A 55,369-nucleotide genomic window follows, 5' to 3' on the forward strand; every position below is an offset into this window, starting at 1 on the left:
TGCGATGGGATAGTTGCGCCGAGCACGGCTAGGGCGAGTGTCGGGCCGTCAGCGCTTCATCTCCTGACGGCGCATCGGCATGGTGTCGATCAGGGCGAACAACTCCTCCGCGGCGACCGGCCTTGTCGCGCGGAACTTCACGCCGCCATCCTTGCCGATGAGGAGGACTGCAAAGCCGCCAGCCTGGGCACCGTTGAGCGGTGTGCGGCTGCGGAAGGCCTGCACCTCGGCGGGCGTGGGCGCGGTCCCATGGACGCCCTCGACACTGCCGTCCGGCAGGACGGCAAACACCACCATGTCGCGCTCGTCCAGACCGGCGCCGTGCTTCAGCATCTCCCCGCGCTGTTGGCGAACGAGTTCCTCGCCGGCCGATCCGGCGAGTATCACGACGATACGGCGGGAGCCGTCGAAGGGGGAAGCAGTCATGGCTCTCGTGGCTCCGGCGGCAAGCGGGATGGTGGTCGCGATCGTCACGGCGCTCGCCAGCAGGACGACGGCGATGCGGAATGCGGAGTTGGGCGATCCGCCGGGGGTGTGCCCCGTCCGCAGCTCATCCTCAGGGCTGCCCGGGTCACACCTGGTCAGCCCAACATTCCGCCTCACGAACCCACTCGTCCGGTGACAAAGGCGCATGCACCGGCGATTCTGATGGCGAATGGCAAAAGCGACCCCCGGGAGAACGCGATGGAATGGCTGAATCCACCACCGGAGTGGAGCGAGGAGAACGGCATCCTCAACGTCGTCACAGGAGACCGGACTGATTTCTGGCAGCGCACGCATTATGGCTTCCGGCGAGACAATGGCCACTTCCGCTTCACCCGCGTGACGGGAGACTTCACGGCCCGCCTCACCTTCGGGGCGGACTATGGCACGCTCTACGACCAGGCGGGCCTGATGGTGCGCACGGGTCCCGAGTGCTGGATGAAGACGGGCCTCGAATACACCGATGGCGAGCCTCATTTCAGCGTCGTCGCCACCAACGCTTTCTCGGACTGGTCGGTTCAGCCTCTGCCGCGCGAAGCGCTCGCCACGCTCACCGTGCAGGTGGCCCGCTATGCCGACGTCCTGCAGATCCGCTTTGCCGTCGGCGGCGGGCCGCTGCGACTTGCGCGCCTCTGCCGCCTCCCTCTCCCCGAAGAGGTCATGGTGGGGCCAATGTGCTGCACGCCCGAACGCGACGGGCTGCGGGTACGCTTCGAGCAACTCGAGATCGGGCCGCCTTCGCGCGATCTGCATTGAGTGCTCTGAACACCGGCGGATCTGCAGAGACGCGTGAGGGCGACGGGGTGACGCATGTCGCCGGTGACGCCATCAAGCCCAGCGCGGCTGGTGGCCGTGAGACACAATGATTGCAGGGCAACAGTGGCTCGGGTTTACTCGGTTGAGAGGATCCCATCATGCTCAATCTGAGCCGCAGAAGCTTCATCCTGGCCAGCGTGGCTGCCGCACTGGCTGCCGGCGTGGGTCCGACGGCCCTCGCCGCGGCCGAGACGACCATCGACAGCTTCGTGGACCTGTCCTCCCGCCTGACCGGAACGGCGGTCGCCGATCTCGACAGGGGGGCCGCAGCGGCCTTGCTGGCCGGGTTCACGGCAGCGGGCCACGGCAGTGCGCTGGAGCGCCTTGCCGCTGATCCTTCTTTCGATCCGGATCTCGCCGACGCGGTGGTGGCGGCCTGGTATTCGGGCGTGGTGAGCAACGGCCGGGAGGACGTGGTCGCCACGTTCAACGATGCCCTGGTCTGGAACGCCCTGACCTTCACCAAGCCCTTTGCCAATTGCGGCGGCGAGACCGGCTACTGGTCGCAGCCCCCGGCCGGGTGAGCGGGAGCGCGTCATGGCGGATATCGAGGCCGACGTCGTCATCGTGGGATCCGGCATTGCTGGCGCGCTGGTCGCCGCGAAGCTGGCGGCGGCGGGCGTGCGTGTCGCAATCCTTGAAGCCGGTGCCCGGCCCGACCGCACGGACGCGGTAAGCCGGTACTGGAAGGCGCTCGCCAAGGTGCCGGAATGCCCCTATCCGCCCGTGCCGCAGGCCATGCATCCGGTGTCCGACAACCTGGATTTCTGGTACCGGCAGACCGGCCCGGACAAGTTCGCCAGCTCCTACATCAAGGTGGTCGGGGGCACGACGTGGCACTGGCTGGGCACCTGCCTCCGGCTCGTACCGTCCGACTTCCGCCTGAAGAGCCTCTACGGGCAGGGCGTCGACTGGCCGATCTCCTACGACGACATCGAGCCGTTCTATGCGGCGGCAGAGGCGGAAATCGGCGTGTCGGGCGACAGTGGCGAAGGGCTGGGATCGCCCCGCAAGTCGGGCTACCCGATGCCGCCAATCCCCCAGACCTTCCTGGACAAGACCTATGCCACCGCGCTTTCGGGCACGGAGTACGAGGTGCGCGCGACGCCGCAGGGACGAAATTCCACATGGCGCGACGACCGCATGGCGTGCTGCGGCAATGCGAGTTGCATCCCGGTCTGTCCGGTGCAGGCCAAGTACGACGCCACGGTGCACGTCGACTGGGCCGTCGCGGCCGGGGCCAAACTGTTCGAGCGCACGACCGCCATCTCTGTCGAACTCGGCCCGGACCGTCAGGTCTCCGCCATCCGGTTTCGCCGGTGGGACAACAGCGAGGGCCGCGCGACGGGCAAGGTGTTCGTGGTCGCGGCGCACGCCATCGAAGGGCCGCGTCTTCTTCTAGCCTCACGCAGCGAAGCCGCGCCTAACGGGGTCGCGAACGGCTCGGACCAGGTCGGCCGCAACCTCATGGATCATCCCACCCAATTGTCCTGGGCGCTGTCCGGGACACAAGTCTATCCCTATCGCGGTCCGCTCTCCACCTCGGGGATCGAGAACCTGCGCGACGGACCCTTTCGCAAGGAGCGTGGCGCGTTTCGGATCGAGATCGGCAATGACGGCTGGTCCTGGCCCACGGGCGCGCCGATCACGACGGCATCGGACCTGGCGAAGCAGGGCCTGCGCGGCAGGGCCCTGGACGAAGCCCTGCGCGACCAGTGTTCGCGGCACATCCGCCTCGCGTCCCTCGTCGAACAGCCACCCGACCCGGAGAACCGGGTGACGCTCGATCCGTCCGAGCGGGACGTCTATGGGGTTCCCCTGCCACGCATCGCCTATCGCATCGACGCGTACACGAAAGCGGGCTTCACAGCCTCCGTGGCCGCCCATGACGAGATTTTCAGACGAATGAAGGCGACACAGGTTCAGCACAGCCCGCAGGCTCAGGGGGCCGGCCACATCATCGGGACGGCACGCATGGGGGACGACCCCGGAAGCTCCGTGGTCGACCGCGACCTGCGCAGCCATGAACACCGCAATCTGTTCGTGCTCGGCTCGGCCGTGTTCCCGACCTCCGCGACAGCCAACCCGACCCTGACGATCGCGGCCCTCAGCTTGCGAGCCGTGGCGACCATCTCCAACGCCTTGAAGGTCTGAGGTTTCCAGCGGGCCCTGATCCCGCCACGCTCCGCTGCAACGATCCTGTCATCGCTCCGTTATCGCTGAGGTCGTCTCTTGGGGGTGCTCGGCGCTGTTCTATCGCGCCCCTGACAGGTGGCCATCACCGTCGCGAAAGTCGACGGCCAATGAGCAAAACCGACACATCGAGGAGGAAACGATGATGCGATACGACGCCGTGGGGCGGTTCGTCCGGGCAGCGCTGCTCGGCTCGGCCGTGGTGGGCGCATGCCTTTCCGGAGCCGCTGCAGCGGACAAGGCCGCCAATGACTGGATCGTCACATGGGCGGCGTCGCCGCAGCCGGTCTGGGAGCCCGACTTCTTTGCACCGGTCGGCATTCCCCGCACCCTGGTCAACCAGACGGTCCGCCAGATCGCGCGGGTCAGCGTCGGCGGACACCGTATGCGGGTGGTCCTCTCAAACGAATACGGCAATCAGCCCCTGACGATCGGCGCCGCGCATGTCGCGCTGGCTGGTCCGGGATCCTCGACGACCGGAAGCGACCGGACGCTCACCTTCTCGGGACAGACGTCCGTCACGCTCCCGCCCGGCGCTCCGGCGGTGAGTGATCCCGTCGACATCGACGTGGCGCCGCTCTCGAGCCTGGCGGTGAGCCTCTACGTGCCCGGCGTGGCACCAGCGACCACCTGGCACAACGACGCCCGCCAGACCGCCTATTTCGCCGACGGCGACGTGGCGGCCATGAGCCAGATCGAGCCGAAGACCACGGCGACCTCGCGCGTGTTCCTGAGCGAAATCATGGTGGACGCGGCGCCGGATTCCCGCGCCATCGTGATGTTCGGCGACAGCATCACGGACGGTGACGGCTCGACGCTCGACGCGAACCATCGCTGGCCCGACATCCTGGCCGAACGGCTGGTCAAGGCGGGCGCCAACGTCGCGATCGTCAACCAGGGGATTTCCGGCGCGCGCATCCTGCGCGACCGCATGGGCGACAATGCCCTGGCCCGTTTCGACCGCGACGTGCTGAGCCAGCCCCGGGCCGACACGGTCGTCCTCATGATGGGTATCAACGATGTCGGCTGGCCCGACACGATCCTCGTTCCGAAGGGCGAGCCAGCCCCGTCGGCCGCGGACGTGATCGCCGGCTACAAGCAGATCATCGCCCGCGCCCATGACAAGGGCCTGCGCATCATCGGCGCAACGCTGACGCCGTTCGAGGACACGTTCCACGGCACGCCGCTGTACGGCTATTACAGCGAGGACAAGGAAGCCAAGCGCGCCGCGATCAACGACTTCATCCGCACCAGCGGCGAGTTCGACGGCGTGATCGACTTCGACGCGCTCACCCGCGACCCCGCCAATCCGAAGCACATCCAGGCGCAGTACGACAAGGGTGACCACCTGCATCCGAACGATGCCGGCTACAAGGCCATGGCCGAGTCGATCGACCTGAAGCTGCTCGGAGTGAGCCAGCAATAGCGAACCAACCGGCGCGGTCACAAGGCTGCGCCGGTTACAACCATGCATCGCGAGCGAAGGCGGCCGGCAGAGCCGGGATGCTGATCTTTGCTTGGGAAGATGGTGGGCGCGACAGGGATCGAACCTGTGACCCCTACGATGTCAACGTAGTGCTCTCCCGCTGAGCTACGCGCCCGTTCCAAGACGGGGGCCGGCGGACCGGCCCGCGGGTGCAGGGGGTATATCGGCTCGCCGCAGGGAAGGCAAGGGCCGGCGGCGGGCCTAAAACCGCGTTCACGCGGGCTCCCAAGGAGACCCGCGCGCACCGATGCCGGCGTTCTTCGTCAGGCCGCGTTCAGCAGCTTGGCGACCTCGTTGACGAGGTCGCGCAGGTGGAAGGGCTTGGAGAGCACCTTCGCATCCTTGGGCGCCTGCGAGTCGGGGTTGAGCGCGACTGCGGCGAAGCCCGTGATGAACATCACCTTGATGTCGGGATCGAGCTCCGTGGCGCGGCGCGCCAGCTCGATGCCGTCCATCTCCGGCATCACGATGTCGGTGAGGAGGAGTTCGAAAGGCTCCTCCTGCAGCCGGTTGTAAGCTGACAGGCCATTGTCGTAGTGCGCGACATGGTAGCCTGCGTTCTCCAGCGCCTTGACGAGAAAACGCCGCATATCGTTGTCGTCTTCGGCGAGGAGGATGCGCGGTGAGGGCGCGGTCTCAGGAACCATGGTCGTCTCCGGTCGTCTTTCTCATTTAAGACACAGATGCGGTAAACATCGGGTGAAAGCGTTAACGGCGGCGATAATGGACAGCGCCGCCCGAGACGGGCACACTCGGACCGAGCCGCAGCCAGGAGACGCGATGAGCCGCTCGATCGCCGATGAGTTCGACCCTCCCTTCGAGGTCATCGAGCCGCCGGACGCGACGACGCCGCTCGTATTCAACTCGCCCCACTCCGGGCGGATCTATCCCCGCGCCTTCCTTGATTCGTCGCGGCTCGATGCCGTCAGCCTGCGGCGCTCGGAGGATTGCTTCGTCGACGAGCTGTTCGCCGGCGTCACCCATCTCGGCGCCCCACTGATGAGGGCTCATTTCCCCCGCGCTTTCCTCGATGTCAACCGCGAGCCCTACGAGCTCGACCCCCGCATGTTCGACGGGCGCCTGCCGCCCTTCGCAAACACCCGCTCCATGCGGGTTGCAGGAGGGCTCGGAACGATCGCCCGCGTCGTCGGAGATTCGCAGGAGATCTACGCGCGCCGCCTCACCGTCGAGGACGCGCTGACGCGGATCGAGACGCTGTACAAGCCTTATCACCGGGCCCTGCAACGCACCCTTCAACGCACGCACAGGCGCTTCGGGCTGGCCGTCCTCGTCGACTGCCACTCCATGCCCTCCTCCCCGCCCCGCGAGGACCAGCCCCGCGCCGACATCGTCATCGGCGACCGCTACGGCACCAGCGCGAGTGCCTTCCTGGCGGACGCCATGGATCGCTCGCTGCGCGCCCGGGGGTATGCGGTCACGCGCAACAAGCCCTACGCCGGCGGCTTCATCACCGAGCACTACGGAAACCCGGCGGCCGACTGCCACGCGCTGCAGATCGAGGTGAACCGGGCGCTCTACATGGACGAGCGGCGCTTCCAGCGAACGGCCGACTTCGAGCGCGTCGCCGCAGACATGGTGGAGATGGCCCGGGACCTCGCGAGCGCCGTCCACGACGGCTGGCTGGGCGGCCGGCTGGCGGCGGAGTAACCCCGTAAAAAGAAAGAGGCCGCCAGGCTTTCGCCGGCGGCCCAAGTCTAGGGAGGAAACGCCCAAGGAGGGCATATGCGGAAAACGCCAAGCGCTTTCTGCACCGCACCAAAATGTCATTGCACTGCACAATTTGCAAGATCTTTCCGCGGACAAAAGATTTTGCACCCGAGACCATGACAAGCGCCGGGACAGGTTTACCGAGCAAGAACAAGGGCTTATTTGTTGTTTGCCCGGTGCCGGTCTTCGCGGATTGCATGCCGCACATGCGAACAGTGCTATCCTGAGCATGATCGTACACGCTGCTCGCGCAGCTTCGTTGCCAATCGCCTGTCCGCACTCTATGGAACGGAACGGGTCCAGACACGGGAAGGACAGGACGTGACGGCCGTCGATTTTGCCGCTTTCGTGGACGACCTGGCCACCCAGTCGGGCACCGCCATTCTTCCGTTCTTCCGCACCTCCATCGCGGCGTCGGACAAGTCGCGCGGCGGCCCGTTCGACCCGGTGACGGAGGCGGACAGGGCCGGCGAGACGGTGATGCGGCAGCTGATCCGGCGCACCTTCCCGTCGCACGGAATCATCGGCGAGGAATACGGCAACGAGAGGGAAGACGCCGAGTTCGTCTGGGTGCTCGACCCGATCGACGGCACCAAGGCCTTCATCTCCGGCCTGCCACTGTGGGGCACGCTGATCGGCCTGACCCGCAATGGCGAGCCCTGCTACGGGCTGATGCACCAGCCCTTCACCCGCGAGCGCTTCTCGGGCGACGGCGGGGTCGCCACCTGGAAGGGCGTTTCCGGAGAAAGGCCTCTGCGCACGCGACGCTGCAACGCCCTTTCGGAAGCGATCCTGTCGACCACGACACCCGCCATGTTCAAGGACGCTCAGGCGGAGGCCTATGCCAGGGTGGACAGCGCCGTCCGCCTGGCCCGCTACGGGTATGACTGCTACGCCTATTGCATGGTTGCCGCCGGCCACATCGACGTGGTGGTCGAGACCAATCTGAAGCCCTACGACATCGTCGCGCTGGTACCGATCATCGAGGGAGCCGGCGGCATCGTGACCACGTGGTCCGGCGAATCACCTGCCAAGGGTGGCTCGATCGTTGCCTCGGGAGACAAGCGGCTGCACGAGCAGGTGCTGAACCTCCTGAACCGCTGACGGCGGTCAGGCCGCGGAGCCCATCTGCTCCAGCGCCGGCTCAAGCGTGGCGGCTGTCCCCTTCAGCGCCTCGCCCTCGCTGCCAGGCACGAAGGCGTCGAAGGCCGCCCAGAACTGCTGGCGAACTTCGTCCGTCTCCATCAGCACCTCGTGCTCGGATTGCCGCAGCACCAGGGCGCGGCCACCGCGCAGGCGCGCCGCGAAGCGCTCCGCGGCCGGGGTGACCGTGACGCGGTCCCGCGCGCCGGCCACGATCAGCATGGGCGTCTGCAGGGCCAGCGGGTAGTTGGGGTCAGCCATGGGCGCTATGGCGCGGAACGCGGCATGCACCCAGCCGATGGTGGGATCTCCGAGCCCGAGTTCCGGCTTCACCGCGATCAGACGGCCGGTGCGCTCGTACCGGTATGCATCCCGGCTGAGTGGATTCCCGGCAAAGGGCTTCGTCATGACCGGCGTCTCGCCGCCGCCGGGGATGAAGGAGCCTCCGAAGCCCAGCGTATCGAGGCTTGCGGCGAGGAACCGTGCCCCGCGCGGCCTGCGAACCTGCGCGATCTGCAGCATCGGCGCGGTGATGACCGCTCGCGAGAACAGGTCGGGTCGGCGAGCCAGCGCCCCGAGGAGGATGGCACCGCCCATGGAGTGGGCGAGCGCAAAGCAGGGTCCCGGCATGCCCGACAGCACCTCGTCGCGCACTGCGAAGAGGTCGGCGTGAAAATCCTCGAAGGCGTCGACATGCCCCTTGCGAGGGTTGGCAAGCAGGCGGTCCGATCCCCCCTGCCCCCGCCAGTCGAACGCGACCACGCCGAAACCGCGGTCGAGCAGCTCCCGGACGACCTCGAAGTACTTCTCGATGAACTCGGCGCGCCCGCCCATCACGCACACCGTCCCCGGGCCCCCCGGATCCCGGGCCGGCCATCTCGCCACGCGGACGCGCAAGCCGCCGGCGCTCGGCAACAGTGCGACGGCCGGGCTGTCGGGAACCGTGAAATCGGGCAGTTCGGCAAGCGTCAAGGAAGACCCCGCGACGGCGGACGATGTCGGATCGATCAGCGAACCTATCCCAACATTGTGTCAGCCGCATTCACGGAAGGCACCCCGCAGAGCCTAGCCCTCAGCGTGTGTCGGGGAGATCCGGCGGACCGCCGTCGAGCGGCCTGAGGCCGGCAATCTCACCCGTGGTGGCGTCGACGACCGCGCGCATCTTTCGCCCGCGGGGAGCCTGTGCATCGGCGAGCCACAGGTCGCCCCGGCGCGAGAGCACGCGGATCTCCCGAAAGCCCTGCTTTCCCAGAACGTCCTCGACGCCTGCCGCCTCCAGCTGGCGAGGGCCGCCGGCCATGGCGGCGACGGCGCTGCAGGTGAGCATGAGCGAGAGGGAGAGAAGGAGCACTGCGGCGGGCGCGGTCATCGCGGCGGATCCGGGTTTGGCGAACGTGCGGGAACATTGTCACGCCCTTGCTGAACAGGTCCGGTGCGCTGCGTTCACCAGCCGTTCAGGCGCCCCGGAGGACTCGCACCGGGGTGTGAGCCGGGGGTCTTGAACCCTCCGGAACCGCCTCCCACATGTCGATCAGCGCACGCCAGACGGGTGCGTTTCACGGGCCCGGCCCTTCGCGGCGGGCCATGCATGTCGCTTCTGAAGGAGGATATGTCATGCGTCAGTTCGATCTTTCTCCCCTCTATCGTTCCACCGTCGGCTTTGACCGCCTGTTCTCGATGCTCGACCAGGTCGCAGGCCCGGACGGTGCCAACGGCTACCCGCCCTACAACATCGAGCGCACCGGCGAGAACGCCTACCGCGTCTCGGTCGCGGTCGCCGGCTTCACCGACAAGGACATCGCCATCGAGGTGAAGGAGAACCAGCTCTCCGTCCGCGGTGACAAGAAGCCCGCGAGCGAGGCCAAGGGCGAGGTGCTCTACCAGGGCATCGCCGGCCGCAGCTTCGAGCGTCGCTTCCAGCTTGCCGACCACGTGCATGTGACGGGCGCGACCCTGGAGCATGGCCTGCTCCACATCGATCTCGTACGCGAGATCCCCGAGGCCAAGAAGCCCCGCCTCATCCCGATTTCCTCCGCCTCGGCTCCGCAGGCGCAGGTGATCGAGGGCCAGGCGACCCAGCAGGCCGCGTAACCGGCATCGAAGCCGCACTCTCCGAGGGCGCCCTGACGGGCGCCCTTTTCGTTTCAGCCCTTGCCGTCAGCCGCGCTTCGCGTTGGGGGTCTGCAGGTGCTTCTCCCAGTCGAGCGCGTGGGTCACGATCTCCTCGAGATCGGCATGCTTCGGCTCCCAGCCGAGTTCCGTGCGCACGCGTTCGCCTGTCGCGACGATAGCCGAAGGATCGCCGGCCCTACGCCCTGCCATGCGCACCTCGAAGTCGACGCCCGAGACCTTTTTCACGGTCTCGACGACGTCCTTCACCGAGTATCCCTCGCCATAGCCGCAGTTGAGCGTGAGGTTGTCGCCGCCGCCGCGCAGGTGGTCGACGGCGTGGAGGTGGGCGTTGGCGAGGTCGGTGACGTGAATGTAGTCCCGCAGGCAGGTGCCGTCCGGCGTCGGGAAGTCCGTGCCGTAGACCTCCATGTAGGGGCGCAGGCCGATCGCCGCCTGGCAGGCGACCTTGATGAGATGCGTCGCCTGCGGCGTGGACTGACCCGCCCGCCCGGCGGGATCGGCGCCTGCCACGTTGAAGTAGCGCAGCACGACGTACTTGATGCCGTGGGCGAACGATGCGTCCTTCAGCATCCACTCGGTCATCAGCTTGGAGCGGCCGTATGGCGAGACCGGGTTGGTCGGCGAATCCTCGGAAACCGGCACCTTCTCCGGCTCGCCATAGACCGCAGCCGTCGACGAGAAGATGAAGTGCGGGACGCCGCACGACACGGCGGTCTCGATCAGCGCGCGGGACTTCACCGTGTTGTTGAGGTAATAACCGAGCGGGTCGGCCAAGGAATCCGGCACGACGATCCGGGCGGCAAAATGGGCGATGGCGTCGATCTTGTGCTCGCGGATGACGGAAGCCACGAGCTCCTGGTCGCCCATGTCACCCACGACGAGCGGCACGGTCGTCGGGACTGCCGAGGCAAAACCGGTCGACAGGTTGTCGAGCACGACGACACGGTCACCCCGGTCGGACAGCTCCAGAACCATGTGGGCGCCGATATAGCCCGCTCCGCCCGTTACCAGCACCGCCATGTATGTCTCCCGTTGCCGTTGCCGCCAGCACCGTGCGCCGGCGGCCGTAAAGTTTCTTCAACGCGAAAATGGCTAAAGTCCCGCCTGCCTCAAATTCGTCGCGCGGGCGTTCTGCTCTAGACAAACCGCTGTCCAGTCCAAACCATCGGCCCCTCCGGTCGTTTCCCCTCCCTTACCCTGCAGGAACCCAACGACGCCATGAAGAAACCGATCCGCAAGGCCGTCTTGCCCGTCGCCGGGCTCGGCACCCGCTTCCTCCCGGCCACCAAGGCCGTGCCGAAGGAGATGCTGACCGTCGTCGACCGCCCGGTCATCCAGCACGTCGTGGACGAGGCGCGCGAGGCGGGTATCGAGCACTTCATCTTCGTCACCGGCCGCGGCAAAGCCGTCATCGAGGACCATTTCGACATCGGCTACGAGCTGGAGCGGACGCTGGAGGAGCGGGGCAAGACCCGGGAACTCGAGGCGCTCAAGCGCGACCTTCCCGCCGCCGGTGCAACGAGCTTCACCCGCCAGCAGGCGCCGCTGGGGCTCGGCCACGCCGTGTGGTGCGCGCGCGAAATCGTCGGCGACGAGCCCTTCGCCGTGCTGCTGCCGGACATGCTGAGCAAGGGCTGCATGGCCCAGATGCTGCAGGCCTATGACCGCCACGGCGGCAACCTTATTGCAGTCGAGGAAGTGCCCGACAGCGAAACGCACCAGTACGGCATCGTCGCCGTCGGCGAGGACCATGGCCAGACCTTCGAGATCACCGGCATGGTCGAGAAGCCGCCGAAGGGCACGGCGCCCTCCAACCTCATCATCTCCGGCCGCTATATCCTGCAGCCGGAGGTCTTCTCCATCCTGGCCGCCAAGGAGAAGGGCGCCGGTGGCGAGATCCAGCTCACCGACGCCATGATCAAGCTGATGGCGCAGCAGCCCTTCCACGGCCTGCGCTACGAGGGCAAGACCTACGACACCGGATCGAAGATCGGCTTCCTGATGGCGAACGTCGCCTATGGCCTCGCCCGCGAGGACCTCGGCGCTGCATTCCGCGTCGAGCTCGACAAGCTGATCGGCCGCTGACCCCCCGCGCGGCGCAGCGGCGGAATTCACCGCCGCCGCGTCGCGTGTTAGGAGGTCGGGATGAGCCAGACCGCAGCCGCCCGCAACACCGATTCGCCGCACCTGTCGGCCGCCCGGACTCTCGAAACGGAGCGGGCCGGCATCGACGCGCTGCTCGCCGAACTCGGAAACGGCCTCGGCGATGCGTTCAATGCCGCCGTTGCCATGATGGCGTCGGCCGCGGGCCGCGTGATCGTCACCGGTATGGGCAAGTCAGGCCATGTCGGCCGCAAGATCGCCGCGACCTTCGCCTCCACCGGCACGCCCTCGATGTTCGTGCACCCGGCCGAGGCGAGCCATGGCGACCTCGGGATGATCCAGCCCGCGGACGTGGTGCTGGCGCTGTCGTGGTCGGGCGAGACGACGGAACTTTCCGACATCGTCGCCTACACCCGCCGCTTCCGCGTCGGCCTCGTCGCGATCACGGCAAATCGGGACAGCGCGCTGGGCCGCGAGGCGGACATCTGCCTTATCCTGCCAAAGGTGCCCGAGGCCTGCCCTAACGGCCTCGCTCCCACGACGTCCACCACAATGCAGCTGGTGCTCGGCGACGCGCTGGCCGTGGCGCTGCTCGAGCAGCGCGGCTTCAGCCGTCACGATTTCCGGGTCTACCATCCCGGCGGCAAGCTCGGTGCTCAGCTGAAGCAGGTCCGGGCCGTCATGCATGTCGGTGAGCGCCTGCCGCTGGTGTCGCTGGGCACGAGCATGTCGGACGCTGTCGTCATCATGAGCGCCAAGGGCTTCGGCTGCGCGATCGTCACCGCAGACGACGGCACGCTGGCCGGCATCGTCACGGACGGTGACCTGCGCCGGCACATGGATGGCGGGCTGCTGTCGCGACGCGTCGAGGACGTGATGACGGTTTCACCGACCACCATCACGCCGGACATGCTGGTCGGCGAGGCACTCGAAGTCGTCGAGAGCCGCAAGATCGGCGCGCTGGTCGTGGAGGAAGACGGAAGGCCCGTCGGCCTCGTCCACGTGCTCGACCTGCTGAGGATCGGCGCAGCGTAAGTTTCCGGTCGAGCGGAGCTACAGGTCTGGCGCCCGTTTTGTTTGCCTAGGCCAGTTCCACCCGCAGCATCGTCCCTTCCACGCCGGTCACCCTCACCTGCGCTCCTGCCGGCGCGTCCGGGCCCTCGATGCGCCAGACGGTATCGTCCACCCGCACCCGTCCGCGCCGTTCGGCGATGGGCTCCTCCAGCCTGAAAGTCCGCCCTACCAGCACGCGGCCGCGATCGTTGAGGCGGTCTTGCCCTTCGGCGCTGGTCTTGCCGCCGGCGATCCTGCGTCCTACGACGGCAAAGGCAGCCGCCAGGACGGCGAAGAGGATGAGCGCGATTTCCCAGCCGAGCGAAAACGCGAAGAGGCAGAGGCCAGTCAGGACGCCCGCCAGCCCCAGCCAGATCATGAAGGCGCCAGGTGCGAGCAGTTCCAGAGCCATCAGGACAACGCCGCCAACGACGAAGATCCACGGCATCGCGGAAGACATGTCCGGCATGTCGGCTCAGACTCCCGGGGCCAGCGGCGGCGGAGGGGCCGGAGCGCCGCCTGCGCGCGGAACAGTCGGGGTTCGGGGTGCCGGGCGCGGGGCACCGGTTGCCGGCCCGTCCGGGAAGGCCGACCGGGCGATCTCCGCGATACCGCCCAGCGTGCCGATGACCGAGGCGGCCTCGACCGGCATCATGAACACCTTCTGGTTGGGCGCAGAGGCCAGCGCCTGCAGCGCCTTCACATATTGCTGGGCGACGAAGTAGTTGATGGCACCCATGTCGCCGTCGGCAATGGCCGCGCTCACCACCTGCGTCGCCCGGGCCTCCGCCTCGGCAGAGCGCTCGCGCGCCTCGGCGTCGCGGAAGGCCGATTCCTTGCGTCCCTCGGCTTCCAGGATCTGCGCCTGCTTGTGGCCCTCGGCGCGCAGGATCTCGGCCTGCCGCTGGCCCTCGGCCTCCAGCACTGCGGCGCGCTTCTCGCGCTCCGCCTTCATCTGCCGGGCCATGGAGTCGACGAGGTCCCGGGGCGGGACGATGTCCTTGATCTCGATGCGGTTGATCTTCACGCCCCATGGCGAGGCGGCGGCGTCCACCACGCGCAGGAGGCGCTCGTTGATCTCGTCGCGGTGCGAGAGCAACTGGTCGAGGTCCATGCTGCCCATCACCGTGCGGATATTGGTCATGGTGAGCGTCAGGATCGCCTGCTGCAGGTTGGAGACTTCGTAGGAGGCGCGGGCGGCGTCCATGACGGTGTAGAAGGCGACGCCGTCTGCCGTGATCGTGGCGTTGTCGCGGGTGATCACTTCCTGGCTCTGAACGTCGAAGACCTGCTCCATCATGTTGATCTTGGAGCCGATCCCCTCGACATAGGGCAGCAGGAGGCCGAGGCCCGGGCTGAGCGTACGCGAGTATTTTCCGAAGCGCTCGACGGTGTAATTGTAGCCTTGCGGCACCTGTTTAACGCCGGCGATCAGGGTCGCCACGACGAAAATCACGAGGACGATCGCGAAGATCGCGAAACCTGAGATTACCATCCTGTGCCCCTGCCGCCGACTCGGTGGCGGCAGTGTCCTATGCGGGCGTAAGCGGGACAAGGGTGCCGACCGCGCCCTTCATAGCCCGCCCCAGTGTTGGTCTTTCCTCAATCAGACCCAGCCCTGCAATTCGCGGCCGACGACGTGGCGCAGCACGTCGATGCCTTCCGGGCTGTCGTTCAGGCAGGGCACATAGGCGAACTTCTCGCCGCCATGGTGGAGGAAGTGCTCGCAGTTCTCGCCTTCGATCTCCTCGAGCGTCTCCAGGCAGTCGGCGGCGAAGCCGGGGGCGATGACGAGCACCTTTTTCACGCCCCGCTTGGGCAGCTCGCCCATCATCTCGATGAGGTAGGGCTGCAGCCACTCCGCGCCGCCGAAGCGGGACTGGAAGCACACCATGAAGCGCTCCTTGTCCCAGCCCAGCGTTTCCCTGAGAAGGCGACCGGTCTTCTGGCACTGGCAGTGATAGGGATCACCCTTGAGGAGGTAGTCCTTCGGCACGCCGTGGAAAGAAGCCACGATCATGTCGGGCGTGAAGTCGATCTCGGCCAGCTTGGCGCGCACGGTCGCGGCGAGCGCATCGATATAGACGGGATCGTCGTACCATGGCGGCGCGACGCGAACGGCCGGCTGCCAGCGCATGGCCATGAGAGCCTCGAACGCCTTGTCGCAGGCCGTCGCGGACGTCGCCGCGCAGGATTGCGGGTATAGCGGCACCAAAAGGATACGGTCGCAGCCCTGCTTCATCAGCGCTTCCAGCCGCTCCTTTGTGGAGGGGTTGCCGTAGCGCATGCCCCAGTCGACGACCACGCGTGGGTCGTCGCGAAAGGCGTCGGCCAGCTGCTCGGCCTGCGACCGGGTGATGGTCTTGAGCGGGCTCTCGTCGCGCTCCTTGTTCCAGATCTGATCGTAGTCCTTGCCCTTGGACTTCGGGCGCACGGTGAGGATGATCAGGTTCAGGATCGGCCACCACAGCAGCCGGGGCGTCTCGATGACGCGGCGGTCGGAAAGAAACTCCCTCAGATAGCGGCGCATCGACCAATAGTCGGTGGCGTCGGGCGTGCCGAGATTGAGCAGGAGGACGCCGAGTTTGCGGCTGAGCACGGGCGGGTGGTCGACCGGCAGCGGGCCGATGGCGCCAAACTGGGCTTCGCGACGGAGCGTGACGTTCATCGTGTCCTCTCGCGCCCCTTTCGATGAGGCGTCGCTGCGACATACGGGCCGCGGCGCGGAGCGGATCGAAAGCGCGAGCTTCGATGCAACGCCGGCGCCATGTTTCCCAAGGCATTGCACCATTGCGAGCCTCGTGCCAACCCTCGTATCGGCACGCGCGGCGTCGTGATGCGCCCTGCCTTGCTTTTGCCGCGCTGGCTGGTTGACTTGCGCCACGTCTGATTTGCTGAGGACCGACATGCGCCAGTCCGTGGCGGCCCTGGCCGCCCTCGTGTGCGGATTCCTGGGGGTGGCGATGCCGGCCCTCGCCCATCCCCATGTCTGGGTCAGCGTCAAGGCCGAGCTCGTGTACGAGAACGGCGCCGTGAAGGCCGTCCGCCATCACTGGCTCTTCGACGAAGGCTATTCGAGCTTCGCCATGCAGGGGCTCGACACCGACAATGACGGAAAGCTCTCGCCGGCCGAGCTGCAGCCACTGGCGAAGGAGAACACGGACAATCTGGCCGAGTTCGGCTACTTCACCGTGCTGAAGGTCGACGGCAAGCGCGTCGACGTCGCGGCTCCGCTGGAGCCCGCGATGCGCGAGGTCGGCAAGCAGCTGGAGCTGTCCTTCCTGCTGCCGGTGCCCGCCCCTGTCGCCGCGCGGCGGACCGTCTATCTCGACGTCTACGACCCGACCTTCTTCGTCGACTTCGCCTATGCCGATGCGCCGGATGCCGTGCGCCTCACCAATGCGCCGCAGGGCTGCGCCGTCCAGGTGTCGCGGCCGCAGAACAAGCCCGACCAGTCCCTCGCCAAGCTGAGCGAGGACTACTTCGCCAACGCGAACATGGGCCTGCAATTCGCGTCGAAGGTGTTCGTCGCATGCCCGTGAGGCGCCCGTGACGAGCCTCCCCACGATCGAAGCCCCGAAGGCGGGCCGCCTCTCCGGCGCGGCCGGGACGGTGGTGGTCGGTCTCGCGGCCCTGGCGGTCGTGGCAGCCGGGTTGGCCATTCTCGGCTGGGCCACGGGCTTCTCGGCTGCGCCTCCCCCGCCACCCAGGAATCCCTTTGGCGTGGGCCTGCGCGAAGGTGGCGCGCCCACCAGCGCGCTGGCGGCATGGATCCTCGCCGTACAATCCTCCTTCGACCGCCAGATGACCGCGGCGGTGAAGGAATTCGCCCAGAACGGCGGTGCCGGATGGACGCTGGCGGGACTGGGCTTCGCCTATGGCGTGTTCCACGCGGCCGGGCCGGGGCATGGCAAGGCGGTGATCTCCGCCTGGATCCTGGCCCAGGAGAAAGCGCTGCGGCGCGGGCTCACGCTGTCCTTTGCGGCGGCCATGCTGCAGGCGGCCGTCGCCGTGGCACTCGTCACCGTGCTGGCGGGGATCGTGAAGGTGACGGCGTCAGGCATGACGCACGTGGCGGAGATCGTCGAGACGGCGAGCTTCGCTGCGGTTGCGGCGGTCGGGGCGGCACTGCTGTGGCGCAAGTCGCGGGCCTTCGCGGGACGCCTTGGCGTGTCTTCCGTCCTACCGGACGGATGCGGCCCGGATTGCAGCCATTTCCACGCCGTGGGCCCGAAGGACGGCGCGGGCGGATGGCGGGATGCGGCGGGCGTGGTCGTCGCCGCCGGCATGCGTCCCTGCTCGGGGGCGATCATCCTGCTGGTGTTCGCGCTCTCGCAGGGGGTCTACTGGGCGGGGATCGCCGGGACACTGGCCATGGCGCTGGGCACGGCAATCACGACCGGCGCGCTCGCGGCACTTGCCGTGTTTGCCAAGGCGGGAGCGCTCAAACTGGCATCGGGCCGTGGCACTGGTGCGGAGACGGCCTTGGCTGCACTCGAGGTGCTGGCCGCCGCGTTCGTGACGCTGCTGGGCGTCGCCCTGCTGGGTGGCCTGTGGTCGGCCGGTGCCTTCGCGTGAGGAAAACGCTCAGGCGAAGTGCGAGGCGGTGGCAGCGACCTGGATAACGGCAAGCGCGGTCAGCCCTGCCATGATCAGGATGTCGATGAGCCTGTAGACCTTCACCCGGCGCAGCCGGGTCGCGATGGCGATCGCTTTCATCCTGAACCTCCCGGCCAACTCTGCAACTCATGCGAGTATGCCCGTTGAGGTTCAAGTCGAAGTGAAGGAAACCAAGCGTATTGTGTTGATCTCCCTTTACCTTTCGCTAACCATGATACCGCGTCAGAGCCCGGCGGACCCGCCGTCGGACCGCGGGTCGTGGGCTGCCTCCACCGCTCCATTGCGCGCCGAGCGCACGAGCATGCCGGCGTGTCCGAACCCGTCGTGCCGGGCCACGTCCTCGACCACCGGCGTGTGGCCTACGCGCTCCAGCGCCCGGATGAGATCGGGATCGAAGCCGCTCTCCATCGCGAGAGTCGCCGCCGCGGTGCCCCATGTCCTGCCGAGCCGGAAGCGCGGGGCGTCCAGGGCTGACCAGAGCGGCATGCCGAGCAGTGCGTGTCGCGAGAAGATCTGGGCCTGGAACTGCGGCTGGCCGTCGCCGCCCATGCTGCCGTAGGAGATGACGCGTCCATCGTCCATTGCGGCGAGCGCCGGATTGAGCGTGTGGAACGGGTGGCGTCCCGGCTCCAGCGGGTTGAGCGCGGCAGGGTCGAGCGAAAAGGACATGCCGCGGTTCTGCCAGCAGATGCCCGTCCGCCCCAGAACGCAGCCAGAGCCGTACTCCCAGTAGACGGACTGGATGTAGGACACAGCCACGCCCTTGGCGTCGATGGCTCCCATCCACACCGTGTCGCCGGGTTCGTCGCGGAACGGGAACGGCGCGGCGCGGGTCATGGAAATGGCTGCCGCCTCCTTCTCCAGCGCAGCCGGCGTCAGGAAGTCCGCCGGGTCGTGCCGCAGGCGGGCAAAGTCGGTGCAGACCATGTCGCGGATGCGCATGGCCCGCTTGGAAGCTTCGATCAGCCCGTGAATGTGCTCGAAGCTCTCGGCCCGGGTCACACCAAGGCGCCCGAATATGCCGAGCAGCACGAGTGCCGCGAGCCCCTGCGTCGGCGGAGGAAAATTGTAGAGCGTGCCGCCCGGAACGCCGGCTTTGAGCGGCTGCCGCAGCTTCGCCCTGAAGCGCTCGAGATCAGGCCGGGTGACCGGAGCATCGATGCGCTCGAGGTCGGCGGCGATCTCTCGGCCGACGTCACCCCGGTAGAAATCGTCGAGCCCGGCATTGGCGAGCTGGTCGAGCGTGTCGGCCAGCCGCGGCATCCGGCGGATCGTGCCGGCGGCCGGTACCTTGCCGTCCTCCAGGAATGTCTCGTCGAAGCCGGGGGCGGCGTGCAGGGCGTCCTTCTCGTTGGCGACAGTCCGGGCCTCGGAGGCACTCTGCACGTAGCCGTCACGGGCAAACGCGATCGCTTCGCCCAGCAGCGAGCGCAGCGGCATCTGGCCGCCGAGCGCGCGGGCAAGCTCGAGCGCCAGGTCCCAGCCGGCCACAGCACCGGCAACTGTCAGCGCCGCATCCGGTCCCCGCGGGGGAATGGCGTCGTAGCCCTTCTCGCGGTAGCGGCGGATGGTCGCGAGAGAGCCGGCCGGCCCGCAGGCGTCGATGGCGTGGACCTTCCCGCCCGGCTCGCGCACGAGCCAGAAGCCGTCGCCGCCGATGGCGTTCATGTGCGGATAGACCACGGCGATCGTCGCCGCCATGGCGACCATGGCCTCGACGGCGTTTCCGCCATCGGCGAGAACGGCCCTCCCGGTCTCGGAGGCGAGGCTGTGGGGCGACGCTACGGCGGCACGGGAGAAAACAGGGGTGTCGCTCATGCGGTGCTCCCGATGCCGCCAGCTTGCACGGCCAGGCGGGACGATATACTCCACCGGCTGATAGTCCACTCGGGGACCCCGGCCAAGGAGCGGTGCGTGGCGCGCGGCGACATCAACACGACGAATCTTCTGACGTTGATCAGCGTCGGCGTTCTCGTGGGCACCGAGATCTTCGGCGTGGCGCTGGCCGCGGGCTGGGCCATCGCGGGCTTGTTCGACCTCGGACAGACCATTGGCTACGTGCTGATGGGGGTGTTCGGCGTCATCGGTGCCTACGCGCTCTATCGCTTCATGCAGCTCGCCGCCAGGGTCGAGCCACTGCGACAGTGACGCCCGAGGCGGCGTGCCCCGTTGCGCAAGCCCGACCGGCGCCCCATTTCGAAGAGATATGCGGGCCAGGCAGGACGCTCCGGTCCACAATGCTGTTCATGATCCCAGCCGCGAGGTTGCCGATGCACCCCGCCGCGCCACAATCCCGGATGCCATGAGCCTCGACCGTCGCACCTTTCTCCAGCTCGCCGCCGCACTCAACGCAGCCGCCGCCCTCGGCGTCGGCTCAGCCGCTGCGCAGGAGGCGGCCACACTCCGTTTCGGTGAGCCGGAGCCGTTCGATTTTGAAAGTCTCAAGGCGGAGGCGAAGAGGCGTGCCGCCGAGCCCTACGTGCCGCCGCCTCGCCCCGATCCCACCATCGTCAAGCAGATCGACTACGACGCGCACGGCAAGCTCCGCTACAAGCTGGACGCAGCGCTCTGGGCCAATGGGCCCAGCGCCTTTCCCATCAGCTTCCAGCATGTCGGGATGTACTTCCCCAAGACCGTGCGCATGCACGTCCTGCAGGACGGCCAGTCCCGCGAGGTGATGTACGATCCCAACCTGTTCGGAGGCGGTCCCGACCACGTGGCCAAGGGCCTGTCGGCCGAGCCGTCCGCCTTTGCCGGCTTCTGGGTCCATGAGGCCCGCGACACCGTCGTCGACGGCAAGGACTGGAAGACGCTGGAGCCCTGGGCGACTTTCCTCGGCGCCTCCTACTTCCGCGCGGTCGGCGAACTCGGCCAGGTGGGGCTTTCTGCCCGCGGGCTTGCCATCGCACCGGGAACATCCAATCCCGAGGAGTTCCCGGACTTCGTCTCCTTCTGGTTCCAGCCTGCGGGAAACCCGCAGGAGCCCGTGACCGTCTTCGCCCTGCTGGATAGCCCCAGCGTGTCCGGTGCCTACCGCTTCGCCCTCCGCCGGACCACCGGTGTGGAAATGGAGATCGAGAGCGCTCTCTTCCTTCGCAAGGCGGTCGACCGTCTCGGCATCGCGCCGCTGACCTCAATGTTCTGGTTTTCGGAGACGGCCAAGGCGACGGCCGTGGACTGGCGGCCCGAGATCCACGACAGCGACGGGCTGGCCATGTGGACCGGCACGGGCGAGCACATCTGGCGCCCGCTCAACAATCCCGGGCGGATCACCGTCTCGGCCTTCATGGACCACGACCCCCGCGGCTTCGGGCTGTCGCAGCGGGACCGCAACTTCGACCATTACCAGGACGGCGTGCGCTACCAGCTGCGCCCGAGTGCCTGGGTGGAGCCGCTCGGCGGCTGGGGCGACGGTGCGATCCAGCTCACGGAAATCCCGACGGACGACGAGATCCACGACAACATCGTCGCCATGTGGGTCCCCGCCAAGCCCGCGACAGCGGGCGACGCGCTGGCCTTCCGCTACCGGCTGCACTGGCTCGCCGACGAGCCCTACCCGTCCACGCTCGCCCGCTGCGTCGCGACGCGGCTCGGCAATGGCGGTCAGCCGGGGAAGCCGCGGCCCAAGGGCGTGCGGAAATTCATGGTGGAGTTCAAGGGCGACGTCCTCTCGAAGCTGCCCTTCGGCGTCAAGCCGGAGCCCGTGCTTTGGGCCTCGCGCGGCACGTTTTCCTACATCTTCACGGAAGCCGTGCCGGACGACGTTCCCGGGCACTGGCGCGCGCAGTTCGACCTCACGACCGAAGGGAACGACCCGGTCGAGATGAGGCTCTTCCTCCGAAACGGGGACGAGGTGCTGAGCGAGACCTGGCTCTACCAGTACCACCCGTTCTAGCCGGCCGGCTGGGAGTTCCCTCCGCGCTGATGTCAGCCGGCTGCCCGGGCCGCTGCCGCAATGCTGCGGCGTTTCGACTGGTTCCGGAAACCCACCCTTAACCTTCCGCCAACCCCGCAGGGGCATTCTGTCTGCCGGCGTGCCTGCCGGCGGAGCGTGACATGGGCGTATTGCTGACGGGGTGGAGCGGGGCGGCCGGGCGCGTGGGTGCGGTGCTGGCGTTCCTCATGGCTGCGACGCCGCCAGTGCTGGCGGGAAGCACCGAGCCCGACATCACCGGCTCCCTCGGGCGGCAGCCGCTCGGAGCCGTGCCTCCCGACGTGCCGCAGCCGGCCGACGCCCAGGATTTTCGGGCCTTCGTGCAGGGCCTCTGGCCGCTGGCCAAGGCGAAGGGCGTGACCCGAGCGACTTTCGACCAGGCATTTGCCGGTGTCGAGCCCGATCCGAAGATCGAGGATCTCACCAGGCGGCAGTCGGAATTCGTCAAGCCGGTCTGGGCCTATCTGAACGACGCGGTGACGCCGCAGCGCATCGAGCGCGGCCGCGACGCACTGCGCCGCTGGGGGCCGGTGCTCGCCTCGCTGGAGGCGAAGTCGGGCATCGATCGCGGCGTGCTCCTGGGTGTCTGGGGCATGGAGACGAATTTCGGCTCGTTCACCGGTGGCCGGGACGTCATCCGCTCGCTGGCCACCCTGGCCCACATGCGCTACCGCGGCACGTTCTTCCGGGACGAACTCGTCACGGCACTCGTCATCCTGCAGCAGGGACACGTCGCGCGCGCCGACATGAAGGGCTCATGGGCCGGCGCGATGGGCCAGACGCAGTTCATGCCCTCCAGCTTCATGCGCTACGCGGTGGATGGAGACAGCGACGGCCGCAAGGACATCTGGAACTCGGTGCCGGACGCGCTGGCCTCGACCGCCAACTACCTGAAGAAGCATGGCTGGCACGCCGGCCAACCCTGGGGCTTCGAGGTCTCGCTGCCCGCCAACTTCCACTACGGCCTGCTGAGCGCGGGTTACCGCAAATGGAGCGCAGTCGGCGTGCGGAAGTCCAACGGCACGCCGTTTCCTCCCACGGGCAACGCCACGCTTTTCCTGCCGGCCGGAGCCGGAGGACCGGCCTTCCTGGTCACCGCCAACTTCGACGTGATCAAGACCTACAATGCCTCGGACGCCTATGCGCTCGGCGTCGCGCACCTGGGCGACCGGATCGGGGGCGGCGCGGCCCTTGCCGCGGATTGGCCGCTCGACCAGCCACCCCTGGGGAAAGCCGAGCGCCTCGAATTGCAGAGGCGGCTCGCACGGCTGGGCTACGACATCGGCGAGCCCGACGGCCGGCTGGGTTCCCGGACGCGCGAGGCCTTGCGCCACTTCCAGGCCACTGCAGGGTTGCCCCCGGACGGCTACGCATCCTCCCGGGTGCTGGAAGCCCTGCGCGCGCAGCGCTGACCTGATAAACTGCGCCACTGTGCGCGGCGATGCTGCGCGGGCGAGGCGACGAATGAAGCGTGCAGAACGGGGCGGGCGACGAAACGGAGGCCGGCACGGGACGCGTGCCGGCGCTGCGGCACTGGTGTTGCTGGCCGTGTGGTCGGTGCTTGCCGTTCTTTCTGCCGTGCCTGCCCTTGCGCAGCAGCCACAACAGCAGTTTCACAATCCGTTTTCCGACTTGCTGCGCCTGTTTTCGCCGTCACAGCCCGCTCCCCAGGCACTGCCTTCGACGCCGAAGCCGGTGCGAAAGCGTCCGCCAGCCCCGGCGGCCACGGTGAGCGACCGCCCGGCCGTGCCCAAGGTCGAACCAACCGTCTTCGTGACGGTAATCGGCGATTCGCTGGCGGAGAACCTGGCAGCCGGACTGACCGACGCGTTCGAAGACAATCCGGAAGTGCAGGTGTCGCGGCGGACGCGGACGTCCAGCGGCCTGGTTCGCGACGATTTTTATGACTGGCGCAAATCCGCGCGCGAGATCGCCGCAAGCCCCGAGAAGATCACGAACATCGTCATCATGCTGGGGTCCAACGACCGGCAGCCCCTGCGGGACGGGACTGGCGCCGTGCTCGATCCCTTCACCGACGCCTGGCGTGCCGCCTATGCCGGACGCGTCGGGGACGTGGTCGCAGCCTTCCGCGAGAAGCAGATCCCGGTCGTCTGGGTGGGCATGCCGGTGATGGAAAACGCGCGCTTCGCTGCAGACATGCTGGCACTGAACGAGATTGCCCGCGGCGCGGCGGAAAAGGCCGGCGCGACCTATGTCGACATGTGGGAACCCTTCGTCGACGCGCAGAACAAGTACGCCGCCACCGGTCCCGACATGAACGGCGACATGGCGCGGCTGCGCGCCTCGGACGGCATGCACTTCACCAAGGCAGGAGCGCGCAAGGCGGCGCATTTCGTCGAGATCGAATTGAAACGTGGCCTGGAGGATCGCCCGCCCGCCTCCGTGGTGACGATTCCGACCGAGACGATGGACCCCGCCTCGGGCGACCCGGCTCTGCAGCCCGGCGGCATCGAGCGGATCATCGACGAAATCGCCCGCCGCGGCATTGACGGGGACCCGGTGGTCGTCACCATCCCGGTGAAGCCGCCGGCGGGGCCCGTCGTGCAACTGACCGGGGTCGAGCCGACCCCGGGAGGCGCGCTGATGCAGCGCCTGCCGATGCAGAGTTTCACCGAAGCAGGCCGGCTCGCCGAAGACGTGCTGGTGCAGGGCAAGACGCCCGAGCCCAAGCCCGGCCGTGCCGACGATTTCCGCTGGCCGCCGAAGTAAGGGAGCGCGGACCTCCAGGTCCGCTTTTCCCCTCTGGATTATGGTCGGTGCGGGTCTGAAGACCCGCAGTCCGGCTATCTCGGCAGGACGGTTTCGCCCATCAGGTGCTTGTCCACGGAGTGCGCCGCCTGACGCCCCTCGCGGATGGCCCAGACCACCAGCGACTGGCCGCGCCTCATGTCGCCACAGGCGAAGACCTTCTCCACCGACGACTTGTAGGCGAGTGTGTTGGCGGCGACGTTACCGCGCGGGTCGAGCGTCACGCCGAGGTCGGCGAGAAGCCCCTCCTGCACCGGCGAGACGAAGCCCATGGCGAGCAGGACGAGGTCGGCCTTCATCGTGAACTCCGTGCCGGTGACGGGCTGGAACTTAGCGTCGACGCGCACGCATTCCAGGCCGCTCACCTGCCCGCTTTCCTCGTGGAAGCGCACGGAATTGACGGCGAAGTCACGCTCCGCACCCTCTTCGTGCGAGGAGGAAGTCCGCAGCTTCAGCGGCCAGTCCGGCCACGTCATCAGCTTGTTTTCCTTCTCCGGGGGCTTGGGCATGATCTCGAGCTGGGTCACCGAGAGCGCGCCCTGACGGATGGACGTGCCGATGCAGTCCGACCCCGTGTCGCCGCCGCCGATCACCACGACGTGCTTGCCGTTGGCCAGGATCGGCTCGTTCGTGGCGATCACCTCATGCCCGACGCGGCGGTTCTGCTGCGGCAGGAAATCCATGGCGAAGTGGATGCCGCGCAGGTCACGGCCGGGGATCGGCAGGTCGCGGGGCTTCTCGGCGCCGCCGGCCAGCACCACCGCGTCGAACTCGTTGACGAGCTGTGCGGCGGTGATGTCGATGCCGACATTCACGCCGGTGCGGAACGTGACACCTTCCGCCTCCATCTGCGTGACGCGCCTGTCGATGTGGCGCTTCTCCATCTTGAAGTCCGGGATGCCGTAGCGCAGCAGGCCACCAGGGCGGGCATTCTTCTCGAAGACGTGCACGTCATGGCCCGCGCGCGCCAGCTGCTGGGCACAGGCCATGCCAGCCGGGCCGGAGCCGATGACGGCAACGCGCTTGCCGGTGCGAAGCTTGGGCGTCTCCGGAACGATCCACCCTTCCTCCCAGCCGCGGTCGACGATGGCGCACTCGATCGTCTTGATGGTGACCGGGGAGTCGGAGAGATTCAGCGTACAGGACGACTCGCAGGGCGCCGGGCAGACGCGACCGGTGAACTCCGGGAAGTTGTTCGTGCTGTGCAGGTTGCGGCACGCCTCCTGCCAGTCGCCGTGGTAGACGAGGTCATTCCAGTCCGGGATCTGGTTGTTCACAGGACAGCCATTGTGACAGTACGGAATGCCGCAGTTCATGCAGCGCGCCGCCTGGTCCCGCGTCGCCTCCTCGGAGAGCGGAATCACGAATTCCTTGTAGTGGCGGATGCGGTCGGACGCGGGCGCATAGCGCCGGTCGCGGCGATCGATCTCCAGAAAACCCGTCACCTTGCCCATCGGAGCCCCGTCCTTCCGAGATACCTTCGAGTTCTTCAAATATCCGAGCGCTATTCAGCCGCCTCGGCAAAGTTCATGCCTGGTGCCACGACCTTTTTTGCGTCGAGGATCTCAATCCCGAGCAGCTTCCCCGCCGGGTCGAGATCAAAAACGACGCCTGGGCGAACCTCTTCGGAGGTGTCCACCTCGCCATTTGCAAGATCGATGTAAAGCGCATCAACCTCGGCGTCGTAGCTGACCTTCATTTGCGCCTCCCGGCGTTCCGATCCCAGAGAACTGTAACGACAGTGAAGTGCTCTCCCGCTTCCTCGAAAACAACCCTCATCACGCGTTCGCCGAACTCCGGAAACCTTTTGTAAGCCCGTATTCGACCGGAGTGGGTAGGGTCCAGTTCGGTCCAATCAGGCTTTTCCAGGCACCGCGAAACCCATTCCCTCGGGATCGCCCGCTTTTGAACTGTGACATTCGCGTGCACGGTCCAGACGACGCCCTTCACTCCCCCGCCGCCGCCATCTGCCGGCGGCTTTCCGTCTGGGCCATAAGTTCGGTCAGGGCGCGACGATACTCCACCGGCATGACCTTGCGGAACCGCGGCAGCGTTGCTTCCCAGTCGTCCAGGATGGCCTTGGCGCGCTGCGAGCCGGTGTAGCGGTAGTGGTTGTCCACCAGCAGCTTCAGCCGCTCGGCGTCGTTGCGGGTCATGTCCTTCATCACCTCGACCATGCCGCGGTGATGCAGGTCGCCGCCCTGGTGGTAGAGGCGCTGGTTGAGCATCTCCTCTTCCTCCTCGACGGGCTCGAGGTCGACCATCGACAGGTTGCAGCGCTCCGAGAACGAGCCGTCCTCGTCGAGCACGTAGGCAATGCCGCCCGACATGCCGGCGGCGAAGTTGCGCCCGGTTTTGCCGAGAACGACCACCACGCCGCCCGTCATGTACTCGCAGCCATGGTCGCCCGTACCCTCGACCACCGTCACCGCGCCGGAATTGCGCACGGCGAAGCGCTCTCCCGCTACGCCGGAGAAGTAGCATTCCCCGGCAATCGCCCCGTAGAGCACGGTGTTGCCGACGATGATCGACTCGTGCGCCACAATCCGTGACGCCGCCTTGGGCGGGAAGATCGCGATGCGGCCGCCCGAGAGTCCCTTGCCGACATAGTCGTTGGCCTGCCCCTCGAGCTCGAGCGTCACGCCGCGGGCGAGCCACGCGCCGAAGCTCTGGCCAGCGGTGCCCTTGAGCTTCACCACGATGGTGTCCTCGGGCAGTCCGGCATGGCCGTAGCGCTTTGCAACCTCGCCCGAGAGCATGGCGCCCGTCGTGCGGTTGGTGTTGTTGATCGGGCTCTCGATCACCACCGGCGTGCGGTGGGCCAGGGCGCCTTCCGCCCTGGCGATGAGGGTCCGGTCGAGCACGGCGTCGAGCTTGTGGTCCTGCTGCTCGGACTTGAACAGCTTCACCGAGGCCGGCACGTCGGGCTTGTGGAACAGCCGCCCGAAGTCGAGCCCGCGCGCCTTCCAGTGGCTGATCACCGGATCGCGGTCGAGCATCTGCATCTGGCCGATCATCTCGTCGAAGCGCCGATAGCCGAGTTCCGCCATCAGCTCGCGCACTTCCTCGGCGACGAAGAAGAAGAAGTTGATGACGTGCTCGGGCTGCCCCACAAAGCGCTTGCGCAGCACGGGGTCCTGGGTCGCGACGCCCACCGGGCAGGTGTTCAGGTGGCACTTGCGCATCATGATGCAGCCGGCAGCGATCAGTGGCGCCGTCGCGAAGCCGAACTCGTCGGCGCCGAGCAGCGCGCCCACCACCACGTCGCGCCCCGTGCGGACGCCGCCGTCGACCTGGACCGTGATGCGCGAGCGCAGCCGGTTGAGAACCAGCGTCTGGTGCGTCTCGGCGAGGCCGATTTCCCAGGGCGAGCCGGCGTGCTTGATCGAGGTGAGCGGGCTCGCGCCCGTGCCACCCTCGAAGCCCGAGATCGTCACGTGGTCCGCCCTGCCCTTCGACACGCCGGCGGCAACGGTGCCGACGCCGACCTCGGAGACGAGCTTCACCGAGACGAGCGCCTGCGGGTTGACGTTCTTGAGGTCGTAGATGAGCTGCGCGAGGTCCTCGATCGAGTAGATGTCGTGATGCGGCGGCGGCGAGATCAGGCCGACGCCAGGGGTCGAGTGCCGCACCTTGGCGATGACGGCGTCGACCTTGTGGCCGGGCAGCTGGCCGCCCTCGCCGGGCTTGGCGCCCTGCGCCATCTTGATCTGCATCATATCGGAGTTGACGAGGTATTCCGTCGTCACGCCGAAGCGCCCCGAGGCGACCTGCTTGATGGCCGAGCGCATGCTGTCGCCGTTCGCCATCCGGCGGTAACGGTCCGGTTCCTCGCCGCCCTCGCCCGTGTTGGAGCGACCACCGATCCGGTTCATCGCGATGGCAAGCGTGGTGTGCGCCTCACGCGAGATGGACCCGTAGGACATGGCCCCCGTGGCAAAGCGCCGGACGATGTCCTTGGCCGGCTCGACTTCGTCGAGGGGCACGGGCTTGCGGCCGTCCTCATCGGCACCCTTGATGCGGAAGAGGCCGCGGATGGTCAACAAGCGCTCGTTCTGCTCGTTAAGCAGGTTTGAATAGGCCCGGTACTTGTCCTGGCTGTTGCCGCGCACGGCGTGCTGGAGCAGCGACACCGTCTGCGGCGACCAGGAATGCGCCTCGCCGCGGATGCGGTAGGCATATTCGCCCCCGACCTCCAGGGCGCTGCGGTAGACCGGATTGTCGCCGAAGGCGTCCGTGTGGCGGCGGACGGTCTCCAGGGCGATCTCCTCCAGCCCCACACCCTCGATGGTCGTGGCCGTGCCGGCGAAGTACTGCTTCACGAAGTCCGACCGAAGGCCGATTGCGTCGAAGATCTGCGCGCCGCAATAGGACTGGTAGGTGGAGATGCCCATCTTGGACATCACCTTGAGGATGCCCTTGCCGATCGACTTGATGTAGCGCTTCACCACCTCGTAGCCGTCGACCTCCTCGGGGAAGGTGTCGGCCATGGACTGCAGCGTCTCGAAGGCGAGATACGGGTTCACCGCCTCGGCGCCGTAGCCGGCCAGGCAGCAGAAGTGATGCACCTCGCGGGCTTCGCCGGTCTCGACGACGAGGCCCACCGACGTGCGCAGGCCCTTGCGGATCAGGTGGTGATGCACAGCCGCCGTGGCGAGCAGCGCCGGGATCGGGATGCGGTCCGGGCCGACCATCCTGTCAGACAGGATGATGATGTTGTAGCCACCCTTCACGGCCGCCTCGGCGCGCTCGCAGAGGCGCTCGATCATCGGGCCCATCGCCTCGGTGCCGCGCTCCACGGCGTAGGTGATGTCGAGCGTCTTCGTGTCGAAGGCGTCCTCGAAATGGCCGATGCAGCGGATCTTCTCCAGGTCCTCGTTGGTGAGGATGGGCTGGCGGACTTCCAGGCGCTTGCGGCGGGACACACCCTCGAGGTCAAAGATGTTCGGCCGCGGCCCAATGAAGGACACCAGGCTCATGACGAGCTCTTCGCGGATCGGGTCGATCGGCGGGTTCGTCACCTGGGCAAAGTTCTGCTTGAAGTAGGTGTAGAGCAGCTTCGACTTGTCGGAGAGCGCCGAAATCGGCGTGTCCGTGCCCATCGAGCCCACCGCCTCCTGGCCGGTCACGGCCATCGGGGCGAGCAGCATCGACAGGTCTTCCTGCGTGTAGCCGAAGGACTGCTGCCGATCGAGCAGCGACACGTCGGTGCGCGAGGCGCGCGGCTCGACGGGGCGAAGCTCTTCCAGGACGATCTGGGAGTTGGCCAGCCACTGCTTGTAGGGATGCGAGGCGGCCAGCGACGCCTTGATCTCGTCGTCGGAGACGATGCGGCCCTGCTCGAGGTCGACGAGGAGCATCTTGCCCGGCTGGAGGCGCCACTTGGTGACGATGCTCTCTTCGGGAATCGGGAGAACGCCCATCTCCGACGCCATCACGACGAGGCCGTCATCCGTGACGAGGTAGCGGGCGGGACGCAGGCCGTTGCGGTCGAGGGTGGCGCCGATCTGGCGTCCATCGGTGAAGGCGACCGCGGCGGGGCCGTCCCACGGCTCCATGAGAGCGGCGTGGTACTCGTAGAAGGCGCGCCGGTCCTCGCCCATCAGCGGGTTGCCCGCCCAGGCCTCGGGGATCAGCATCATCATGGCGTGGGTCAGCGAGTAGCCTCCCTGCACCAGGAACTCGAGCGCGTTGTCGAAGCACGCCGTGTCTGACTGCCCCTCGTAGGAAATCGGCCAGAGCTTGGAGATGTCGGCGCCGAACAGCTCGCTGTCGACGGAGGCCTGGCGGGCCGCCATCCAGTTCACGTTGCCGCGCAGCGTGTTGATCTCGCCGTTGTGGGCCACCATCCGGTAGGGGTGGGCCAGCGACCAGGCCGGGAACGTGTTGGTGGAAAAGCGCTGGTGCACGAGCGCGAGGGCGCTCTCCAGCCGGGGGTCGCGCAGGTCCTCGAAATAATCGCCGAGCTGCGTGGCCAGCAGCATGCCCTTGTAGACGAGCGTGCGCGAGGACAGGGAGACGGGGTAAAAGCCCTTCGTCCGCACATCGTTCAGCTGGTAGACGGTGTTCGAGATCACCTTGCGCAGGATGAACAGCCGGCGCTCGAACTCTTCCTGGTCGGCCACGCCGGCGCCGGGGGCGACGAAGATCTGGCGGTGGACGGGCTCCGTCGGGCGCACGCTTTCGCCGAGGCCGGAATTGTCGACCGGCACGTCGCGCCAGCCGAGGAAAACCTGGCCCTCTTCGGCGATAACCTTCTCGACGATCTCCTCGACGATCCGCCGGCCCTCGGGGTCGCGGGGCAGGAACAGCGCGCCGACGGCATAAGGACCGCTCTGCGGCAGGGCGATGCCGAGGGCGGCCGTCACCTCCCGCAGGAAGCGATGCGGGATCTGCAGCAGCATGCCGCAGCCGTCGCCGGCCTTCGGATCGGCTCCGACGGCACCGCGGTGATCGAGGTTGAGCAGGATCTCCAGGCCCTTGGCGATGATGTCATGCGAGGGCGTGTTGCTCATGTGCGCGACGAAGCCGACGCCGCAGGCGTCATGCTCGTTGGCAGGGCTGTACAGCCCCTGCTCGGCCGGAAGTGCGGGATCGTAGACGGCGGGAAGGCGCGCGGAGCCGGCCTCCGTCGCGGTCGCGACCCGTCCCGCGGCGATCTGCTGCCCAGTGAACTCGCTCATGTCGCCCTCGCGTCCCGTTCGATCATCTGCACATCGCGGCGCGCGGCAGGCTCTGGCCTGCGCCGGTCCTGGATCTCGTCAGTGCCGGCTTGCAAGGAGCACGCCGGAAACCAGGGTGTTCGTGTCGTGATCCAAGGGTTCGGCCGCGCCCCGTTCCGCGCCCGCGCCCCGCGGGCGCCTGGGCGGTCCGAAGACCCCGTGCGCCCGTCAGGCCCGCTCTTTGCGGGCCACACGTTTACCGTTGCGCAGGCAGACCGCCGCGCGCAAGGCCGTGTTCATCGTGGCGCCGTTCTTCAGCACTGGCATTATCCGGCTTCGATGGGGCAAGCCCCGAATGGGACAGCATGACTGTCCTATCGCGGCCGGACATTGCCACAGCTGAAGCGCCTCCACAAGGCCTGTTTTCAACCCTTTCGAAAGAAAGTTGCGGCACCGCGCGCTCCTGCGCAAGGAACGCAAACGCCGCGCCCGTTCGCGTGAAGAAGGCTGACCCGCGCACCGTCCGCTTGCGGAGTGCGTCCGGCCATGGCTTGCTCCGGACCAGCGGCCCCCGTGCCGCAGTCTGACCGATGGAAAACCTTATGAATTTCGCCAGTGACAATGTCGTCGGCGCCAGCCGGCAGGTCCTCGACGCCATCATCTCCGCCAATGACGGGGCAGCCGCGTCCTACGGCGCCGACGAGTGGTCGGTTAAGGCAGCGGCCATGCTGTCGGATGTCTTCGAGCGCAAGGCGACGGTGTACCTGGTGGCCACCGGCACGGCCGCAAACGCACTCGCGCTCGCCGCCGTCACGCCTCCCTGGGGCGCGGTGTTCTGCCATCGCGAGAGCCACGTCATCGACGACGAGTGCGGTGCGCCGGAGATGTTCAGCGGCGGCGCAAAGCTCGTCGGCGTACCCGGCATCGGCGGCAGGATGGCGCCCACCGACATCAGGGCCGCGCTTGCGCGCTACCCCAGAGGGGTGGCGAAGGCGTCCCAGCCGGCCTGCCTCTCGATCTCGCAGGTGACCGAGGCAGGCACGCTCTACTCGCTGGACGAGATCGCGGCCTTGTCGCGGCTGGCCCGGGATGCCGGCATGGCCATGCATCTCGACGGCGCGCGCTTCGCCAACGCCATGGTTGCGCTGGGCTGCACGGCCGCGGAGATGACCTGGAAGGCGGGCGTGGACATCGTCTCCTTCGGCGCGAGCAAGAATGGCGGACTGGCCTGCGAGGCCGTCGTGTTCTTCGACGCCGCGCATGCGGCCTCCATGCAGTTCCAGAGGAAGCGCAGTGGCCACACTCTGTCGAAGGGTCGGCTGCTGGGCGCGCAGCTGTGCGCCTATCTCGAGAACGATCACTGGATCGCCAATGCCCGTCACGCGAACGCCATGGCACGCCGGCTGGCCGACGGCATCGCCGCAGTGCCCGGTGTAAGGCTGCCCTGGACAACCGAGGCCAACGAGGTCTTTGCGGTGATCCCGGCCGCGCTCGACGCGGCACTCACGCAGGCCGGTTTCGGCCGCGCGCCATGGGCGAGCGAAAGCCTTCCTGATGGCTTCTCCATTGGACCCGGCGAGGTCTTCATGCGTTGGGTCACGTCCTTCGCCACGCGGGAGGCCGACATCGACGCGCTCCTTCGGCTTGCCGCGGAGCACGGCGTCGCAAGCCGGCCGTAATCCGGCGTTAACCGTTGAAAGATCGAGACCGGAGCCCGCCTTCGATGCGTGTTCGCCTGCGTAGTGTCCTGATGGCCTGCGTTCTTGCCGCACCCGTGTTTCCGGCGAGCGCCCAGATTTTCTTTCCCGGCGCACCCGGCCCCTACGAGCGCTACTATGACGAGGATCGGGCACTTTCCCCGCGCGACGTCGTGCGTTCACTCTATCGGCGCTACGGAATGTCGCGGGTGCTCGACGTCAGAGCCTTCGGTGACGTGTACCAGGCGACCGCGGTCGACCGCAGGGGCATGACGGTCATTCTGACGGTCGACGCCTATTCGGGCGACATCATCGAGCGCCGCGTGGCGCGGCTGGAGGGCGACCCGCCGATGCGGCCGCCGCAACCGATCCCGGGCGCTCGTTCGCCGGCGCCCTGGGCGGACGAGGCACGGCCGAGCCGGCCCGTGGCGCCCTACGACCTCGGCAGCGGCCGCCCGCAGGTCGACAAGAAAGCACAGCAGCGCCGCAACCAGCAGGCTCGCAAGCCCGATCCGGCACTGCCGGGCCCGGAGACACAACCGCCGGCGGACACCCTGACCGTACCCAAGCCGGCGCCGGTGACGCCCTCGCCGCTGCCTGACCTGCCGAAGGGGCCGGACACGGCCGCCCGGCCGCCGGCAGAGGAGAAGGCGCCGGCGCCCGCCGCCACCACGCCTGCCGCGCCGCCACCGCCCGCCGTCGAGGCGAAGCCGGCCAAACCCGAACCGCCGGCACAGCAGCAGGCAGCGCCAGCACAGCGGCTGCCCGAGCCGCTCATCGATCCCAAGACGGGCAAGGCCAATCCGACTGCGAGCGACGCGCCGCCTGTCACCCCGCTCGACGACGCCGGCAAGCCGGCGCGCAAGATCGAGATCGTGCCGCCCGCCGGCTTCGATTGATCGCTGGCCCGGCGGCCCTGCCCCGCGCATCAGCCCACTGAAAGTGTAACACTGTTACGAAACGGCTTGCGCCGGCTTTCTGTTACACTATAACATCGTACAGGCCGAAGCCCCTGGACGAGCGCATGCCAGCCCACGATCACCACCACCACGAACACGGGCATCATCGGCATGTCCATGCGGCCCGCGTGGCGTCGGCTCCATCCGCCTCCTTGCTCCGGCTCTCTGCAGTGCAGCGACTGGCTGGAGCTGCCGCAGTTTCCGGCGTGCTCTGGCTCCTCGTCTGGTGGGCGATGCACTGATGGCTTCCCCCGGATCCGCCATCCGTTTCGACGACGTGACCTTGGGCTACGACCGCCATCCGGCCGTGCACCATCTGTCGGGCACTGTCGCGCCGGGCAGTCTGACTGCCGTCATCGGCCCGAACGGGGCGGGTAAATCGACCCTCCTGAAAGGGATTGCCGGGGCGCTGGCCCCCATGTCCGGCTCCATCGCGGTGGAAGGCGGGCGGGGGCGCATCGCCTACCTGCCGCAGGCCGCCGACATCGACCGCTCCTTCCCTATCTCCGTCTACGATCTGGTCGCGATGGGGCTGTGGCGCCGGACAGGCCTCTTCGGGGCCGTTGGCCGGGTTGATCGTGCCCGCATCGCGGAGGCGCTGGAGGCCGTCGGGCTGACCGGGTTCGAGCGCCGGGCGATCGGCACGCTCTCCGGCGGGCAGATGCAGCGTGTGCTGTTCGCGCGGCTGCTGCTGCAGGACGCCGGTGTCATCCTGCTGGACGAGCCCCTCAACGCCATCGATGCCCGCACGGCGGCGGACCTGATCGAGATCGTCCGCCACTGGCACGCGGAGCGGCGCACCGTCGTCGCCGTCCTGCACGACCTCGAAGTGGCGCGGCAGGTGTTTCCGGAGACGCTTCTGGTGGCGCGCGAAGCGGTGGCGTGGGGACCGACAGCCGAGGTGCTGACCGCCGCCAACCTCGCCTCGGCGCGTCACATGCTCGAAGCCCATGATCCCTACGCGGCCCCCTGCGTCCGCGCGGCCTAATCAGTCATGCTGTACGACGCGCTGATTGCCCCCTTCGTCGAGTTCGAGTTCATGCGCCGCGCCCTCGTGGGCGCATTGGCGCTGGCCATAGGGGCGGCCCCGATCGGCGTTTTTCTGATGCTGAGGCGCATGAGCCTCGTGGGTGACGCGATGGCGCACGCCATCCTGCCCGGCGCGGCGCTGGGCTATCTCGTGGCCGGCCTGTCGCTCGGCTGGATGACGATGGGCGGTCTGGCGGCGGGCTTTGCCGTTGCGTTGCTGGCCGGTCTCGTGGCGCGGTCGTCGGTGCTGCGTGAGGACGCATCCCTCGCGGCCTTCTATCTCGTCTCGCTGGCCGCCGGCGTGGTGCTCGTCTCGCTGAAGGGCTCCAACATTGATCTCCTGCACGTGCTCTTCGGCTCCGTGCTGGCCCTTGACGACGCGGCGCTGCTGTTGATCGCCTCGATCACCACCGTGACCCTGCTCGGGCTCGCGGTGCTCTATCGGCCGCTGGTGCTGGAATGCGTCGACCCCGGGTTCCTGCGCTCCGTCAGCGGAGCGGGCGGCCCGACCCACCTCGCCTTCCTCGCGCTCACCGTGCTGAACCTCGTCGGCGGATTCCACGCGCTGGGCACGCTGCTCTCGGTCGGCATGATGATGCTGCCGGCTATCTGCGCCCGGTTCTGGACGCGCGACGTCACGGCACTGATCGCCGTGGCGACACTGATCGGAGCGGTCTCGGGCGTTCTCGGCCTGCTTCTGTCCTACCACCAGGGCCTGCCCGCGGGCCCCTCCATCATCCTGATGGCCGGCGGCGCCTACGTGCTCTCCATGCTGTTCGGGACGCAGGGCGGCTACGTGCTGCGGATCATCCCGCGCCGCCACCTCGAAGCCTGAGGAGACGCTCGCGATGACACTGTCCCGCTTCAGAGTGACCCGGCGCGCCGTGCTGGCGCTGGCGACTGCCGTATCGCTGGCCGGCCCGCGTCCGGCGATGGCGGCGGAGCCGCTGCCCGTGGTGGCGAGCTTCTCGGTCCTCGGCGACCTCGTGCGCCAGGTCGGCGGCGACCGGGTGACTGTGTCCGTCCTGGTTGGACCCGATGGCGACGCCCACGTCTACCAGCCCTCCGCATCCGATGCGAAGACGCTGGCGGGAGCGAGGGCCATTGTCGTCAACGGCCTCGGGCTGGAGGGCTGGTTCGACCGGCTGATCCGCGCCTCCGGCGCCAAAGCGCCCGTCACGGTCGCGTCGGCAGCCGTCCAGCCGATCAAGGCCGAGGATGGCCAGGAGGATGGCCACGACCATGGCGGCTTCGACCCCCACGCCTGGCAGGACGTCGCCAATGCGCGGCTCTACGTCGTCGCCATCCGTGACGGCCTGTCCGCCGCGGACCCGGACGGCAGGGCCACGTACGAGGCCAACGCGGGCGCCTTCCTGATGCGGCTCGACGCCGTCGAGAGCGAGGTGCGCGATGCCATCCAGAAGATCCCGGCCGACCGCCGCAAGGTGATCACGACGCACGACGCCTTCGGGTATTTCTCACACGCCTACGGGATCGCCTTCATCGCGCCGCAGGGCGTCTCGACCGAGGCCGAAGCGTCGGCCAGGGACGTGGCCCGCATCGTGCGCCAGATCCGAAGCGAAAAGATTCCGGCGGTCTTCCTCGAAAACGTGTCCGACCCGCGCCTGATGCAGCGCATCCAGAAGGAAACGGGTGCAAAGATCGGCGGCACCCTGTTCTCCGACGCGCTTTCCGGCCCGAACGGTCCCGCACCCACTTACATCGACATGATGCGGAACAATATAAGAGAGCTGAGCGCCGCCCTGGCGAGCTGACCCGTTTCCCGGCGGGACGCCTTGCGCCCCGCCCCCCTGATCCCGAGAGTGAACCATGTCCGACAAGATCCCCGTCACCGTCCTCACCGGCTATCTGGGCGCGGGCAAGACCACGCTCCTGAACCGCATCCTCACCGAGAACCACGGCCAGAAGTTCGCCGTGATCGTCAACGAGTTCGGCGAGATCGGCATCGACAACGAACTCGTCGTCGGCGCCGACGAGGAAGTCTTCGAGATGAACAACGGGTGCATCTGCTGCACCGTGCGCGGCGACCTCATCCGCATCATCGAGGGTCTGATGAAGCGGCGCGGCAAGTTCGACGCCATCATCGTCGAGACGACGGGCCTCGCCGACCCCGCCCCCGTGGCGCAGACCTTCTTCGTCGACCAGGACGTGTCGGACAAGGCGAGGCTCGATGCCGTCGTCACCGTGGCCGACGCCAAGTGGCTGACCGACCGCCTGAAGGACGCCCCCGAGGCGAAGAACCAGATCGCCTTCGCCGACGTGATCATCCTCAACAAGACCGACCTCGTGGACGAGAAGGAACTCGCCGAGGTGGAAGGGCGCATCCGCGCCATAAACCCCTACGCCATGATCCACCGGGCCGAGAAGGCCAACGTGCCGATCGAGAACGTGCTCGGCCGCAACGCCTTCGACCTCGACCGGATCCTGGAGATCGAGCCCGCCTTCCTCGAGGCGGAGGACGACCATCACCACCACGACCATGGGCACGACCACGACCACGGGCACTCCCATGGCGGGCTGCAGCACTTTCACGACGAGGACATGCAGTCGGTTTCCGTGCGCATGGGGGAGGTCGATCCCGCCAAATTCATGCCATGGATCAACGACCTGACGCAGCGGGAGGGGCCGAAGATCCTGCGCTGCAAGGGCATCATGGCGTTCAAGGACGAGCCGAAGCGCTTCGTCTTCCAGGGTGTGCACATGATCCTCGACGGCGACCTGCAGCGCGACTGGCGGGCGGACGAGAAGCGCGAGTCGCGGCTCGTCTTCATCGGCCGCGACCTGGACGCCGAGGCGATCCGCAAGGGCGCCGAAGCCTGTGCGGCCTGACCTCCCCTGCCCTTGAGGCCGGGTCCGCGATGGCGTAGCCATCCGGGGCAAGAGCGAGAGAGCCGCCCGTCATGTCCGCACCGTCCCCGTCGATCACGTCCCTCGTCCAGCACGTCGCAGACATGCCGGCCGGCGACCATGTCGTCGGCGCGACCTGGCTGGGCGACACGTTGGCGATGGCGCTCGCCGAAGGCGCCGTGCTGCTCGCATCCGGGGGCGAGACCCGCCGGGTCGAGGCGCATCCCGGGGCGGGCATTCTCGTCGTCACTCCGGCCGGAGATGGCCTGCTGACGGGCGGCGACGACGGCCGCGTGGTCCTGACCCGGGCGTCCGGGGACACCGAGGTGATTGCCGACCAGAAGGGCCGCTGGGTCGATGCGATCGCCGCCTCGCCCTCGGGGGCCATTGCGTGGTCGAGCGGCAAGCGCGTCACAGCGCGCGACGACAAGGGCAAGCTGCGGACGCTGGAGGCGCCCACCACGGCGCAGGGGCTCGCCTTCGCGCCGAAGGGCTATCGGTTGGCGGTCGCCCACTACAACGGCGTCAGCGTGTGGTTCCCAAACACCGAGGCGGCGCCGGAAAAGCTCGAGTGGAAAGGCTCCCATCTCGACGTGACCTGGGCTCCTGACGCGCGCTTCGTCATCACCTCGATGCAGGAGAACTCCCTGCATGGCTGGCGCCTGCCGGAGAAGGCGGACATGCGGATGTCCGGCTATCCGTCGAAGACGCGCTCCTTTTCCTGGTCGCATGACGGTCTGTGGTTCGCGACGTCAGGCGCCGACGCGGCCATCGTCTGGCCCTTCCAGGACAAGCAGGGTCCGATGGGCAAGGCGCCGCGGGAGTGCGGCATCCGGCCGGCCAAGGTCTCGCGCGTGGCTTTTCACCCCGGCGCCCTGGTCCTGGCCATCGGCTACGAGGACGGCTTCCTGCTGCTCTGCCGTCTGTCCGACGGATCCGAACTCCTCGTCCGGAAGGCAGATCCCGAAGGCGGTGGCGTGACCGCGCTGGCCTGGGACCGCAAGGGCCGGCGCCTCGCCTATGGCTGTGCCAATGGCGCGGCCGGCGTTCTCACCCTTCCCGCCTGACAATGGCGGGGCTGGGCAGGATGCTCGACCGCTTCCGGCAGCCAAGGCCGGATCCGGACGACGTGGCGCGGGTGAAGGCATGGGTGCGGGAGGCGCTCTCACTCGGCGACGGCGACGAGCTCACCGTCAACGAGATCGCCTGCAACGACCCGGCCTGTCCGGGGTTGGAGACGGTGATTCTCGTCATGCGCAAGGGTGAGCGCACACGCGCCTTCAAGGCGAAGGGGAGTTTGGTCGTCCAGACGCGACCCGCCATAGCGGCGGCACTCGCCGCCCCGCAGGAGTGAGGCATGCCGACGGTATCGCGCACCGTGGGGATCGGCGCAGGCATCCTCTGCGCGGTCGCCGCCTCGCAGGCTCCGGAATTCGCGCAGCAATACCGGCAGAGGCTGGGCGGCGCGATCGACGAGCTGCGCACCGTCGTCGAGCGCTTCGATGCGGATGCCGCGGCCGAGAAGCTGGACCGGCAAACGGCCCTGCGCAGGCTCTCCGCCAACCCCGACCCCCTGGCCCAGCGCCGCGCGGCCGATGCGTCCCTGAATGCCGCCCGCCTGTCCGACCTCGAACGCCAGCGCGCGGCCATGCAGGAAGCGGGGTCGTTCGGGCGCGTCGTGTCGATGGTGTCTGAAGCCGACCCCGACGTCATGCACGGCACGACGGCGGAGTTCGAGCCCGCCGTGCCGACCACGCTGGAGGGAGCGGTTGCGGCGGGCAGCGGGTTCGTGCTCGGCTACGCTCTGATCCGCCTCATGGCCCGGCCGTTCCGGCGGCGGACGAGGGTCGCGGTTCGGGTTTAGGCTCGGGGACGCTTCAAAGAACCGGCTATCCCAAACTCTCCCCCGTGCACGGGGGAGATGTCCGCGCAGCGGACAGAGGGGGGCGTTCTTTGAGTTCCGCGAGCGTCTCCCCCCTCCCTACCCTCCCCCGCGCGCGGGCGAGGGTTCCCGATCCCTCTCGACGAGGAGAGGGCTGGCGGGAAGGACGTATCGTACCGCTGAAGGTCAAAACCGCAGGACTACTCCGCCGCCAGAGTGGCCTGCACCGACGCGGGCTCGCGGAAGGCGCGGAGCAGGTTGGCCTCCTCGGCCCTTGCCGCCAGCATGCTCTTTTCCTTCACCGGGCCGAAGCCCCTGATCTTCTGCGGCAGCGAGGCCAGCGCCAGTGCGGCGGCGTGGTTGGCGGGTGAAAGCCCGGCCACGATCTCGTCGAGTGTGCGCTCATACTCCGCCAGAAGCGCCCGCTCTGCTCGCCTCTCCTGCGTCCGCCCGAACACGTCGAAGAACCCGCCGCGCAGGCCCTTCAGACCGGCCAGCACACGAAGGGCCGGGAAGATCCACGGCCCGAAGGCGATCTTCTTCGGCCGTCCCGTCGCCGGATCGTGGCGGGCCAGCAGAGGCGGCGCGAGGTGGACAACGAGGCGCGGGGCGGCCTCGAATTGCGCGTTCAGCATGTGCCGGAACTCGCCGTCCGTGTAGAGGCGGGCGACCTCGTACTCGTCCTTGACGGCTATGAGCTTGTAGAGGTTGCGGGCGACCGCCTCGGCCAGCCCGTCGAGCCCGGGGGCCCTCTCCGCCTCGGCACGTCTAACGGCGTCGACGCGGGAGGCGTAGCGGCGGGCATAGGCTTCGTTCTGGTAGGCCGTGAGGTCGGCCACCCGGCGCGCCACGATCTCGTCGAGCGTGCGCGACAGATGGCGATCCTCGATCGCGGCGGACGGCGCGGCCTCTTCGGCCAGGAGCGAAGGGTCGACCGCGGCGCGCCGGCCCAGCCGGAAGGCAGCCTTGTTCATGGCCACCGCCTCGCCGTTGAGCTCGATCGCCCGCAGCAGGGACGCCTCGGACAGCGGAACGCGTCCCTTCTGCCAGGCGAAGCCGAGCATGATCATGTTGGCCGCGATGGCGTTGCCGAGCGTGGCGACGGCAAGCCGCGTCGCGTCGAGGAAGGCTACGCCGTCCTCACCCGCATGCTCGCGGATGGAGCGCTTCAGGCGCTCGGCGGGCAGCGAGAAGTCGGCGCTGCGGGTGAAGTCGCCAGGCTGCACCTCCGCCGTGTTGACGAAGAGCGCGCTCTTCCCCGGTTTCACCGCCGCCAGCACCTTGCGGCTGCCGGACACGACGAGGTCGCAGCCGAGCACGAGGTCCGCTTCCCCGGCCGCGACGCGGATGGAGTGGATCTCCTCAGGCGTCGGCGCGAGCTTGACGTGGCTGAAGACGGCCCCGCCCTTCTGGGCCAGGCCAGCCATGTCGATCATGCCGCAGCCCTTGCCCTCAACATGAGCGGCCATGCCGAGCAGCGCGCCGATGGTGACGACTCCGGTGCCGCCCACCCCAGTCACGATGACGGCGAAGGAGCTGTCCAGCCCGGGCACCGCGGGATCGGGCAGCGCGCTGTCCACCTCGTGCGCCAGCGCCGCGGGTGCGGCCTTGCGCAGGCGCGCGCCCTCGACGGTGACGAAGGACGGGCAGAAGCCCTTCACGCAGGAGAAGTCCTTGTTGCAGTTGGACTGGTCGATCTGCCGCTTGCGCCCGAACTCGGTCTCGACCGGCTGAACCGCGACGCAGTTGGACTGCACGCCGCAGTCGCCGCAGCCCTCGCACACGCGGGTGTTGATGAAGATGCGCTTGTCGGGGTCGGGATAGTCGCCCCGCTTGCGGCGGCGGCGCTTCTCGGCCGCGCAGGTCTGGTCGTAGATGATGGCGGTGACGCCCGGCACCTCGGCGAGGTCGCGCTGCACGAGATCCAGCTCGTCGCGGTGGTGGATTGTCATCCCCGGCGGCCACTGCATTGCGCTCGTGTACTTGCCGGGATCGTCGACGACGAGCGCCAGGCGGTTCACCCCCTCGGCTGCGACCTGCCGGGCGAGACGGTCGACGGTGAGCCCCCCGTCGATCCGCTGGCCGCCGGTCATGGCGACGGCGTCGTTGAAGAGCAGCTTGTAGGTGACGTTGACACCCGCCGCGACGGCGAAGCGCAGCGCCAGCGAGCCGGAGTGGTTCCAGGTGCCGTCGCCGAGGTTCTGGAAGACGTGGCCGCGCTTTGAGAAGGGCGCCTCGCCGACCCAGTTGGCGCCCTCGCCACCCATTTGGGTGAAGCCCTCCGTGGCGCGGTCCATCCACTGCGCCATGTAATGACAGCCGATGCCTGCATAGGCGCGCATGCCTTCAGGCACCTTGGTCGAGGTGTTGTGAGGGCACCCCGAGCAGAAGTACGGGGTGCGGACCGCCACCTCCTTCGTCTGCGCCAGCATGGCCTGCGCCTGCTTCAGCCGGCCGAGACGGTCGGCCAGATCGGCGTCCTGCGTGTAGCGAAGCAGGCGCTCGCCCACGGCGATGGCGACGTCGTTGGGATCGAGCGCGCCCTTGACCGGGAACAGCCAGCGCCCGGCCTCGTCCTTCTTGCCGATGCAGACGGGCTGGTCGGGAAAGCCGTACAGTTCCTCGCGGACCTGCACCTCGATGAGCGAGCGCTTCTCCTCGACGACGATGACGAGGTCGAGCCCGTGCACGAACGCCTTCAGCCCCTCGGGGTCGAGCGGCCATGGACAGCCGATCTTGTAGAGGCGCAGCCCGAGGTCGTTGGCCTTCTTCTCGTCGATGCCGAGGTCGTCCATCGCCTGGCGGACGTCGAGGTAGCTCTTGCCGGTCGTGATGACACCGACACGGGGGTTCGGCCCTCCCGAGGTGATGATGCGGTTCAGCCCGTTGGCCTGCACGAACGCCACGGCAGCATCGCGCTTCCAGTCGTGAAGGCGCGCCTCCATGTCGAGAATGCCGTCCCGCGGGCGGATGCCGAGGCCGCCCGGCGGCCCCTCGAAATCCGACGGGGTCACGATGTTCACCCGGTCGATGCGGCCGTCCACGATGGCGGTCGACTCGACCGTGTCCTTCATGCATTTCAGCGCGACCCAGGTGCCGCAAAAGCGGCTCATGGCGAAGCCGTAGATGCCGAAGTCGAGAATCTCCTGAACCCCGGCGGGGTTGAGGATGGGGATCATCACGTCGACGAAGTGGAATTCCGACTGGTGGGCCGTGGTCGAGGACTCGGCCGTGTGGTCGTCGCCCATGAGCGCGAGGACGCCGCCGTGCGGGGCGGTCCCGGCCATGTTGGCGTGGCGGAACACGTCGCCGGAGCGGTCGACGCCCGGGCCCTTGCCGTACCAGACGGCGAAAACCCCGTCGTACTTCCCCTCGCCACGCATCTGGGCCTGCTGCGTGCCCCAGCACGCAGTCGCCGCGAGTTCCTCGTTGATGCCGGGCCGGACGACGATGTTGCGGGGGTCGAGATGCGGGGCAGCGCGCTGCAGCTGCTGGTCGAGGCCACCCAGCGGCGAACCGCGATAGCCCGACACGAACCCCGCCGTGTTCAGCCCAGCGCGGTGGTCGCGCTCGTGCTGCATGAGGAGCAGGCGCGCGATGGCCTGCGTCCCCGTCATGAAGATGCGGTCCTTCGACAGGTCGTATTTGTCGTCGAGGGAAACGTCGCGGAGCGGGACGGGAGACACCGCCATGACTTTCCTCCGGGGCCGACGCCGCGGACCGCGTTCGGCGGTCCTGACCGGACACCTCGTCGACGCTCAGGGAGCGAAGACTATCTGCCCCAACTGGGGAGGGAAAGCCTGCTCGCCAAGGGCCGCGAGCGTCATTCCCCTCTCCTCACTTCTCCTTCTTGAGAGCGTCCGCCTTATGGGCGGCGAGCTTGCCGGACTTGTCGCTCTTGACGAGGAACTCGGGATTGTCGCGGGAAGCCGCCACCTTGTGGCCCTTGATGGCCGTCGGCGAGGTGAGCTTCTTCTCGACGTGTCCGACCGAATGTCCGCCGGATGAGTTCCAGGACACCTTGTCGCCGGGCTTTGGCTCGTCCTTGGCCATCGTGCTGCTCCGCAGTTAGGATAAACCAACCTGCGGCGCCCGGAGATGTTCCGGATTCAGCTCATGCGGCGGATCGCTTCCACCTGGCCCAGACTTGCGAGGTGGGCGTAGACGAAGGGCAGAGCGCCTTCTTTCCGCAGCCTGAGGAAATCCCCGTCGGAAAGGGTGTCGAGCTTCTCCCCGTCGACCGTCAGCATTCCGTGCAGCGCCGTGGTCTCGCCGTTCTCGAAACGGGCATCGATGGTGACCGCCCGAAACAGAGAGAGGTCCAGGAGCATGCTGCTGAGCTCCTCGCTACGCTTTCCGGCCCGGAAGACCTCGTTCATCAGGCCGATGCGCTCGAGGAGGAGCGGGGTGTCCTCGCCGCCCTCGCCGAAAACACGCTCCCCGTCGGCGTGCTCACCGGCCACGAAGCCCGCGTCGATGCAGGCCAGCGGATCCTGGCCCTCCACCTCGCCGAGGATGAGGGGATAGCGCCGGACGTAGGCGGGAACGTACTGGCCCCGCCACCGGCCATCGGCATCGAGCAGGGCGTTCCGCCCGATCCGCATGCCGACCAGGAAGACGGGCGTGGGTGCGCCTGTGCCGGGCAGGAACAGGATCGGCAGGTGTGCGGACCCGGCGATAAACTCCTCGAACAGCGCCGGGACGATGTGGGTCCGTGCGGAGAATCCAAACCGCGTCTCATCGGTGGGGAAACGGAGGTCCCGGTGAGCATCACGGTTGATGGGCACGATATCGCTGTAGAAAAGGATGCTGTCAGGCAAACGAGTCTCCCGGCACTGCGGCAATGAATGAGCCTCAAATACCGACGTCCTAGCAGCGGCGAGGGGCGCTGAATACGGATCGCCCCGGAATTGGCAGCCGTTCTTGCGATGTAAGCTTAATTGAGCGCCGGGTCGGCAGCTTGCGCGTCAAAAGAAAAAGGCCGCCTGGCGAATGCCGGCGGCCCAAGTCTAGGGAGGAAACGCCCAAGGAGGGCATGAACAGAACGCAGCGCGCTCCGTTCGAGTTCCAAGATATATCGCAGCGCAGCAAAGGCAAGCAGGGTTGACCTATATCGCTGCATGCAGCCTATGCGCTTGACGCATGTCACAGAACATATTTGTGGCTTGTTATGCGCCACTCGCAGCTCAAAAAATTGCCATGCCTCTCTACCGGCTTGGATGCTGCCGGATGCAAACCGTTGGCGTATCTCCAGGTTACAGCGAAACTGCCTTTCCAGAGCTGGCCTGCTTGAATGCCGACCATGCACAAACCTTGTGCACCGACTCGTGATCGCGCTCGATCTCCCCGAAGGGTGCGACAGTCCACCACCAGGTCTCCTCCGGCTCCGGTACATGGGCGCCGCGCAGGAGGTCCAGTTCGTCGATAGTTGCGCCGGTACGGTTGCGCTCCAGCATGACCGTGTCAGTGATCAGGCATACCTTTCCCCGGAAGGCCGCGAGATCGTCGAGGTGCCAAGCGACGGACCTCGCAGGCAGGTCGGCGGGAAGTGAGAGGCCCCGCGCCGCGGAGCTCTCCATGAACTCCTCGACCCCCAGCGGCAGTTGCGACAGGCAGTTCGCCGAGATCACGAGGTCGACCTTCTGTTCGGCGCCGAGGTCGGCCAGCGGCGGCAGGCGCCCGGGCGGACCGCCCTCGAACCAGACGCGCAGGCCGGTCAGGTCCCGTTCCAGCAGGCTTACGTTGGGGTATCGGCGGGCAGAAAGCCGGATCATCGGCAGATGCACGGCATCGACGAGAAGAACCGTCTCGAACCGTCCGGCCAGGTGCTGGAGATCGACGTCGCGCATCAGCCCGGAACCGAGGACGACGACCGTGCGGCGCTGCTCGAGGCTGTCCACCGCCTTGCGGGCCAGTGCGCGGCAGCGTTCATGGTGCGGCTCCCAGTGCCTGCGCTGCCGGCTTCCGCGCGACCAGGCCCATCTGCCGCGCCACGCGCCCGGCCGGGGTGATCGCACTGAGAAGAAGTTCGGCGAGCATGCCCGGCTCCGCGAATCGCCGCGCCAGAGTGCAGAAGCAACCCCGCTTCGTGAAGCGCGCCGAAACCCGCGCCCCCCTTCACGCGGCGGAACCCGGCTGCTAGGGGTCCCCGTCCGTGTCCATCCTGGAGCAATCATGGCCAAGGCCCGTATCGCTATCGTCCCGGTGACGCCGTTCCAGCAGAACTGCACCATCCTCGCCTGCGAGGAGACGGGCGAGGCGGCGGTTGTGGATCCCGGCGGTGACCTCGACCGCATCCGGAATGCCCTCGCGCAGGTCAACGCGCCGGTGAAGAAGATTCTCATCACCCATGGTCACATCGACCACGCAGGCGGCGCCAGCGAGCTCGCGGCCGAACTCGGCGTCCCCGTGGAAGGCCCGCACCTCGACGACAAGCCGCTGCTCGACCGCCTTGCCGCGACCGGCGTGTCCTATGGCATCGATGGCGCGCGGAACCTTGTGCCGGACCGCTGGCTCGCGGAAGGCGACACCGTCACGGTGGGCAAGCTGGTTTTCGAGGTCCTGCACTGCCCTGGCCACTCGCCCGGCAGCATCGTGCTGTTCAACCGCGAGGGGCGCTTTGCTTTCGTCGGCGACGTGCTGTTTCGCGGCTCCGTCGGACGCACGGACCTGCCCGGCGGAAGCCATGAAGCCCTCCTCGCCTCGATCAGGGACAAGCTGCTGCCGCTGGGCGACGACGTGTCGTTCGTGTGCGGCCATGGCCCGACGAGCACCATCGGGCAGGAACGCGCGACCAACCCCTTCCTTCGCTGACCTTCCATCGCCGGCGGATTGACTCACCTCGGCCGAGGCTGTTCGAAGAAGCCTGTTTCATCATCCCGTGGCATTGCGCGTGCAGCACAGGCCACATGGAGGACTTTTCATGACAGACCACCCCGTGCACGGCCGCATCGACGGCCCCATCGTGATGATCGGCTTCGGCTCGATCGGGCGCGGAACGCTGCCCCTGCTGGAGAGGCACATCGCCTTCGACCGCAGCCGCATGGTCGTCATCGACCCGTCCGACGCCGACCGCAAGCTTCTGGACGAGCGCGGGATCCGGTTCATCCACCAGGGCGTCACCCGGGACAACTACAAGCATCTCCTCGTGCCGCTTCTGACGGCGGGTCCGGGACAGGGCTTCTGCATCAACCTCTCGGTCGACACCTCCTCGCGCGACATCATGGAGCTCTGCCGGGAGATCGGCGCGCTCTACATCGACACGGTGGCCGAGCCTTGGGCCGGCTTCTACTTCGACAAGTCGAAAGGCCCGGAGGACCGGTCCAACTACGCGCTGCGCGAGATCATCCTCGACGCCCGCCGCCAGAAGCCGGGCGGCACGACGGCCGTCTCCTGCTGCGGAGCCAACCCGGGCATGGTGTCCTGGTTCGTCAAGCAGGCGCTTTTGAACCTCAAGGCGGACCTGGGCCATCCCGGTGAGGAGCCGCGCACCAAGGAGGAGTGGGGCAAGCTCGCCCAGGCGCTGGGCGTGAAGGGCATCCACATTGCCGAGCGCGACACGCAGCGCTCGAAGAAGCCGAAGCCGCGGCAGGTCTTCGTCAACACGTGGTCAGTGGAGGGCTTCGTGTCGGAAGGCCTGCAACCGGCCGAACTCGGCTGGGGCACGCATGAGCGCTGGATGCCGGACAATGCACGCACCCACAAGACGGGCTGCGGCGCCGCGATCTACCTGATGCAGCCGGGGGCCGACACGCGCGTGCGGTCGTGGACGCCGACCGCACAGTCGCAGTTCGGCTTCCTCGTCACCCACAACGAGGCCATCTCGATTGCCGACTGGTTCACGGTTCGCGATGCGGCAGGCAATGCCGTCTACAGGCCGACCTGCCACTACGCCTACCACCCCTGCAACGACGCGGTGCTGTCGCTGCACGAGATGTTCGGCCAGGCCGGCGAGCGCCAGCCCGACTGGCACATCCTCGACGAGGACGAGATCGTCGACGGCGTCGATGAACTCGGCGTGCTGCTCTACGGGCACGCGAAGAACGCCTACTGGTTCGGCTCGCAGCTCTCCATCGAGGAGACGCGCTTGCTCGCCCCCTACCAGAACGCCACGGGCATGCAGGTGACCTCGGCCGTGCTCGCCGGCATGGTGTGGGCGCTGGAGAACCCAAACGCCGGCATCGTCGAGGCCGACGACATGGATTTCCGCCGCTGCCTCGAGGTGCAGATGCCGTATCTCGGCCCCGTCGTCGGCGTCTACACGGATTGGACGCCGCTGGCGGGCCGCCCCGGGTTCTTCCCCGAAGACATCGATACCAGCGACCCCTGGCAGTTCAGAAACGTGCTGGTGCGCTGAAGGGGCTCAGCCGTCCAGCACGCCCTCGAAAACGTCGGCGAGGGCGAGTTGGGCGGCAATCTCCGGCAGGGGGACGATCGCATCGAGCCCGGCGTGCTCGGCCTTGCTCCAGCCTATGTCGCCGCTCCGGCGCCAGGCGGTGATGCGGGGCGTTTCAGTGTCGACGAGCAGAATGACGGCGACTGCTGGGAGAGCCCTGTACTCGTCGAGCTTCTGGACCCGGTCGTAGTTCATCGTCGAGGGCGACAGCACCTCGACGACGACGCGCGGCTCGACGGCCGTCATGCTCTTCGGATCGGCGGGCGCACACTGGACGGTGATGTCGGGACGCCGGACGCTTCTTCGGCCCGTCAACAGAGCGATGTCCGAAGTGGAGGGGCGGCACGGCCCCTTCCGGAGTTGATTCCTGAGTTCGCCGAGAATGTTGACCGTCACACGGTCATGGCGCTGCGTCGCACCGGTCATGCTTTTCAGCGGCAGGACCGGCACCCCGTCCACCAATTCCCATTTGAGTTCCTGGCCGGTCTGCCAGTCCAGGAACTCCTCGATGCTCATGCGCTTCGTCACGGCCTCGGCCATTTCGCCGCCCTCCCCGGCCCGGGACGACGCTAGCAGGAGCTTTGCCGGGGAACGACGAACCTAGGGTTGCCGATCCCCGGCGTTCACGCAAGCAGTACACGAACCGTTCGGCCTACGCGGCCTCGGCGAGGATCGCGCGCTCCCTGGTCTCGAGCCCCGCGACGAGCTCCGCGATCGACGGTGCCGGACGGCGCTCGCCTGTCGCGCTGACAAGCCCCGCCGCGCCCTGAAGCGCGCCCTCACGCAGCTCCAGCCCCAGGAAGCGCTCGCGCGCGACGGGGCCCGGCAGCCAGAGCCGCTGGGTCAGCTCCGCCTCGAACCCGAAGCGGCCGTAATAGGGCGCGTCGCCGACGAGCAGGACGGCCGTTCCGCCGAGCATGGCGGCACGGCCCAGGGCCGCGCGCATGAGCCGGCCACCGAGGCCGTGGCCGCGATGCGCGCTGTCCACGGCGAGCGGACCCAGCAGGAGGGCCTGCCGCCCGGGGCCGGCCGACACATGCCAAAGCCGGACCGTGCCGGCCGCATGCCCGGCCTCGTCCACGGCGACGAGAGCGAGCGCGGGGAGCCGGCCCTCACGCAGCCTCTCGCTGGTCTTGCGTGAGCGCTCTACACCGAAAGCTGCGTCGAGGAGGGCCTCGCGGGCCGCGACGTCGGCCGGCATCTCTTCGCGGATGGCAATCATGTCGTGCTCCTTCCCCGCCCGGTGGTCCGGGTCGGTCGGCAACGCGCCATGCGGCGCGATCGTGGGGAAAGCCGGGACCCGGATCGGTCCCAGGACATGGGCGCGGGAAGGTACGCGCCGGGATGCGGGCGGGCCCGGGAGCCCGCCCATCCACTGTGCGGCGGCTTGCGCCGCCTCAGATCACGTAGGATCGGAGCGGCGGAAAGCCATTGAAGGCGACGGCCGAGTAGGTGGTCGTGTAGGCTCCCGTTCCTTCGATCAGCACCTTGTCGCCGATCTCGAGGCTCACGGGGAGCCAGTACGGCTCCTTCTCGTACAGCACGTCCGCGGAGTCGCAGGTGGGGCCTGCAAGCACGCACGGCGCCATCTCGTCCCCGTCATGGTCGGTGCGGACGGCGTAGCGGATCGCCTCGTCCATCGTCTCGGCGAGACCGCCGAACTTGCCGATGTCGAGATAGACCCAGCGCACCTCGTCATCGTCCGACTTCCGCGAAACCAGCACCACCTCGGCCTCGATGATGCCGGCGTTGCCGACCATGCCGCGCCCGGGCTCGATGATCGTCTCGGGCAGGCGGTTGCCGAAGTGCTTCGACAGCGCGCGGAAGATCGACTCGCCGTAGCTCTCCACGCCCGGGATCTCCTTCAGGTACTTCGTCGGGAAGCCCCCGCCGAGGTTGACCATCGAGAGATGGATGCCGCGCTCGGCGCACTCCCGGAAGATCTCGGACGCGGATGCGAGCGCCGAGTCCCAGGCTTCCGTGTTGCGCTGCTGCGAACCGACGTGGAAGGAGACGCCGTAAGCCTCCAGCCCGAGGCGGTGAGCATGCTCCAGCACGTCCGTCGCCATCTCCGGCACGCAGCCGAACTTGCGCGACAGCGGCCACTCGGCGCCTGCCCCGTCGCACAGGATGCGGCAGAACACGCGCGAGCCGGGCGCCACGCGGGCGATCTTCTCGACTTCCGCCTTGCAGTCGACAGCGAAGAGACGCACGCCCAACTCGAAGGCGCGTGCGACGTCGCGCTCCTTCTTGATGGTGTTGCCGAAGGAGACGCGCTCGGCGGTGGCGCCGGCAGCGAGGGCCATCTCGACCTCGGCCACGGACGCCGTGTCGAAGCACGAGCCGAGGCTGGCAAGGAGCGACAGCACCTCCGGCGCGGGGTTCGCCTTGACGGCGTAGAACACGCGCGTGTCCGGCAAAGCATGGGCGAAGGCGAGGTAGTTCTCGCGCACGATGTCGAGGTCGAGGACAAGGCACGGGCCGTCCTCGCGTCGCGAGCGAAGGAAATCGCGGATGCGTGCGGTCATGGCACGAATCTCCCAAGGTCTGGGGACGCGCGGCAGCGCGCCCATTGTGAGCCCCGGGTGACGGTCCCACGGCGCGGCGCGATGGAGACGCGGCGCCGGGTGAGATCACCCGCGATGACTGCCTTGGATTGGACCGGGGAGTGACCCGCTCCGCACGCCTGGCAAGATGGACAAGCCTCTTCGGTGACCCGGCCTTTGGAGGGCCGGACGAGACCAAAAAAGCCCGCTCCGTCGTTGCTTTAAGTCGCGTCCCCTGTGGAGAGCAGGGTTCGCCGGTTTCGCCTCCGGCTGCTGGTCAGAGTTCGAGACGCGGCGATCTCTCGCCGGGATCATCGACAGGGGGTTCCCACCCCGCTGCTCCCGATCCTGTCCCGGGCGGCTGTCCGGCCTCTTGTCCGGATGCCCACCGACCAGCACGCGACCACAGGCACGTGCGAAATTGGGCGAGGGCGTACATAAGGCCCGCGACCCTCGGGTACAAGAGTTTTCTTGAACGGATTTCTCCGGCCTTCAAAAGGACTGACGTGACACCTAACTCTCTGCTAACGAGTTCAAGGACATGACCCGCCCGAGCCCGGCGGGGCGAAGCCGTGTGGCCTTCGGCCGGCGGCGCGCAACGCCGGGGTACAGCACGCCCCACTGTCTCCCGAATCGCATTCTCCGAGCCAAGATGCCCGTCTCACGTCGCAGTTTCATGGAAAGTCTGGGCGCGCTCGGCGCAGCCCTCCTCTCGGCCCCCGCAGTCGCGCTGGCGCAGGACCAGAACGGCTCCGCCGCACCGCCCCAGCAGCCGAAGTTCGGCTATGAGGACGTGGTCAAGCGCGCCCGCGATCTCGCGGCGGCGCCCTTCGAACCCAACCCGCCGCCCCTGCCGGATGCGCTGGCCAAGCTCGACTATGACAGCTACCGCGACATCCGCTTCCGCGCCGACAAGGCCCTGCTGGGCGGCAATGGCGGCCAGTTCCGGATGCAGATGTTCCACCCGGGCTTCCTGTTCACGCGCCCGGTGGTGGTGAACGTCATCCGCGACGGCGTACCGGCGCCGGTGCCCTACTCCGCCTCGCTGTTCGACTACGGGAAGAACAAGTTCGAGCGCCCGCTGCCCGTCAACCTGGGCTTCGCCGGGTTCCGCCTGCACTACCCCCTCAACGATCCGCGCGTTCAGGACGAATTGATCTCGTTCCTCGGCGCGAGCTACTTCCGGTTCCTCGGCCGTCACCAGCGCTATGGCCTTTCGGCGCGTGGCCTCGCCATCGGGGTCGGCGCCAAGGAGACGGAGGAGTTCCCCCTCTTCCGCGAGTTCTGGATCGAGCAACCTTCGCCGGACGCCGACCGCGCCGTCATCTACGCCCTGCTCGACGGACAGTCGGTGACCGGCGCCTACCAGTTCTTCGTCTACCCGGCCGAGCAGACCGTGGTCGACGTGACGATGACGCTCTTCCCGCGCCGGCCCATCCCGCGCATCGGCATCGCGCCGCTGACCTCGATGTTCTTCGTCGGCGAGAACGACAAGCGCTTCAACGACGACTTCCGGCCGGAGCTGCACGATTCCGACGGCCTGCTGATGCAGACCGGGGCCGGCGAATGGATTTGGCGCCCACTCCGCAATCCCACCGAGATCACCATCTCGAGCTTCATCGACAAGGACCCGCGCGGGTTCGGGCTGATGCAGCGCGACCGCATCTTCGAGCACTACCAGGACCTCGACCTCGGCTACGAGGCGCGGCCGAGCTACTGGGTCGAGCCGAGGGGCCAGTGGGGCGACGGACGGATCGAGCTCGTCGAGATCCCGACAGGCGACGAGACGAACGACAACGTGGTCAGCTACTGGACGCCGAACGCAGCGCCCGAGCCGGGGCAGAACCTGGTCTGGGGTTATCGCGTCACGGCCGTGACCAAGGATTTCGCCCTTCATCCCGGCGGGAAGGCCTATCACACTTGGCAGACGCACCCCCGGGCTCTCGGCTCGTCGGAAGCCGCAGAGCCTGGCACGAGGCGGTTCATCATCGACTTCGGTGGCGGCGAGCTCGAATACTACCTGCCCGACCCGGAGAAGGTGCAGATCGTTCCGAGCATCTCGAATGGCCGCATCCTGCGCACCTGGCTCATCCCCAACACGAAGAGCCGCGGTTTCCGGGCCGGGATAGACGTGGCCGTCGACAAGGGCCAGTCCGCCGACATCCGCGCCTTCCTGAAGAGCGGCAACCGCGCGTTGACGGAAACGTGGACCTTCCCGTGGAAGGCGGAATGAGCGGGGTCAGGCGGCGCGGGGCGAGACGCTGACGTCGACCTGGAGTCCGGCGCGACCTGCGAGGTCGACCAACGTGTCGAGGCTGAACCTGTCCAGTCGGCCGCGCAGAAGGTCGTTCAGGCGGGGCTGGCTAATCCCGAGCCTCTCGGCAGCAGCGCTCTGAGTTTGCGCCCAGCTTTCGACTGCACCCTGAATGTGCCTCATGACGTCGGCTTTCGCTTTCAGGCTAAGCGCTTCTTCGTGTGTGTCCGAGAGAGCGTCCCAGACGCTCGCGAATGGCTGGCCGGTCATAGCCCAGTCTCCGTCCAGATCAGGGCGTAACGCGCCCGAGCCAACTCGATATCGTGGGCTGGCGTTTTCTGCGTCGCCTTTCGGAAGGCGTGAAGCACGTAGAGTCCGTCGGCCAGTTTTGCAACATAGATGACCCTGAACGCGCCTTCTGCGCTTCGAACCCTCAGTTCGGCGGCCCCTGCGCCTATGCTTGGCATTGGCTTCCAGTCGTTCGGAACGAGCCCGTGCTGAAGCCTGTCCAGTTGGAAACCGGCGGCCTGCCGCGGGCCACTTGGGAAAGCGCGCAGGTCGGTGAGACTGGACCCCAGGAAAACGACCCGTTTCATTTTTTAATACAAGAATTTGTATAGAAGAACAATCTTCTCGGCGAATGAAAAAATCTACCCCGCCGGATGCACCTCGCGCCAGTGGCGGGCAATGTCGATGCGCCGGGTGACCCAGACCTTGTCGTGCGAGAGCACGTAGTCGACGAAGCGTTCCAGCGCCGCCGAGCGGCCGGGCCTGCCGACGAGGCGGCAGTGCAGGCCGATGTTGAACATCTTGGCCTGCCCCTCCCCTCCCTCGCGGTAGAGCACGTCGAAGCTGTCCTTGAGATAGGTGAAGAACTGGTCGCCGCTGTTGAAGCCCTGCGGGGTGGCGAAACGCATGTCGTTGGAATCGAGCGTGTAGGGCAGCACGAGGTGGGGGCCCTTGGGGCCCGACACCCAGTAGGGCAGGTCGTCGGCATAGCTGTCGGAGGAGTAGAGGAAGCCACCCTCCTCGGCGACGAGCCGCTGCGTGTTCATGGAGCAGCGGCCGGTGTACCAGCCCAGCGGGCGCTCACCCGTGACCTCCGTGTGCAGGCGGATGGCCTGGGCGATCTGCCCGCGCTCCTCCTCCTCGCTCATGTCCTTGTGCTCGATCCACTTCAGCCCGTGGCTGGCGATCTCCCAGCCGGCCTCCTGCATGGCCGCGGTCTGCTCGCGCCCGCGCGCCATGGCGGTGGCGACACCGTAGACGGTGACCGGGATGTTGCGGGACGTGAAGAGCCGCCACAGCCTCCAGAACCCGGCGCGCGCGCCGTACTCGTAGATTGTCTCCATGTTCCAGTGCCGTTGCCCCGGCCAGGGCTGGGCGCCGACGATCTCCGACAGGAAAGCCTCCGAGGCGGGATCGCCGTGGAGGATGTTGTTCTCGCCGCCCTCCTCGTAATTGATGACGAACTGCACGCAGATGCGCGCGTCGCCCGGCCAGCGCGGATCGGGCGGTGTCCGGCCATAGCCCGTCATGTCGCGCGGATAGGTCTCAGTCATCGTCGTCTCCCTGTCGTACCGTCAGGGAAGCGCGACGCGGGGCAGCGTGCAAGCCGCAGTGGCCGAATGGCTGTGTTCTAGCCGCCCGGCGCCAGATCGAACGCGGCGACGTCCGCGAGGAGTTCGACAAAGGCACGCGCGCCGTGCTGAACGGCCGCGCGCCCCCACTCGGCCGATGCAAGCGAGGCGTTTCCCAGGGCGCCTTCGGGGTTCAGGTCCTGGGCCATCCAGGAAAAGCCGGCAGGCCGCGAAGCCCGTAGACGCTTGAAGCGCGTTTCCATTTCCGCCCCGCGCGAGGAAAAATCGGCCAACCGGTCGCGCCGGACGAGGTCTGGCCGGAAGGCCAGCATGATCGAGGTCTCGGCGAAACCGCCGTGCCAGTCATGGGCGAGATCGATACCGTCCGGCGCCGGCGGGTGTCCCAGACGGGCCCAGGAGGTCGTAACGGCAATCATTCGGGACTGCACACGCAGTTCCTGCGCCGCAAGCTCCATTGCCGGGCCGTTTCCGCCATGCGAGCTCACGAGGACGACCCGCCTGCAGCCGGTCCGTGCCACACCTTCGCCGATCGCGGTCCACGCGGAAACGGCGTCTCGCGGTGCGAGCGAAAGCGTGCCGGGAAAGGCGAGGTGCTCGTGCGAGCAGCCGACCTCCTGCACCGGCAGGATCAGGGCGGGCAGTTCGTCCGGCAGGGCCTCACGTACGGCCGCGAGGAAGAAGCCCATGATCAGGCTGTCGACACCCAGCGGCAGATGCGGCCCGTGCTGTTCCGTTGCGGCGACCGGAAGCACGGCCACGGCACCGGCCAAGGCGCCGGATTCGATGTCGGCGCGGCCGAGTTCCGACCACAGGCGGGGAAAGGGCATGGCGAGGCTCCGGAGCGGCGACGCCGGAGGATGCCCAAGCGCCGCCTTATTGGCTATACGGGGCCGACCCTTTTGCCTGGAGAGCGATGGATGAAAGCCGCAGCCGACGAGATCGCGAGCGCCGGCCAGCCTCTGGCCGAGCTGCGCGGCGTCGGGCGGGTCTTCCCCACGGGCACAGCGGCGCTGGC

53 protein-coding genes, 1 tRNA gene and 1 pseudogene (2 of these 55 only partly in view) are annotated in these 55,369 nt (G+C 67.7%); 29 read left to right on the forward strand and 26 right to left on the reverse strand.

Annotated features, from left to right (window positions below):
- On the forward strand, positions 1-13 hold the end of the coding sequence (locus tag AC5JCN_RS11515; protein ID WP_495755202.1) for a LysR family transcriptional regulator. It extends 881 nt beyond the left edge of the window; the window shows 13 of its 894 coding nt (coding positions 882-894); the start codon falls outside the window, past its left edge; it ends in the stop codon at positions 11-13.
- Positions 14-48: 35 nt separating this feature from the next.
- On the opposite strand, the gene AC5JCN_RS11520 is transcribed toward AC5JCN_RS11515, so the two are convergent.
- Positions 49-603, reverse strand: a complete 555-nt coding sequence (locus AC5JCN_RS11520; RefSeq protein WP_495755203.1) for a DUF4174 domain-containing protein — start codon at positions 601-603, stop codon at positions 49-51.
- A gap of 81 nt (positions 604-684) precedes the next feature.
- On the opposite strand from AC5JCN_RS11520, the gene AC5JCN_RS11525 reads away from it, so the two are divergent.
- The 4 genes from AC5JCN_RS11525 to AC5JCN_RS11540 all read left to right on the forward strand — a co-directional run bounded on the left by AC5JCN_RS11525 (position 685) and on the right by AC5JCN_RS11540 (position 4,918).
- A complete protein-coding gene (locus AC5JCN_RS11525) occupies positions 685-1,239 on the forward strand; it encodes a DUF1349 domain-containing protein (RefSeq protein ID WP_495755204.1) in 555 nt (184 codons plus the stop codon).
- Between the two features lie 158 nt (positions 1,240-1,397).
- Positions 1,398-1,823 carry a sugar dehydrogenase complex small subunit gene (locus tag AC5JCN_RS11530; RefSeq protein WP_495755205.1) on the forward strand — a complete coding sequence of 142 codons (426 nt, stop codon included), beginning with the start codon at positions 1,398-1,400 and terminating at the stop codon, positions 1,821-1,823.
- A 13-nt stretch (positions 1,824-1,836) separates the two neighbouring features.
- Positions 1,837-3,453, forward strand: coding sequence for a GMC family oxidoreductase (locus AC5JCN_RS11535; RefSeq protein ID WP_495755206.1), 1,617 nt, complete (start codon positions 1,837-1,839; stop codon positions 3,451-3,453).
- Positions 3,454-3,634: 181 nt separating this feature from the next.
- Complete coding sequence (locus AC5JCN_RS11540; protein WP_495755207.1) at positions 3,635-4,918, forward strand: SGNH/GDSL hydrolase family protein; 1,284 nt, start codon at positions 3,635-3,637, stop codon at positions 4,916-4,918.
- Positions 4,919-5,018: 100 nt separating this feature from the next.
- Here the strand turns inward: AC5JCN_RS11540 and AC5JCN_RS11545 are convergent.
- Positions 5,019-5,093 (reverse strand) — tRNA-Val (locus AC5JCN_RS11545).
- 148 nt (positions 5,094-5,241) lie between these two features.
- A complete protein-coding gene (gene cpdR / locus AC5JCN_RS11550; protein WP_495755208.1) occupies positions 5,242-5,625 on the reverse strand; it encodes a cell cycle two-component system response regulator CpdR in 384 nt (127 codons plus the stop codon).
- A gap of 133 nt (positions 5,626-5,758) precedes the next feature.
- Between cpdR and AC5JCN_RS11555 the strand changes: the two genes are divergently transcribed.
- Together AC5JCN_RS11555 and hisN are read left to right on the forward strand one after the other, a co-directional pair.
- Complete coding sequence (locus AC5JCN_RS11555; protein WP_495755209.1) at positions 5,759-6,646, forward strand: N-formylglutamate amidohydrolase; 888 nt, start codon at positions 5,759-5,761, stop codon at positions 6,644-6,646.
- 381 nt (positions 6,647-7,027) lie between these two features.
- Complete coding sequence (gene hisN, locus AC5JCN_RS11560; protein ID WP_495755210.1) at positions 7,028-7,810, forward strand: histidinol-phosphatase; 783 nt, start codon at positions 7,028-7,030, stop codon at positions 7,808-7,810.
- A gap of 6 nt (positions 7,811-7,816) precedes the next feature.
- On the opposite strand, the gene AC5JCN_RS11565 is transcribed toward hisN, so the two are convergent.
- On the reverse strand, positions 7,817-8,821 hold the full coding sequence (locus AC5JCN_RS11565) for an alpha/beta fold hydrolase (protein WP_495755211.1): 1,005 nt from the start codon (positions 8,819-8,821) through the stop codon (positions 7,817-7,819).
- A gap of 100 nt (positions 8,822-8,921) precedes the next feature.
- On the reverse strand, positions 8,922-9,218 hold the full coding sequence (locus tag AC5JCN_RS11570; protein WP_495755212.1) for a hypothetical protein: 297 nt from the start codon (positions 9,216-9,218) through the stop codon (positions 8,922-8,924).
- Between the two features lie 245 nt (positions 9,219-9,463).
- Here AC5JCN_RS11570 and AC5JCN_RS11575 point away from each other — a divergent pair, with 245 nt between their 5' ends.
- Positions 9,464-9,940, forward strand: coding sequence for an Hsp20 family protein (locus tag AC5JCN_RS11575; RefSeq protein WP_495755213.1), 477 nt, complete (start codon positions 9,464-9,466; stop codon positions 9,938-9,940).
- Between the two features lie 66 nt (positions 9,941-10,006).
- Here AC5JCN_RS11575 and galE read toward each other — a convergent pair whose 3' ends face one another.
- The gene (gene galE / locus AC5JCN_RS11580) at positions 10,007-11,002 is read right to left on the reverse strand and encodes a UDP-glucose 4-epimerase GalE (protein WP_495755214.1); all 996 of its coding nucleotides are present in this window, start codon (positions 11,000-11,002) and stop codon (positions 10,007-10,009) included.
- Positions 11,003-11,200: 198 nt separating this feature from the next.
- Between galE and galU the strand changes: the two genes are divergently transcribed.
- Both galU and AC5JCN_RS11590 read left to right on the forward strand, forming a co-directional pair.
- The gene (gene galU / locus AC5JCN_RS11585) at positions 11,201-12,067 is read left to right on the forward strand and encodes a UTP--glucose-1-phosphate uridylyltransferase GalU (protein ID WP_495755215.1); all 867 of its coding nucleotides are present in this window, start codon (positions 11,201-11,203) and stop codon (positions 12,065-12,067) included.
- A 60-nt stretch (positions 12,068-12,127) separates the two neighbouring features.
- Positions 12,128-13,120 carry a KpsF/GutQ family sugar-phosphate isomerase gene (locus tag AC5JCN_RS11590; RefSeq protein ID WP_495755216.1) on the forward strand — a complete coding sequence of 331 codons (993 nt, stop codon included), beginning with the start codon at positions 12,128-12,130 and terminating at the stop codon, positions 13,118-13,120.
- A 46-nt stretch (positions 13,121-13,166) separates the two neighbouring features.
- Here the strand turns inward: AC5JCN_RS11590 and AC5JCN_RS11595 are convergent, their stop codons facing one another.
- The 3 genes from AC5JCN_RS11595 to hemH all read right to left on the reverse strand — a co-directional run bounded on the left by AC5JCN_RS11595 (position 13,167) and on the right by hemH (position 15,806).
- Positions 13,167-13,607, reverse strand: coding sequence for an NfeD family protein (locus AC5JCN_RS11595; RefSeq protein WP_495755217.1), 441 nt, complete (start codon positions 13,605-13,607; stop codon positions 13,167-13,169).
- 6 nt (positions 13,608-13,613) lie between these two features.
- Positions 13,614-14,627: an SPFH domain-containing protein gene (locus AC5JCN_RS11600; protein WP_495755505.1), complete on the reverse strand. Its 1,014-nt coding sequence runs from the start codon at positions 14,625-14,627 to the stop codon at positions 13,614-13,616.
- A gap of 117 nt (positions 14,628-14,744) precedes the next feature.
- Positions 14,745-15,806 (reverse strand): ferrochelatase, encoded by a 1,062-nt coding sequence (gene hemH, locus AC5JCN_RS11605; protein WP_495755218.1) that lies wholly within the window; start codon positions 15,804-15,806, stop codon positions 14,745-14,747.
- Positions 15,807-16,044: 238 nt separating this feature from the next.
- Between hemH and AC5JCN_RS11610 the strand changes: the two genes are divergently transcribed.
- Both AC5JCN_RS11610 and AC5JCN_RS11615 read left to right on the forward strand, forming a co-directional pair.
- A complete protein-coding gene (locus AC5JCN_RS11610; RefSeq protein ID WP_495755219.1) occupies positions 16,045-16,680 on the forward strand; it encodes a DUF1007 family protein in 636 nt (211 codons plus the stop codon).
- 7 nt (positions 16,681-16,687) lie between these two features.
- The gene (locus tag AC5JCN_RS11615; protein WP_495755220.1) at positions 16,688-17,716 is read left to right on the forward strand and encodes a nickel/cobalt transporter; all 1,029 of its coding nucleotides are present in this window, start codon (positions 16,688-16,690) and stop codon (positions 17,714-17,716) included.
- 9 nt (positions 17,717-17,725) lie between these two features.
- Here the strand turns inward: AC5JCN_RS11615 and AC5JCN_RS11620 are convergent, their stop codons facing one another.
- Entirely contained in the window at positions 17,726-17,857 is a 132-nt protein-coding gene (locus tag AC5JCN_RS11620; protein WP_495755221.1) for a hypothetical protein, read from the reverse strand.
- Positions 17,858-17,980: 123 nt separating this feature from the next.
- A complete protein-coding gene (locus tag AC5JCN_RS11625; protein ID WP_495755222.1) occupies positions 17,981-19,576 on the reverse strand; it encodes a gamma-glutamyltransferase family protein in 1,596 nt (531 codons plus the stop codon).
- A gap of 96 nt (positions 19,577-19,672) precedes the next feature.
- Between AC5JCN_RS11625 and AC5JCN_RS11630 the strand changes: the two genes are divergently transcribed.
- The 4 genes from AC5JCN_RS11630 to AC5JCN_RS11645 all read left to right on the forward strand — a co-directional run bounded on the left by AC5JCN_RS11630 (position 19,673) and on the right by AC5JCN_RS11645 (position 24,422).
- The gene (locus AC5JCN_RS11630; RefSeq protein WP_495755223.1) at positions 19,673-19,906 is read left to right on the forward strand and encodes a hypothetical protein; all 234 of its coding nucleotides are present in this window, start codon (positions 19,673-19,675) and stop codon (positions 19,904-19,906) included.
- Between the two features lie 154 nt (positions 19,907-20,060).
- Entirely contained in the window at positions 20,061-21,653 is a 1,593-nt protein-coding gene (locus AC5JCN_RS11635; RefSeq protein WP_495755224.1) for an OpgD/OpgG family glucan biosynthesis protein, read from the forward strand.
- Between the two features lie 161 nt (positions 21,654-21,814).
- Entirely contained in the window at positions 21,815-23,104 is a 1,290-nt protein-coding gene (locus AC5JCN_RS11640; RefSeq protein WP_495755225.1) for a lytic murein transglycosylase, read from the forward strand.
- Positions 23,105-23,420: 316 nt separating this feature from the next.
- Positions 23,421-24,422 carry an SGNH/GDSL hydrolase family protein gene (locus tag AC5JCN_RS11645; RefSeq protein WP_495755226.1) on the forward strand — a complete coding sequence of 334 codons (1,002 nt, stop codon included), beginning with the start codon at positions 23,421-23,423 and terminating at the stop codon, positions 24,420-24,422.
- A 74-nt stretch (positions 24,423-24,496) separates the two neighbouring features.
- Here AC5JCN_RS11645 and AC5JCN_RS11650 read toward each other — a convergent pair whose 3' ends face one another.
- The 4 genes from AC5JCN_RS11650 to gltB are packed head-to-tail and all read right to left on the reverse strand — an operon-like array spanning position 24,497 to position 31,144.
- On the reverse strand, positions 24,497-25,915 hold the full coding sequence (locus AC5JCN_RS11650) for a glutamate synthase subunit beta (protein ID WP_495755227.1): 1,419 nt from the start codon (positions 25,913-25,915) through the stop codon (positions 24,497-24,499).
- 50 nt (positions 25,916-25,965) lie between these two features.
- Positions 25,966-26,160 (reverse strand): DUF2283 domain-containing protein, encoded by a 195-nt coding sequence (locus AC5JCN_RS11655; protein ID WP_495755228.1) that lies wholly within the window; start codon positions 26,158-26,160, stop codon positions 25,966-25,968.
- Entirely contained in the window at positions 26,157-26,411 is a 255-nt protein-coding gene (locus tag AC5JCN_RS11660; protein ID WP_495755229.1) for a DUF4258 domain-containing protein, read from the reverse strand. Before AC5JCN_RS11660 ends, AC5JCN_RS11655 begins: the two co-directional genes overlap by 4 nt.
- Positions 26,408-31,144, reverse strand: coding sequence for a glutamate synthase large subunit (gene gltB / locus AC5JCN_RS11665; RefSeq protein ID WP_495755230.1), 4,737 nt, complete (start codon positions 31,142-31,144; stop codon positions 26,408-26,410). The genes AC5JCN_RS11660 and gltB overlap by 4 nt, the downstream gene beginning before the upstream one ends.
- A gap of 581 nt (positions 31,145-31,725) precedes the next feature.
- On the opposite strand from gltB, the gene AC5JCN_RS11670 reads away from it, so the two are divergent.
- The 9 genes from AC5JCN_RS11670 (at position 31,726) to AC5JCN_RS11710 (ending at position 39,540) form a co-directional block, all read left to right on the forward strand.
- On the forward strand, positions 31,726-32,802 hold the full coding sequence (locus tag AC5JCN_RS11670; protein ID WP_495755231.1) for a threonine aldolase family protein: 1,077 nt from the start codon (positions 31,726-31,728) through the stop codon (positions 32,800-32,802).
- A gap of 44 nt (positions 32,803-32,846) precedes the next feature.
- Positions 32,847-33,719, forward strand: a complete 873-nt coding sequence (locus AC5JCN_RS11675; protein ID WP_495755232.1) for a hypothetical protein — start codon at positions 32,847-32,849, stop codon at positions 33,717-33,719.
- Between the two features lie 301 nt (positions 33,720-34,020).
- Positions 34,021-34,767 (forward strand): zinc ABC transporter ATP-binding protein AztA, encoded by a 747-nt coding sequence (gene aztA / locus AC5JCN_RS11680; RefSeq protein WP_495755233.1) that lies wholly within the window; start codon positions 34,021-34,023, stop codon positions 34,765-34,767.
- Positions 34,768-34,773: 6 nt separating this feature from the next.
- Positions 34,774-35,643, forward strand: coding sequence for a metal ABC transporter permease (locus AC5JCN_RS11685; protein WP_495755234.1), 870 nt, complete (start codon positions 34,774-34,776; stop codon positions 35,641-35,643).
- Between the two features lie 13 nt (positions 35,644-35,656).
- Positions 35,657-36,583, forward strand: a complete 927-nt coding sequence (locus AC5JCN_RS11690) for a metal ABC transporter substrate-binding protein (RefSeq protein WP_495755235.1) — start codon at positions 35,657-35,659, stop codon at positions 36,581-36,583.
- A gap of 55 nt (positions 36,584-36,638) precedes the next feature.
- Complete coding sequence (locus AC5JCN_RS11695) at positions 36,639-37,658, forward strand: CobW family GTP-binding protein (protein WP_495755236.1); 1,020 nt, start codon at positions 36,639-36,641, stop codon at positions 37,656-37,658.
- A 71-nt stretch (positions 37,659-37,729) separates the two neighbouring features.
- Entirely contained in the window at positions 37,730-38,743 is a 1,014-nt protein-coding gene (locus AC5JCN_RS11700) for a WD40 repeat domain-containing protein (protein WP_495755237.1), read from the forward strand.
- Positions 38,744-38,763: 20 nt separating this feature from the next.
- Positions 38,764-39,030: a hypothetical protein gene (locus AC5JCN_RS11705; protein WP_495755238.1), complete on the forward strand. Its 267-nt coding sequence runs from the start codon at positions 38,764-38,766 to the stop codon at positions 39,028-39,030.
- Positions 39,031-39,033: 3 nt separating this feature from the next.
- The gene (locus tag AC5JCN_RS11710) at positions 39,034-39,540 is read left to right on the forward strand and encodes a DUF2937 family protein (RefSeq protein ID WP_495755239.1); all 507 of its coding nucleotides are present in this window, start codon (positions 39,034-39,036) and stop codon (positions 39,538-39,540) included.
- Positions 39,541-39,758: 218 nt separating this feature from the next.
- Here the strand turns inward: AC5JCN_RS11710 and AC5JCN_RS11715 are convergent, their stop codons facing one another.
- The 4 genes from AC5JCN_RS11715 to AC5JCN_RS11730 form a co-directional block, all read right to left on the reverse strand.
- Positions 39,759-43,250: an indolepyruvate ferredoxin oxidoreductase family protein gene (locus AC5JCN_RS11715; RefSeq protein ID WP_495755240.1), complete on the reverse strand. Its 3,492-nt coding sequence runs from the start codon at positions 43,248-43,250 to the stop codon at positions 39,759-39,761.
- A gap of 145 nt (positions 43,251-43,395) precedes the next feature.
- The gene (locus tag AC5JCN_RS11720; protein ID WP_495755241.1) at positions 43,396-43,611 is read right to left on the reverse strand and encodes a hypervirulence associated TUDOR domain-containing protein; all 216 of its coding nucleotides are present in this window, start codon (positions 43,609-43,611) and stop codon (positions 43,396-43,398) included.
- A 56-nt stretch (positions 43,612-43,667) separates the two neighbouring features.
- Entirely contained in the window at positions 43,668-44,378 is a 711-nt protein-coding gene (locus AC5JCN_RS11725; protein WP_495755242.1) for a SapC family protein, read from the reverse strand.
- Between the two features lie 435 nt (positions 44,379-44,813).
- A complete protein-coding gene (locus AC5JCN_RS11730; RefSeq protein WP_495755243.1) occupies positions 44,814-45,458 on the reverse strand; it encodes a hypothetical protein in 645 nt (214 codons plus the stop codon).
- A gap of 274 nt (positions 45,459-45,732) precedes the next feature.
- On the opposite strand from AC5JCN_RS11730, the gene AC5JCN_RS11735 reads away from it, so the two are divergent.
- Both AC5JCN_RS11735 and AC5JCN_RS11740 read left to right on the forward strand, forming a co-directional pair.
- Positions 45,733-46,371 carry an MBL fold metallo-hydrolase gene (locus tag AC5JCN_RS11735; RefSeq protein ID WP_495755244.1) on the forward strand — a complete coding sequence of 213 codons (639 nt, stop codon included), beginning with the start codon at positions 45,733-45,735 and terminating at the stop codon, positions 46,369-46,371.
- A 109-nt stretch (positions 46,372-46,480) separates the two neighbouring features.
- Positions 46,481-47,914 carry a homospermidine synthase gene (locus tag AC5JCN_RS11740; RefSeq protein ID WP_495755245.1) on the forward strand — a complete coding sequence of 478 codons (1,434 nt, stop codon included), beginning with the start codon at positions 46,481-46,483 and terminating at the stop codon, positions 47,912-47,914.
- 6 nt (positions 47,915-47,920) lie between these two features.
- On the opposite strand, the gene AC5JCN_RS11745 is transcribed toward AC5JCN_RS11740, so the two are convergent.
- From AC5JCN_RS11745 to AC5JCN_RS11755, 3 genes are all read right to left on the reverse strand, one after another.
- Positions 47,921-48,493 (reverse strand): Uma2 family endonuclease, encoded by a 573-nt coding sequence (locus AC5JCN_RS11745; protein ID WP_495755246.1) that lies wholly within the window; start codon positions 48,491-48,493, stop codon positions 47,921-47,923.
- A gap of 112 nt (positions 48,494-48,605) precedes the next feature.
- The gene (locus tag AC5JCN_RS11750) at positions 48,606-49,175 is read right to left on the reverse strand and encodes a GNAT family N-acetyltransferase (RefSeq protein WP_495755247.1); all 570 of its coding nucleotides are present in this window, start codon (positions 49,173-49,175) and stop codon (positions 48,606-48,608) included.
- 175 nt (positions 49,176-49,350) lie between these two features.
- Positions 49,351-50,481 carry a type III PLP-dependent enzyme gene (locus tag AC5JCN_RS11755; protein WP_495755248.1) on the reverse strand — a complete coding sequence of 377 codons (1,131 nt, stop codon included), beginning with the start codon at positions 50,479-50,481 and terminating at the stop codon, positions 49,351-49,353.
- A 670-nt stretch (positions 50,482-51,151) separates the two neighbouring features.
- Between AC5JCN_RS11755 and AC5JCN_RS11760 the strand changes: the two genes are divergently transcribed.
- A complete protein-coding gene (locus AC5JCN_RS11760) occupies positions 51,152-52,732 on the forward strand; it encodes an OpgD/OpgG family glucan biosynthesis protein (RefSeq protein ID WP_495755249.1) in 1,581 nt (526 codons plus the stop codon).
- 6 nt (positions 52,733-52,738) lie between these two features.
- On the opposite strand, the gene AC5JCN_RS11765 is transcribed toward AC5JCN_RS11760, so the two are convergent.
- The 4 genes and pseudogenes from AC5JCN_RS11765 to AC5JCN_RS11780 form a co-directional block, all read right to left on the reverse strand.
- Positions 52,739-53,023, reverse strand: a complete 285-nt coding sequence (locus AC5JCN_RS11765; protein WP_495755250.1) for a helix-turn-helix domain-containing protein — start codon at positions 53,021-53,023, stop codon at positions 52,739-52,741.
- A complete protein-coding gene (locus AC5JCN_RS11770; RefSeq protein WP_495755251.1) occupies positions 53,020-53,349 on the reverse strand; it encodes a type II toxin-antitoxin system RelE/ParE family toxin in 330 nt (109 codons plus the stop codon). The genes AC5JCN_RS11765 and AC5JCN_RS11770 overlap by 4 nt, the downstream gene beginning before the upstream one ends.
- A 66-nt stretch (positions 53,350-53,415) precedes the next feature.
- Positions 53,416-54,315: pseudogene (puuE, locus tag AC5JCN_RS11775) on the reverse strand (allantoinase PuuE); the annotation flags it as partial.
- A gap of 77 nt (positions 54,316-54,392) precedes the next feature.
- Positions 54,393-55,181: a creatininase family protein gene (locus AC5JCN_RS11780; RefSeq protein ID WP_495755252.1), complete on the reverse strand. Its 789-nt coding sequence runs from the start codon at positions 55,179-55,181 to the stop codon at positions 54,393-54,395.
- Positions 55,182-55,271: 90 nt separating this feature from the next.
- Here AC5JCN_RS11780 and AC5JCN_RS11785 point away from each other — a divergent pair, with 90 nt between their 5' ends.
- Positions 55,272-55,369, forward strand: partial view of an ABC transporter ATP-binding protein gene (locus AC5JCN_RS11785; RefSeq protein WP_495755253.1) — the beginning only. It continues 691 nt past the right edge of the window; only the first 98 of its 789 coding nucleotides appear in the window; its start codon is at positions 55,272-55,274; its stop codon lies off the right edge, out of view.

The sequence above is a fragment of the Alsobacter sp. genome (genome assembly GCF_059501845.1).

Coding starts and splice junctions, on each gene's coding strand:
- AC5JCN_RS11525 (WP_495755204.1), top strand. CDS start 685: ATGGAATGGCTGAATCCACCACCGGAGTGGAGCGAGGAGAACGGCATC.
- AC5JCN_RS11530 (WP_495755205.1), top strand. CDS start 1,398: ATGCTCAATCTGAGCCGCAGAAGCTTCATCCTGGCCAGCGTGGCTGCC.
- AC5JCN_RS11535 (WP_495755206.1), top strand. CDS start 1,837: ATGGCGGATATCGAGGCCGACGTCGTCATCGTGGGATCCGGCATTGCT.
- AC5JCN_RS11540 (WP_495755207.1), top strand. CDS start 3,635: ATGATGCGATACGACGCCGTGGGGCGGTTCGTCCGGGCAGCGCTGCTC.
- cpdR (WP_495755208.1), bottom strand. CDS start 5,625: ATGGTTCCTGAGACCGCGCCCTCACCGCGCATCCTCCTCGCCGAAGAC.
- AC5JCN_RS11555 (WP_495755209.1), top strand. CDS start 5,759: ATGAGCCGCTCGATCGCCGATGAGTTCGACCCTCCCTTCGAGGTCATC.
- AC5JCN_RS11570 (WP_495755212.1), bottom strand. CDS start 9,218: ATGACCGCGCCCGCCGCAGTGCTCCTTCTCTCCCTCTCGCTCATGCTC.
- AC5JCN_RS11575 (WP_495755213.1), top strand. CDS start 9,464: ATGCGTCAGTTCGATCTTTCTCCCCTCTATCGTTCCACCGTCGGCTTT.
- galE (WP_495755214.1), bottom strand. CDS start 11,002: ATGGCGGTGCTGGTAACGGGCGGAGCGGGCTATATCGGCGCCCACATG.
- galU (WP_495755215.1), top strand. CDS start 11,201: ATGAAGAAACCGATCCGCAAGGCCGTCTTGCCCGTCGCCGGGCTCGGC.
- AC5JCN_RS11590 (WP_495755216.1), top strand. CDS start 12,128: ATGAGCCAGACCGCAGCCGCCCGCAACACCGATTCGCCGCACCTGTCG.
- AC5JCN_RS11595 (WP_495755217.1), bottom strand. CDS start 13,607: ATGCCGGACATGTCTTCCGCGATGCCGTGGATCTTCGTCGTTGGCGGC.
- hemH (WP_495755218.1), bottom strand. CDS start 15,806: ATGAACGTCACGCTCCGTCGCGAAGCCCAGTTTGGCGCCATCGGCCCG.
- AC5JCN_RS11610 (WP_495755219.1), top strand. CDS start 16,045: ATGCGCCAGTCCGTGGCGGCCCTGGCCGCCCTCGTGTGCGGATTCCTG.
- AC5JCN_RS11620 (WP_495755221.1), bottom strand. CDS start 17,857: ATGAAAGCGATCGCCATCGCGACCCGGCTGCGCCGGGTGAAGGTCTAC.
- AC5JCN_RS11625 (WP_495755222.1), bottom strand. CDS start 19,576: ATGAGCGACACCCCTGTTTTCTCCCGTGCCGCCGTAGCGTCGCCCCAC.
- AC5JCN_RS11635 (WP_495755224.1), top strand. CDS start 20,061: ATGAGCCTCGACCGTCGCACCTTTCTCCAGCTCGCCGCCGCACTCAAC.
- AC5JCN_RS11640 (WP_495755225.1), top strand. CDS start 21,815: ATGGGCGTATTGCTGACGGGGTGGAGCGGGGCGGCCGGGCGCGTGGGT.
- AC5JCN_RS11650 (WP_495755227.1), bottom strand. CDS start 25,915: ATGGGCAAGGTGACGGGTTTTCTGGAGATCGATCGCCGCGACCGGCGC.
- AC5JCN_RS11655 (WP_495755228.1), bottom strand. CDS start 26,160: ATGAAGGTCAGCTACGACGCCGAGGTTGATGCGCTTTACATCGATCTT.
- gltB (WP_495755230.1), bottom strand. CDS start 31,144: ATGAGCGAGTTCACTGGGCAGCAGATCGCCGCGGGACGGGTCGCGACC.
- AC5JCN_RS11670 (WP_495755231.1), top strand. CDS start 31,726: ATGAATTTCGCCAGTGACAATGTCGTCGGCGCCAGCCGGCAGGTCCTC.
- AC5JCN_RS11675 (WP_495755232.1), top strand. CDS start 32,847: ATGCGTGTTCGCCTGCGTAGTGTCCTGATGGCCTGCGTTCTTGCCGCA.
- aztA (WP_495755233.1), top strand. CDS start 34,021: ATGGCTTCCCCCGGATCCGCCATCCGTTTCGACGACGTGACCTTGGGC.
- AC5JCN_RS11685 (WP_495755234.1), top strand. CDS start 34,774: ATGCTGTACGACGCGCTGATTGCCCCCTTCGTCGAGTTCGAGTTCATG.
- AC5JCN_RS11690 (WP_495755235.1), top strand. CDS start 35,657: ATGACACTGTCCCGCTTCAGAGTGACCCGGCGCGCCGTGCTGGCGCTG.
- AC5JCN_RS11695 (WP_495755236.1), top strand. CDS start 36,639: ATGTCCGACAAGATCCCCGTCACCGTCCTCACCGGCTATCTGGGCGCG.
- AC5JCN_RS11700 (WP_495755237.1), top strand. CDS start 37,730: ATGTCCGCACCGTCCCCGTCGATCACGTCCCTCGTCCAGCACGTCGCA.
- AC5JCN_RS11705 (WP_495755238.1), top strand. CDS start 38,764: ATGCTCGACCGCTTCCGGCAGCCAAGGCCGGATCCGGACGACGTGGCG.
- AC5JCN_RS11710 (WP_495755239.1), top strand. CDS start 39,034: ATGCCGACGGTATCGCGCACCGTGGGGATCGGCGCAGGCATCCTCTGC.
- AC5JCN_RS11715 (WP_495755240.1), bottom strand. CDS start 43,250: ATGGCGGTGTCTCCCGTCCCGCTCCGCGACGTTTCCCTCGACGACAAA.
- AC5JCN_RS11720 (WP_495755241.1), bottom strand. CDS start 43,611: ATGGCCAAGGACGAGCCAAAGCCCGGCGACAAGGTGTCCTGGAACTCA.
- AC5JCN_RS11735 (WP_495755244.1), top strand. CDS start 45,733: ATGGCCAAGGCCCGTATCGCTATCGTCCCGGTGACGCCGTTCCAGCAG.
- AC5JCN_RS11740 (WP_495755245.1), top strand. CDS start 46,481: ATGACAGACCACCCCGTGCACGGCCGCATCGACGGCCCCATCGTGATG.
- AC5JCN_RS11745 (WP_495755246.1), bottom strand. CDS start 48,493: ATGGCCGAGGCCGTGACGAAGCGCATGAGCATCGAGGAGTTCCTGGAC.
- AC5JCN_RS11750 (WP_495755247.1), bottom strand. CDS start 49,175: ATGATTGCCATCCGCGAAGAGATGCCGGCCGACGTCGCGGCCCGCGAG.
- AC5JCN_RS11755 (WP_495755248.1), bottom strand. CDS start 50,481: ATGACCGCACGCATCCGCGATTTCCTTCGCTCGCGACGCGAGGACGGC.
- AC5JCN_RS11760 (WP_495755249.1), top strand. CDS start 51,152: ATGCCCGTCTCACGTCGCAGTTTCATGGAAAGTCTGGGCGCGCTCGGC.
- AC5JCN_RS11765 (WP_495755250.1), bottom strand. CDS start 53,023: ATGACCGGCCAGCCATTCGCGAGCGTCTGGGACGCTCTCTCGGACACA.
- AC5JCN_RS11770 (WP_495755251.1), bottom strand. CDS start 53,349: ATGAAACGGGTCGTTTTCCTGGGGTCCAGTCTCACCGACCTGCGCGCT.
- AC5JCN_RS11780 (WP_495755252.1), bottom strand. CDS start 55,181: ATGCCCTTTCCCCGCCTGTGGTCGGAACTCGGCCGCGCCGACATCGAA.